This window comes from Paenibacillus durus ATCC 35681, from assembly GCF_000993825.1.
Classification (GTDB): domain Bacteria; phylum Bacillota; class Bacilli; order Paenibacillales; family Paenibacillaceae; genus Paenibacillus_AQ; species Paenibacillus_AQ durus_B.
Window position 1 is genome coordinate 5,414,054 of sequence record NZ_CP011114.1, and the last position, 57,671, is coordinate 5,471,724.

Annotated in this window: 41 protein-coding genes, 1 rRNA gene, 1 pseudogene and 3 riboswitches (1 of these 46 cut by a window edge); of the genes and pseudogenes, 34 read left to right on the top strand and 9 right to left on the bottom strand. The window is 53.8% G+C overall.

From position 1 onward, the window contains the following. A protein-coding gene (locus tag VK70_RS25330; protein ID WP_025695197.1) for an alpha/beta hydrolase crosses the window boundary here: on the bottom strand, positions 1 to 46 show its 5' end (the start). The gene continues 986 nt to the left of window position 1, outside the view; 46 of the gene's 1,032 nt are visible here — the first part of the coding sequence; the start codon lies at positions 44 to 46; its stop codon lies off the left edge, out of view. Positions 47 to 361: 315 nt separating this feature from the next. On the opposite strand from VK70_RS25330, the gene VK70_RS25335 reads away from it, so the two are divergent. Beyond that, positions 362 to 1,108 carry an IclR family transcriptional regulator gene (locus VK70_RS25335; RefSeq protein ID WP_025695198.1) on the top strand — a complete coding sequence of 249 codons (747 nt, stop codon included), beginning with the start codon at positions 362 to 364 and terminating at the stop codon, positions 1,106 to 1,108. Between the two features lie 86 nt (positions 1,109 to 1,194). Here the strand turns inward: VK70_RS25335 and VK70_RS28125 are convergent. After that, positions 1,195 to 2,335, bottom strand: a protein-coding gene (locus tag VK70_RS28125; RefSeq protein WP_144415158.1) for an IS630 family transposase whose coding sequence is annotated in 2 segments (ribosomal slippage) — positions 1,195 to 1,897 and positions 1,896 to 2,335 — 1,143 coding nt in all. Because the reading frame shifts where the segments join, the coding sequence is not laid out codon by codon here. A 212-nt stretch (positions 2,336 to 2,547) separates the two neighbouring features. Between VK70_RS28125 and VK70_RS25350 the strand changes: the two genes are divergently transcribed. From VK70_RS25350 to VK70_RS25390, 9 genes are all read left to right on the top strand, one after another. Continuing rightward, positions 2,548 to 3,372, top strand: a complete 825-nt coding sequence (locus VK70_RS25350; RefSeq protein WP_025694480.1) for a MerR family transcriptional regulator — start codon at positions 2,548 to 2,550, stop codon at positions 3,370 to 3,372. Beyond that, positions 3,369 to 4,517 carry an MFS transporter gene (locus VK70_RS25355; RefSeq protein WP_201778739.1) on the top strand — a complete coding sequence of 383 codons (1,149 nt, stop codon included), beginning with the start codon at positions 3,369 to 3,371 and terminating at the stop codon, positions 4,515 to 4,517. The genes VK70_RS25350 and VK70_RS25355 overlap by 4 nt, the downstream gene beginning before the upstream one ends. Positions 4,518 to 4,554: 37 nt before the next feature. After that, a complete protein-coding gene (locus VK70_RS25360) occupies positions 4,555 to 6,324 on the top strand; it encodes a CocE/NonD family hydrolase (protein ID WP_051504990.1) in 1,770 nt (589 codons plus the stop codon). A gap of 299 nt (positions 6,325 to 6,623) precedes the next feature. Continuing rightward, the gene (locus VK70_RS25365) at positions 6,624 to 7,553 is read left to right on the top strand and encodes a PLP-dependent cysteine synthase family protein (protein WP_036638916.1); all 930 of its coding nucleotides are present in this window, start codon (positions 6,624 to 6,626) and stop codon (positions 7,551 to 7,553) included. Beyond that, positions 7,550 to 7,978, top strand: a complete 429-nt coding sequence (locus VK70_RS25370; RefSeq protein WP_025694483.1) for a M67 family metallopeptidase — start codon at positions 7,550 to 7,552, stop codon at positions 7,976 to 7,978. The genes VK70_RS25365 and VK70_RS25370 overlap by 4 nt, the downstream gene beginning before the upstream one ends. 4 nt (positions 7,979 to 7,982) lie before the next feature. Further along, complete coding sequence (moeB, locus tag VK70_RS25375) at positions 7,983 to 9,443, top strand: molybdopterin-synthase adenylyltransferase MoeB (protein WP_025694484.1); 1,461 nt, start codon at positions 7,983 to 7,985, stop codon at positions 9,441 to 9,443. A 200-nt stretch (positions 9,444 to 9,643) separates the two neighbouring features. Next, positions 9,644 to 10,597: a family 2A encapsulin nanocompartment shell protein gene (locus VK70_RS25380; RefSeq protein WP_025694485.1), complete on the top strand. Its 954-nt coding sequence runs from the start codon at positions 9,644 to 9,646 to the stop codon at positions 10,595 to 10,597. Further along, positions 10,584 to 12,170, top strand: coding sequence for a family 2A encapsulin nanocompartment cargo protein cysteine desulfurase (locus VK70_RS25385; protein ID WP_025694486.1), 1,587 nt, complete (start codon positions 10,584 to 10,586; stop codon positions 12,168 to 12,170). Before VK70_RS25380 ends, VK70_RS25385 begins: the two co-directional genes overlap by 14 nt. Before the next feature lie 94 nt (positions 12,171 to 12,264). Next, on the top strand, positions 12,265 to 13,209 hold the full coding sequence (locus tag VK70_RS25390; RefSeq protein WP_025694487.1) for a serine O-acetyltransferase: 945 nt from the start codon (positions 12,265 to 12,267) through the stop codon (positions 13,207 to 13,209). Between the two features lie 96 nt (positions 13,210 to 13,305). Here the strand turns inward: VK70_RS25390 and acnA are convergent, their stop codons facing one another. Next, a complete protein-coding gene (gene acnA / locus VK70_RS25395) occupies positions 13,306 to 16,044 on the bottom strand; it encodes an aconitate hydratase AcnA (RefSeq protein ID WP_025694488.1) in 2,739 nt (912 codons plus the stop codon). A 459-nt stretch (positions 16,045 to 16,503) separates the two neighbouring features. On the opposite strand from acnA, the gene VK70_RS25400 reads away from it, so the two are divergent. The 9 genes and pseudogenes from VK70_RS25400 to def all read left to right on the top strand — a co-directional run bounded on the left by VK70_RS25400 (position 16,504) and on the right by def (position 24,017). Further along, positions 16,504 to 17,514: an amidase domain-containing protein gene (locus tag VK70_RS25400; protein WP_025694489.1), complete on the top strand. Its 1,011-nt coding sequence runs from the start codon at positions 16,504 to 16,506 to the stop codon at positions 17,512 to 17,514. A 19-nt stretch (positions 17,515 to 17,533) separates the two neighbouring features. Beyond that, positions 17,534 to 18,625 (top strand): D-alanine--D-alanine ligase, encoded by a 1,092-nt coding sequence (locus VK70_RS25405; RefSeq protein WP_025694490.1) that lies wholly within the window; start codon positions 17,534 to 17,536, stop codon positions 18,623 to 18,625. Positions 18,626 to 18,667: 42 nt separating this feature from the next. Then, positions 18,668 to 18,985, top strand: a complete 318-nt coding sequence (locus VK70_RS25410; RefSeq protein ID WP_025688501.1) for a hypothetical protein — start codon at positions 18,668 to 18,670, stop codon at positions 18,983 to 18,985. Continuing rightward, a pseudogene (uvsE, locus tag VK70_RS25415) lies at positions 18,982 to 19,513 on the top strand (UV DNA damage repair endonuclease UvsE); the annotation flags it as partial. The gene VK70_RS25410 and the pseudogene uvsE, both read left to right, overlap by 4 nt. 218 nt (positions 19,514 to 19,731) lie before the next feature. Continuing rightward, positions 19,732 to 20,502: an enoyl-ACP reductase FabI gene (fabI, locus tag VK70_RS25420; protein WP_025694492.1), complete on the top strand. Its 771-nt coding sequence runs from the start codon at positions 19,732 to 19,734 to the stop codon at positions 20,500 to 20,502. An 83-nt stretch (positions 20,503 to 20,585) separates the two neighbouring features. Further along, positions 20,586 to 21,464 carry an inositol monophosphatase family protein gene (locus VK70_RS25425; protein ID WP_025694493.1) on the top strand — a complete coding sequence of 293 codons (879 nt, stop codon included), beginning with the start codon at positions 20,586 to 20,588 and terminating at the stop codon, positions 21,462 to 21,464. 27 nt (positions 21,465 to 21,491) lie between these two features. Beyond that, positions 21,492 to 21,809, top strand: a complete 318-nt coding sequence (locus VK70_RS25430; RefSeq protein WP_025694494.1) for a hypothetical protein — start codon at positions 21,492 to 21,494, stop codon at positions 21,807 to 21,809. A gap of 256 nt (positions 21,810 to 22,065) precedes the next feature. Next, positions 22,066 to 23,346: an SGNH/GDSL hydrolase family protein gene (locus VK70_RS25435; protein WP_025694495.1), complete on the top strand. Its 1,281-nt coding sequence runs from the start codon at positions 22,066 to 22,068 to the stop codon at positions 23,344 to 23,346. Between the two features lie 104 nt (positions 23,347 to 23,450). After that, positions 23,451 to 24,017 carry a peptide deformylase gene (gene def, locus VK70_RS25440; protein WP_036638943.1) on the top strand — a complete coding sequence of 189 codons (567 nt, stop codon included), beginning with the start codon at positions 23,451 to 23,453 and terminating at the stop codon, positions 24,015 to 24,017. A gap of 338 nt (positions 24,018 to 24,355) precedes the next feature. On the opposite strand, the gene VK70_RS25445 is transcribed toward def, so the two are convergent. After that, complete coding sequence (locus VK70_RS25445; protein ID WP_046723962.1) at positions 24,356 to 25,672, bottom strand: glutamate-1-semialdehyde 2,1-aminomutase; 1,317 nt, start codon at positions 25,670 to 25,672, stop codon at positions 24,356 to 24,358. Between the two features lie 193 nt (positions 25,673 to 25,865). Next, a complete protein-coding gene (locus VK70_RS25450) occupies positions 25,866 to 26,912 on the bottom strand; it encodes an LCP family protein (RefSeq protein ID WP_046723964.1) in 1,047 nt (348 codons plus the stop codon). Between the two features lie 129 nt (positions 26,913 to 27,041). On the opposite strand from VK70_RS25450, the gene bcp reads away from it, so the two are divergent. Together bcp and VK70_RS25460 are read left to right on the top strand one after the other, a co-directional pair. Then, a complete protein-coding gene (bcp, locus tag VK70_RS25455) occupies positions 27,042 to 27,509 on the top strand; it encodes a thioredoxin-dependent thiol peroxidase (RefSeq protein ID WP_025695825.1) in 468 nt (155 codons plus the stop codon). Positions 27,510 to 27,639: 130 nt separating this feature from the next. Further along, a complete protein-coding gene (locus VK70_RS25460) occupies positions 27,640 to 31,917 on the top strand; it encodes a 2-hydroxyacyl-CoA dehydratase (RefSeq protein WP_046723966.1) in 4,278 nt (1,425 codons plus the stop codon). Between the two features lie 79 nt (positions 31,918 to 31,996). On the opposite strand, the gene VK70_RS25465 is transcribed toward VK70_RS25460, so the two are convergent. Then, positions 31,997 to 32,299, bottom strand: a complete 303-nt coding sequence (locus VK70_RS25465) for a zinc ribbon domain-containing protein (RefSeq protein ID WP_025698337.1) — start codon at positions 32,297 to 32,299, stop codon at positions 31,997 to 31,999. A gap of 25 nt (positions 32,300 to 32,324) precedes the next feature. Beyond that, positions 32,325 to 33,305, bottom strand: a complete 981-nt coding sequence (locus tag VK70_RS25470; protein ID WP_025698339.1) for a helix-turn-helix transcriptional regulator — start codon at positions 33,303 to 33,305, stop codon at positions 32,325 to 32,327. 174 nt (positions 33,306 to 33,479) lie between these two features. Between VK70_RS25470 and VK70_RS25475 the strand changes: the two genes are divergently transcribed. Next, positions 33,480 to 34,763, top strand: a complete 1,284-nt coding sequence (locus tag VK70_RS25475; protein WP_046723968.1) for an MFS transporter — start codon at positions 33,480 to 33,482, stop codon at positions 34,761 to 34,763. On the opposite strand, the gene VK70_RS25480 is transcribed toward VK70_RS25475, so the two are convergent. Next, the gene (locus VK70_RS25480; RefSeq protein ID WP_025695470.1) at positions 34,738 to 35,388 is read right to left on the bottom strand and encodes a DedA family protein; all 651 of its coding nucleotides are present in this window, start codon (positions 35,386 to 35,388) and stop codon (positions 34,738 to 34,740) included. The two genes, VK70_RS25475 and VK70_RS25480, sit on opposite strands and share 26 nt — an antisense overlap. A 166-nt stretch (positions 35,389 to 35,554) precedes the next feature. On the opposite strand from VK70_RS25480, the gene VK70_RS25485 reads away from it, so the two are divergent. The 4 genes from VK70_RS25485 (at position 35,555) to guaA (ending at position 43,585) form a co-directional block, all read left to right on the top strand. Beyond that, positions 35,555 to 36,985 (top strand): polysaccharide deacetylase family protein, encoded by a 1,431-nt coding sequence (locus VK70_RS25485; RefSeq protein ID WP_025695471.1) that lies wholly within the window; start codon positions 35,555 to 35,557, stop codon positions 36,983 to 36,985. Between the two features lie 97 nt (positions 36,986 to 37,082). Next, positions 37,083 to 38,492: a DUF58 domain-containing protein gene (locus VK70_RS25490; RefSeq protein ID WP_046723970.1), complete on the top strand. Its 1,410-nt coding sequence runs from the start codon at positions 37,083 to 37,085 to the stop codon at positions 38,490 to 38,492. Then, positions 38,461 to 41,328: a transglutaminase TgpA family protein gene (locus VK70_RS25495; protein WP_046723972.1), complete on the top strand. Its 2,868-nt coding sequence runs from the start codon at positions 38,461 to 38,463 to the stop codon at positions 41,326 to 41,328. Before VK70_RS25490 ends, VK70_RS25495 begins: the two co-directional genes overlap by 32 nt. Positions 41,329 to 42,046: 718 nt before the next feature. Further along, positions 42,047 to 43,585 (top strand): glutamine-hydrolyzing GMP synthase, encoded by a 1,539-nt coding sequence (guaA, locus tag VK70_RS25500; protein WP_025695052.1) that lies wholly within the window; start codon positions 42,047 to 42,049, stop codon positions 43,583 to 43,585. Positions 43,586 to 43,719: 134 nt separating this feature from the next. Here the strand turns inward: guaA and VK70_RS25505 are convergent, their stop codons facing one another. Next, a complete protein-coding gene (locus VK70_RS25505) occupies positions 43,720 to 44,541 on the bottom strand; it encodes an AraC family transcriptional regulator (RefSeq protein ID WP_025695053.1) in 822 nt (273 codons plus the stop codon). A 139-nt stretch (positions 44,542 to 44,680) separates the two neighbouring features. Between VK70_RS25505 and VK70_RS25510 the strand changes: the two genes are divergently transcribed. The 8 genes from VK70_RS25510 (at position 44,681) to VK70_RS27590 (ending at position 57,462) form a co-directional block, all read left to right on the top strand. Continuing rightward, positions 44,681 to 46,603: a sugar MFS transporter gene (locus tag VK70_RS25510; protein ID WP_025695054.1), complete on the top strand. Its 1,923-nt coding sequence runs from the start codon at positions 44,681 to 44,683 to the stop codon at positions 46,601 to 46,603. A gap of 106 nt (positions 46,604 to 46,709) precedes the next feature. Beyond that, positions 46,710 to 46,809, top strand: a riboswitch (purine riboswitch). 123 nt (positions 46,810 to 46,932) lie between these two features. Continuing rightward, positions 46,933 to 48,333, top strand: coding sequence for an NCS2 family permease (locus tag VK70_RS25515; protein ID WP_025695055.1), 1,401 nt, complete (start codon positions 46,933 to 46,935; stop codon positions 48,331 to 48,333). 197 nt (positions 48,334 to 48,530) lie between these two features. Next, the gene (locus VK70_RS25520; protein ID WP_052756044.1) at positions 48,531 to 52,352 is read left to right on the top strand and encodes a glycosyltransferase family 39 protein; all 3,822 of its coding nucleotides are present in this window, start codon (positions 48,531 to 48,533) and stop codon (positions 52,350 to 52,352) included. Positions 52,353 to 52,386: 34 nt separating this feature from the next. Then, the gene (locus VK70_RS25525; protein WP_025694840.1) at positions 52,387 to 53,391 is read left to right on the top strand and encodes a glycosyltransferase family 2 protein; all 1,005 of its coding nucleotides are present in this window, start codon (positions 52,387 to 52,389) and stop codon (positions 53,389 to 53,391) included. Next, entirely contained in the window at positions 53,384 to 53,854 is a 471-nt protein-coding gene (locus tag VK70_RS25530; protein WP_025694841.1) for a GtrA family protein, read from the top strand. The genes VK70_RS25525 and VK70_RS25530 overlap by 8 nt, the downstream gene beginning before the upstream one ends. Positions 53,855 to 53,856: 2 nt before the next feature. Continuing rightward, positions 53,857 to 54,525: a class D sortase gene (locus VK70_RS25535; protein WP_144415312.1), complete on the top strand. Its 669-nt coding sequence runs from the start codon at positions 53,857 to 53,859 to the stop codon at positions 54,523 to 54,525. Between the two features lie 103 nt (positions 54,526 to 54,628). Further along, positions 54,629 to 54,709: riboswitch (cyclic di-GMP riboswitch) on the top strand. A 74-nt stretch (positions 54,710 to 54,783) separates the two neighbouring features. Then, positions 54,784 to 54,864, top strand: a riboswitch (cyclic di-GMP riboswitch). Positions 54,865 to 54,877: 13 nt separating this feature from the next. Beyond that, positions 54,878 to 55,687 carry a transglutaminase-like domain-containing protein gene (locus VK70_RS25540; protein ID WP_046723975.1) on the top strand — a complete coding sequence of 270 codons (810 nt, stop codon included), beginning with the start codon at positions 54,878 to 54,880 and terminating at the stop codon, positions 55,685 to 55,687. Positions 55,688 to 56,045: 358 nt separating this feature from the next. Next, positions 56,046 to 57,462: ribosomal RNA gene (locus VK70_RS27590) — 16S ribosomal RNA — on the top strand. The last annotated feature ends 209 nt before the right edge of the window (positions 57,463 to 57,671 follow it).

Here is a 57,671-nt window from a genome sequence, read left to right on the forward strand (position 1 = left end):
GCCTTGGGGAGACCGTCGTACCGGTGCGCGGATGTGTAAGATCCATAAGGTCCCCTCCTCAAAGTTTTGCGAGTAATAGCAGCATTGATTATTCTTCGTGCAAAACTGGCATCGAAAGCATACGCTAAGTTTTGCGAGTATTTTTGGATAAGTGGATTCGTTTGCACTTGTAATCTATCGTATGGTCATGTTACTGCAAAGTCAACGAATCGGCTCCTTTTGTAATGTAACTGTAAAGTACCGCCCAGCTCTGCCTGATGGGGTGAATCTGCTGGACTTTTCACAGACTTTTGCTAAGATATAAATGACTGAAAATATTGTAACCGTGTTTCATTTGGTGAAACATGAAAGGAAGAGACCCGTGGATGACGACCGTAAACTGACGGTGCGCGCCGTGGAGCGTGCGCTCGATATTCTGTTGTGTTTTACAAGAGACAGCGATCTTAGCCTGACCGAGATTGCCGCTGGCATCGGCCTGCACAAGAGCACGGTGCATCGGCTGCTGACTACGCTTGAGGATAGAAGATTCATCACCCGCAACCCGGCTACGGAAAAATACAGGCTCGGCATCCGGATCTGGGAGCTGTCGACCCATCTGCCGGTCTCGGAGAACCCGGGTACGCTGCTGCTCCCGGCGATGGAGCGGCTGCGCGACCGACTCGGGGAGACGGTCAGCCTGTACCTCCGGGATGGACTGGAGCGGGTGCGCATCCAGGCGGTGCAGAGCAATCAGGCCATCCGGCGCGTGGCGCAGATCGGCGCCAGGCTGCCGCTGTCGGTCGGAGCTTCCAGCAAGGTGCTGGCGGCCTACGCCCCTCCAGAGGTCCAAAAGGAGCTGCTGGAAGGGGAGGACTGGCCGCAGGCGATTGACCGCCAAGGGTATGCGGATCAATTGCAAGCAGTGATAAGGTCGGGCTACGCGACCAGCTTTGAGGAACGCGAGCCGGGCGCAGCCGCTGTCGCCGTGCCCGTCATCGGGCGCAGCGGCGAGGTAGCCGCAGCCCTGTCGCTGTCCGGGCCGGTCAGCAGGCTGTCCCGTGAGACGCTCGTCGAATACGCGGATGTGCTGAAAGAAGCAGCAGAGGAAATGGGACTTATGGTGAATTGATTCATTTAACCTAAAAGCCGGCGGCAGTAATGGACGTGAACGCGGAGTCCTGAACTGCCGCCGGTTTTTTTTAATCTAGTACTTCATCAGTCTTTAAATTGTGGATATAAGCGTTTCAGTTTGATTCGGGCGTCTTCCGTGGTGAATTGCCAGTCTACTCCCTTTTGAGACGCATTGCGTCCCGCTTCCCATGCGGTAAGTTCATGGGCCAAATCTTCTAAAGAAGGAATCCGGCGTCCCAGACACTGGCGGGTCATGACACTGAGTTCGATTTCGGCCACATTAAGCCAACTACCGTGTTTTGGTGTGTAATGGATTTCCAGGCGTTTCGCCAGACGCAAAGCCACTTCCGGTTCGAATGCCTGGTACAGGGAGGCGATAGAATGCGTGTTCAGGTTATCCATCACGAGGCGCACTTTCGGAGCCTCCGGGTAATGAACATCCAACAGATCGCGGACTTGTTCCGCCCATTCCACCCGCGTGCGCTGTGGACGAACACTCACATGTCGCCAGCCCGCAAGTGGTTCCGTAAAAATGAAAATGCTGCACGTTCCATTGCGCACGTACTCCGCATCTTCTCGCAGCGGTTTAGCGGGTTTCATCGGAATGGGCACCCGGGTTTCATCCAGAAGCTGGTACGGTTTTTCGTCCATGCAGATGACGGGACAAGCCGGATCGTAAGGCAGTCGATACACTTCCAATACATCTTCCATGGTGGCAACGAACGCGGCATTTTGCTTTGGCGGAATGCACCAGCATTTACGAAGATGAGGCTTGAGCTCGTTTTTTTAAAATTTTATCTACCGTGTCATAGGAAAGACTTTCGATGTAGTTCAGTTCAACGGCTTTGTCGGCCAGCATCCGCAAGGACCAGCGGCTCTTTCCTTCGGGCGGTGGACTGCAACTGAGTGCAATGATTTGGGCTTCCAGTTCGCCTGTAACTTTGGGAGGATTCGGTGGGGTTAACCGCTTTTTTCGCTCAAGCGTGGCCTGAAGGCCTTGCTCGGCAAACCGTTTTCGAACGAGATGGACCGTGTTGGTATGCACGTTTGAGCGTTCGGCGATTTCCACATCCGAAAGTTTACCGCCTGGCCGATTTTCATCGGCCCACAGCAGAATTTGGGCTCGCCGCAACGCGCGCGCCGTCGACTTTCCTTGGCTACACATACGTTTCAGTTCCTCTTGTTGTTCAGCGTTTAGACTTACGATATAGTCTCGTTTTTTCATCGGCTCGACCTCTTTTACTTTGACTATATCATAGATTCCATGATTTAACTGCTTTTAGACTGATGAAGTACTAGTCATGCTCTCAGCAGTTATATTTTCAGGGTATTCGGATTTTGCAAACTGAGGTTAGATGTCGGTTTGCAGCATTTTTTTGCTTGACTTTCCACTTGTATGGAAGGTTTATAATTCGGGTACAGAAAGGAGTGAAGCCCATGTTTAAAATCAGCGAATTCTCAAAGTTAAGTCAAGTTCCCGCCAAAACATTACGGTTTTATGACCAACTTGAACTTCTCAAACCTTCCTACACGGATCAACAAAGCGGTTACCGTTACTACAAGAGCGAACAGTTGCTTGATCTGCATCGAATTCTGGCGTTTAAGGATCTTGGTTTTACACTAGAACAAATCAAACAGCTTCTGAATGATAACGTATCTACGGCGGAAATTCGCGGAATGCTTCGGCTTAAGCAGGCGGAGCTGCACTCGCTGATTCAGTCGGAAATGGAGCGTTTAAGGCGTATAGAGGTCAGACTGGAACAAATTGAACGGCAAAGTGACGGTCTTTCTCATTATGAGGTTGTGGTTAAGAAGGTCGAGCCCTTAATGGTAGCAACGCTTAAAGAGACCACAAGCAGAGCAAGTATTCCCGGGTTATTCGAAGAAATCGACGAATATTTAAAATGGAATGGTATACCGCTGCCTGTAACCCATATAGTGATGTGGCATGGTTGTCCGGAGTGTGAAAGCAGCATCGATCTGGAAATAGCTTGCCCAATCCCGCGCAAGCTTCAGGACACGGCTCGCTTTCAGACGATGGAGTTGCCGGAAATGACCGTTGCGGCGGTGACCCATATTAGCCGTCCAGATGTGGATACGCCAGTGAGCATTGATCTAGGGTCCTGGATTGAGGAGAACGGCTACCGGATCAGCCCGGAAATGCCGGGCAGGGAAGTTTATTTATCACCTCAAGAAAGTAACAAATTGCGGTATGTGACCGTGAGTCAGATGCCCATTTTGGGAGTAGGATCCATGCAATGAACCGTATGCCAATTGCGCTCTGGGCGTTAACTCTTGCCTCATTTGGAATCGGCACGACAGAATTAGTACCAATGGGGCTTTTGCCTACGATTGCCGAAGACTTGAAAGTATCACTTTTTGCAGCGGGTCTGTTAATCACAGGATATGCATTAGGTGTTGTCATAGGTGTTCCATTCGTATCGGTTATCTTCTCGAGAATCTCTCGAAAAAACTTGCTTTTATTGCTTGTTGGGGGATTTGCAATCGGAAATCTTCTTTGCGCATGGGCGCCGAATTATACCTTTTTGATGATCGCCAGGGTTATTTGTGCATTTATGCATGGAACTTTTTTTGGAGAAAGCTATGTCGTTGCAGCCAAACTAGCTCCTTCAGGTAAACAAACAAGTGCACTTGCTTTAGTGTCTTTGGGTTTGACTTTGTCTACAGTGTTGGGGGCGCCTTTAGGCACCTATCTCGGTCTTGCTTACAACTGGCGAATGCCATTTTACGTGATTGCAGGGATTGGGGTTATTGCTTTCATGGCGATCGCGTTACTGCTTCCCGGGGTGAAACAAGAACAAGTGGCATCTCTGCGGAAACAATTCGGTGTGCTGCGTCGCCCCCAAGTATTATTGGCGCTTATGATGACCGTTTTTGGTATTGGCGGGGTTTTTACTGTTCTAACTTATATTACTCCTATGCTGGAGCAAATCACGGGTGTCTCTTCACATGGTGTTTCTGCAATCTTGCTGATCTACGGGATCGGCACTTTAGTTGGTAACATTGTGGGAGCAAAGCTGGCTGATCGCTGGTTGTTGCCCACCTTACTCGGAGCCTTAATTGTACTGGCAGTGGTTTTGACCAGTTTAACCTTTACCATCCACAATCCGATAGCGGCAATCATCACAATCTTTATCTGGGGGGGTTCTGCGTTTGCTTCTATTCCTCCATTGCAAATGCACATTTTAGAAAAAGCTTCCGATGCGCCTCAATTTGCCTCTGGGTTGAATGTGGCTGCTTTTAACATGGGGAATGCGCTTGGGGCATTTTTAGGCGGGATCGTAATAGAGAACCCTTCACTCCATTTAAGTGCATTGCCTTGGGTAGCTGCCCTGGTAACTTTTGTAGGCGTATTTTTAACGTTAGTCAGTCTAAGAATCGATTAAAAAACTTTAACTATCGTAGAAAAAAGGAGCGTTTGATATGACAAATCCTTTGGAAAAGCAGATGATTGCAGAATTTAATGTTCCCGTTGAAATAAGAGATGGAATCGTGTTGCGTGCTAATATTTATCGGCCCAATCAGGAAGGAAAGTGGCCCGTACTACTCCATCGCCATCCATATAATAAAGATGTCCCCCCCATTTCCTTTGGATTATACGATATTTCTCGTGCAGTTCGGCAGGGATATGTGGTCATCGTTCAAGATACAAGGGGAAGATGGGCTTCTGAAGGAGAATGGGAGCTTATCTTGACCACTAAACAAGAAGCTTCTGATACCTTTGAGACCATCCACTGGGCAAGCACACTACCCTTTAGCAATGGTGAAGTCGGTATGTTTGGCGAGTCCTATTCCGCATTCGTGCAGTGGGCAGGCATGCTGCAGAATCCACGGGAACTCAAAGCAGCTACTCCTTCATTTTCTTGGAGTGATCCCTTCGATGGATTAATGTACCGGGGTGGAGCGCTTGAACTCGGTTTATTGTCCTATTGGCAATTAGGAATGCAACTGGACACGATCTCAAGACTTTATTCGAATGAGCAAGAACGAGCTATTGCCTCGAAGCAGTTAATTTCAGATATTGATCAACTAAAAACGGAGATTAAAGCACTGCCACTGAAAAATTTTGCGCCTTTTGCCCGAAATAAAGTGGCTCCCTCCACACTTGAACATTTTGAGCGCGGCATGGATCAAGATTATGTGGATGCGTTATCGTTAAAGGGGAAGTATAACAAGTTCACACTGCCTACACTTAACATTGCCGGGTGGTACGATATATTCTTGCAAGGAACCATTGAAAACTTTTTGCAAATGCGTAACAAAGGCGGTAGTTCGGAAGCTCGACAGAGCAAATTAGTCATCGGGCCTTGGCAGCATTTGGACCACAGTCATCAAGCTGGCGAAATAAATTTTGGCTTGGCTGCTCATTCCGCTGTTGTGGATTTGGTCGGACTTCAGTTGCGATGGTTTGATCATTTCTTAAAAGGAAACGACACCGGTATCTTCAGTGAAGCACCAATTAAGCTATTTGTGATGGGCGAGAATGTTTGGCGCGATGAATATGAATGGCCGCTTGCTCGGACGAATTTTACTCCGTACTACTTGCATGGCCAAGGACATGCGAATACGCTTCAAGGTGATGGAGTACTTAGCACAATCTCACCAGATCAAGAGGAACCCGATCATTATACATATGATCCCTTGAATCCGGTCATCACTAAAGGCGGAGCGATCATGATGCCATCCGATTTTAACAGTGGTGTATTCGATCAGAGAGAGATTGAGTCACGCGATGACGTATTAGTTTATACAACTCCTGTATTAGAAGAAGACGTAGAAGTGACAGGACCGGTTAAAGTGAAACTGTGGGCAAGTTCAAGTGCGTTAGATACGGACTTTGTCGCGCGATTGGTAGATGTTCATCCGGGTGGGTATGCACAAAATCTAACCGATGGAATTATACGTGCCCGTTATCGGAATGCTGCTGAAGGAGTGGCTCCGAGCTTAATCGAGCCTGGAATAGCTTATTTATATGAAATCGATTTATGGTCAACAAGCAATTTATTCAAAAAAGGGCATCGAATCCGCTTGGATATAACGAGCAGTAATTTCCCGCGTTGGGATCGAAATCCCAACACTGGCAGAAATTTCGGCGAGGATCAGGCTAAGGATGTTGTGATCGCTCGGCAAACCATTTTTCATGATGCAGAACATCCTTCTTCAATTATTCTGCCAATCATACCAAGAAGCTAAAGAAAGGCGTGGGTCCGAACATCGGAATCCTGCGCCTTTTTTGTATGCGACGTATTATCTTGGCCCTTGAAACCTGAGTAGCGGAGGATACCGGCCACGACAGTACGATTCAACAGGAGGGGCTTGCAGCTTGTCTATTCGAAGGGGAAAATGTCTTTTTTCAAAGAAGCGGCTAGACAGAAAAAAGTCGAACTGCTATAATGAAATCAACTTATTCCTACAATATTGCTCGGAATAGTTGGACATGGTGTAGTTGCGGAGAAACTGGCCAAATAGCCAGCAGGTTAGGGGACTTCACATTGGCAAATAACCAATATGGAATTATTGAATCTATCGGCAATACACCGCTTATACGTCTTGTGAATGTGACGAAGGATCTGGGGCGAACGGACGTAAGCGTGTATGTGAAGGCCGAGCAGCTTAATCCGAGCGGTTCGGTCAAGGACCGCGCCGCAAAGGCCATGATTTTGCAGGGAATCCAGTCGGGGCAATTGACCAAGGAGAAATCCATCATCGACGGGACGAGCGGCAATACCGGCATTGCCTACGCAATGATCGGCGCGGCTCTCGGGTACAAAGTGACCCTGTGCCTTCCGGGTAACGCGAATGTCGAACGCAAGCGGATTCTGCGGGCTTATCGCGCGGAAATTATCGAGACGGACCCGCTGCAAAGCTCGGATGGCGCGCAGCTTGAAGCCAAGCGGATAGCAGAGCTTGAGGCGGACCGGTATTTTTATCCCGATCAATACAATAATGATGCGAACTGGAAAGCGCACTACGAGACGACTGCGCCGGAAATCTGGGAACAGACGGATCATAAGGTTACTCATTTTATCGCCGGCATGGGCACGTCGGGAACTTTTATCGGAACCTCCAGAAGATTGAAGGAATTGAATCCCGTAATCCAAACCGTAGCGATGCAGCCGGATTCGCCTCTGCACGGACTAGAGGGAATGAAGCATCTGGCAACGACGCTTAAGCCGGGAATTTACGACCAGACGGTAGCCGACGGGCTGATTGAGGTTGAAACCGAGGAAGCGTACGCCATGACGCGCAGGCTGGCGCGGGAAGAAGGGCTGCTGGTCGGAATCAGCTCCGGGGCCAATGTGCATGCCGCGCTGAAGCTGGCTGCGACCGTTCCTCCCGGATCAGTTGTCGTTACCATTTTATGCGACAGCGGGCTTCGATATTTAAGCGACGAGCTGTGGACAAGGGGAGATGCCACATGATCCATCTGAAGCAGGAGCATATCGGCCAAATCAATAAACACGCCGAGGAGGATTACCCGCACGAGTGCTGCGGTATTGTGTTCGGGAGATTGGGCGAGGATCAGTCGAAGGTAGTAAGCGAACTGCTTCCGATTTCCAATTCGCGGGAAGAGCAGGCCAGGCATAACCGCTTCCTTATCACCTCGGAGGATATCATGAGAAGCGAGTTGTACGCCCGAAAGCATAAGCTGGACGTTCTCGGCTTCTATCACTCGCATCCTGATCATCCCGCTCGTCCCTCCGCGTTCGACTTGGAGCATGCCTGGCCGACCTACTCCTACCTGATTGTCGCGGTTGCGGGGGGGCGGGCGGGAGAATTGACTTCCTGGGAGCTGAACAGTGACCGTTCCGCGTTCCATTCTGAAACTATTAATAGGGAGGATTAGCCGTATGACAGTAAGTTTGCTTATTCCTACCGCCCTGCGCTCTTTTACGGACGGTTTGTCGGAAATTGGCGTGGAGGCGGCCACGGTTGAAGAGGCGCTGGCTGCTCTAACCGAACAATTTGTCGATCTTCGGCGGCATTTGTTTAATGATCAAGGCCAGCTTCGCAGCTATGTGAATATCTATGTGAATGAAGAGGATATCCGGCAAAAGAACGGTCTGCAGACAGCCTTGTCGGATGGAGACGACGTAATGCTTGTGCCTTCCATTGCCGGCGGCTCGCCGGCTGAAACGGAAGGAGCCCAGAGCCCGGACCTTGACGGGCTTCCCGAACTGACCAAAGACGAAATTACCCGGTACAGCCGGCATCTTATTTTGCCGGAGGTTGGCGTGGAAGGGCAGCGCATCCTCAAAAAGAGCCGGGTTCTGCTGATCGGCACCGGAGGGCTGGGCGCGCCGATCGCCATGTATTTGGCCGCCGCTGGCGTCGGCACGCTCGGCATTGTCGATTTCGACTTCGTGGATGAGACGAATTTGCAGCGGCAGATTATTCACGGCACGCGCGATATCGGCAGACCGAAGATCGCGTCCGCAAAGGACCGGATCAAGAGCATTAACCCGAAAGTAAACGTCATTGCCATCGAGCAGAGACTGTCCAGTCAGAACGCCCTCGACATTATCAAGGATTACGATGTGGTCGTGGATGGAACGGATAATTTCCCGACACGATATTTGGTCAATGACGCCTGCGTTTTATTGGGCAAGCCGAATGTGTACGGCTCCGTATTCCGGTTCGAAGGGCAGGTCAGCGTGTTCTATGCGCAGGAAGGAGCCTGTTACCGCTGTCTGTATCCGGAGCCGCCTCCAGCCGGACTTGTTCCCACTTGCTCGGAAGGCGGGATACTCGGCGTTCTTCCCGGTATCATCGGCTGCATCCAGGCGAATGAAACGATCAAGCTGCTCCTTGGCAAAGGTGAACCTCTAATCAATCGGCTGCTGCTGTTCGACGCGCTGAAGATGAAGTTTCGGGAGCTTAAGCTCAGCAAGGACACGAACTGCCCCATTTGCGGAACGCATCCTACCATTACATCCCCTATTGATTATGAAGAATTTTGCGGTTTGAAGAAGCCTGATGAAGAAGAGCCAATCGAGGAAATTACGGCTGCCGAGCTGAAAAGACGCTTTGATAACGGGGAAGGGGTGCAAATCCTGGACATCCGGGAGCCTCATGAGCTTGCGATTGGGAAGCTGCCAGGAACGAAAGCCATTCCTTTCGGCCAGATCGTTCGCCGGAAAGCGGAGCTTGATCCCGAGCGGGATACGATTGTCATATGTAAAATCGGCCAGCGCAGCGTGATGGCGATTCGTACTTTACGGGATTCCGGCTATACCGGCAAACTGCTGAATTTGAAAGACGGCATGAACGCATGGGCTCAGGAAATAGATCCCCGGATTGCGCAGTACTGATGAATATCTGACTTATAAAACTCATTATAGTAGGCCCATTGCCGAAACAATGCGCTTATGCACGCGAGCATGGAAGGTCGCCGGACCGGTTGGTTAGGCGCGGACTTTACCGTATCGCTCTTGAAAGTAAGTACATATCGTTCCGGCGATGGGCCTTATTATATATTTTTCATCATTATATGACTTAAGGGGGATTTACTATGGCCGAACAAGACAATGGCAATCTGGCCGTACCGGCGCTCGGTTCGTCGGCAGCTTATCAACTGGCAAATGTTACTAAATCTGCACCGCAATTCGATGCCCTTACACCGCGCTGGATCACAAGGCTGTTCGAATGGAAGGGACTTGAAACCGGGATTTACCGGCTTAACAAAGTGCAGGAAGGCGATACGCCGCTTGATATTTTGTGCAGCACCGGCGATACGTCGAATATTACCGAAGGCTTTGTCGATTATAGTACAAGCCCGCGCGAATACGTGCTGAATTCCATTTCGACGATTATAAACGTCAATACCCGCGTATCGGACATATACAGCAGCCCCTTCAACCAGATTCAGGAACAATTACGACTTGCCATTGAGAGCATCAAGGAAAGGCAGGAAAGCCAGCTCATCAACAGCGATGATTACGGTCTTTTGAAAAATGCGGCGCCTTCCCAGCGCATCCAGACACGCAACGGTGCGCCGACGCCGGATGATCTGGACGAATTGATCTCCAAGGTATGGAAAGAGCCTTCCTATTTCCTGGCTCACCCTCGGGCTATCGCGGCCATCGGCCGGGAATGCACAAGACGCGGCGTTCCGCCGCAAACGGTGCAGATCTTTGGTTCGCATTTTTTAACCTGGAGAGGCATCCCTATTATTCCTACGGACAAGCTGTTCGTCGACGGTCATAAGAACCCGAAAGGCCAGGCGGGCAAAACGAATATTCTGCTGGTTCGCACCGGAGAAAATAAGCAGGGCGTTCTCGGCTTATACCAAACCGGTCTTCCGGGCGAGCAGTCACGCGGGCTTTCGGTCCGGTTTACGGGCATCGACAAGCAGGGCATCGGCTCGTATCTCCTCTCCTTGTACTGCTCCGTTGCGATTCTTGCGGATGACGCGGTAGGGGTACTGGAAGATGTGGATGTAGGTAACTACTATGACTACGAATAGCAACCATCCATCCCTTCCGGACCCATCCGTCCTGGCGGCGCTGGCGAGTGCATACTTTCCGGAATTTTCATCCGGGGAAGCGGCTGAAGCCGCTTCCGCCGCTCCGGAATTTGCACCGTCTGTCCAGAATACGGTTCCTTCGTCTCCAGCCTTTGCTCCGTCCGTACAGGAGATTTCTCCTGCGGCGCAATCGTACAATGGATTATGGACCGAAGCGGACTTTCTGCGGGCGATTCCCGGTGCGTTTGAGTCGGACAGTGAAAGGACAAGCTCTTTGCCGGGCAGCTATGCTCCGTCGGTTGAGTTCTTGCCCAGCAGCCATGCTCCGTCCGCCGTTTCAGCTCCTTCGCTATCCTTCGGGTCGTTTGATGTAAACGCGGTTAGGAATGATTTTCCGATTCTGGCGGAGAAGGTGAATGGCAAAAATCTGGTGTGGCTGGACAATGCCGCGACGACCCACAAGCCCCGGCAGGTTATCGAGCGGATCAAGTACTATTATGAGCATGAAAATTCCAATATTCACCGGGCCGCTCACGAGTTGGCGGCGCGCTCTACGGACGCTTACGAGGCCGCCCGCGAGAAGGCGGCCCGGTTTCTGAACGCTCCTTCGGCGCAGGAAATCGTGTTCGTCCGGGGAGCGACGGAGGGAATCAATCTGGTCGCAAGCAGCTACGTCAGACATCATTTGCAGAAAGACGATGAGATTCTCATTACGTGGCTTGAGCATCACGCCAACATCGTACCCTGGCAATTGGTCTGCGAGGAGACCGGGGCGAAGCTCCGTGTCGCTCCTGTCGATGAGAGCGGACAAATTCTGCTGGACGAATATGCAAAGCTGCTGAGTTCCCGGACGAAGTTCGTCTCTCTGACCCATGTATCCAACGCGCTTGGTACGGTTACTCCGGTAGCGGAGATGGTCAGTCTGGCCCACCGCTATGGCGCCAAAGTGCTGGTTGACGGTGCGCAAGCCGTCTCCCACTTGAAAGTGGACGTTCAGGCGCTCGATGCCGATTTTTACGTGTTCTCGGGTCATAAAGTATTTGGTCCCACGGGAATCGGCGTACTTTACGGCAAACCCGAAGCGCTCGAAGCCATGCGTCCCTACCAGGGCGGAGGCAATATGATCGTGGATGTAACGTTCGAGAAGACTATTGTTCACCCGGCCCCGGCCCGTTTTGAAGCGGGAACCGGAAATATTGCGGATGCGGTCGGGCTTGGCGCGGCGCTGGATTACGTCTCCTCGATCGGTCTGGATGTTATTAACCGCTATGAGCATTTCCTGCTGGAGTACGGCATAGAATCGCTTTCCCGCGTCCCTGGGCTTCGGCTCATCGGCACGGCAAAGGAAAAAGCGGGCGTCCTGTCCTTCGTTCTCTCAGGGTTTACGACAGAAGAGGTCGGCAAGGCCCTTAGCAATGAAGGGATCGCCGTTCGTTCGGGTCATCACTGCGCCCAGCCGATTCTCCGCAGATTCGGGCTTGAGAGCGCGGTAAGACCATCGCTGGCACTCTATAACACCTGCGGGGAAATTGATGCCTTGACTTCTGTGCTGTTGAAGTTGAAGCATAGCTGAAGTGTACCGGGAACGGCGGACAGGCCGCAGTCCATTCCTTATCATTTCCGGCGCCGGACGATGTCGTTGAAGCAGGGGTAAAGGAGGGTGAGTCTTGAGCAGTATTAATGACAACCGAATGAACCGTCTCGTTGCGGAGATTGCGGCCAGCTACCGGGAACAGCCGATTAATCCTTTGCTGGATTATTCGCTTCTTCCAAGCCGCAAGCTGGTTATTGAGAGCATACATTTGGTTTGGGAATTGCTGTTCCCCGGTTATTTCGGCAAGCAGGACTTGAATGACGAGACATTGGAGTATCATATTGGCTCTGTTCTCATACAGATTCAGGAGAAGCTGACAGACCAGATTGGACGCTCTCTGCTGTACCGCAGGGGCCAGGATTCCCATTCCTCCCAAGAGGTAAGACCGGAGGCGGAGGAAATCATTCATCAATTTTTGGCGGAAATTCCCCGGATACGAAGTGTGCTCGCCACCGATGCCCAGATCGCTTTCGACGGAGATCCGGCGGCCAATGATTTGAGCGAGATCATTTTCTCCTATCCCGGCTTATTCGCGGTAGGGATCTACCGTATGGCCCATGAACTGGAAGTGCTGTCTGTCCCGCTTATTCCGCGAATTATGACCGAATATGCGCACAGCGTCACAGGTATTGATATCCATCCGGGGGCGAAGATCGGCAGTTCCTTCTTTATCGACCATGGTACCGGGGTGGTAATCGGGGAAACGACGGTGATCGGTAATCGGGTGAAGATTTACCACGGGGTGACGCTGGGAGCCTTATCGCTCCGGGAGGGTCATTCGATGTATGGGAAAAAGCGCCATCCGACGCTTGAGGATGATGTGACGGTATATTCCGGCGCATCCATTCTGGGCGGGGATACCGTCATCGGCAAAGGAGTCGTGATCGGCAGCAATGTTTCCATCTTCAAGTCCGTGCCCGCCGGGGCGAAAGTGACCGTAAAGAACCCGGAACTGATTATCAAAGGCCAGGCGCCGCAAGAGTTCCCGCAGGAATTCATCTGGGATTGGGTAATTTGAAGCCCTGCATTAAAAAACGAACCCAACGCCACTAATACAGTGGGGTATGGGTTCGTTTATATTTCTCACGGGATATACCCCGCGCCGTTCCTTACATTATTCCGCTGCCGATGCAGTAGGAGACGCGTCCGCCAGCATTTGGCGCAGCACCGTTTGCAGGATGCCGCCGTTGCGGTAGTAATCGACGTCGACCATACTGTCCAGCCGTGCGGTAACCGGGATTTCGAACTGGGTGCCATCCTCACGGGTGGTGGTAACCGTCAGCTCTTGTCCAGGCTGCACGTCATTGCTGAGGCCGGTGATGTCGAAGATTTCGCGGCCTGTCAGTCCCAGGCTGCTCCAGCTCTGGCCTTCCTGGAACTGAAGCGGCAGCACGCCCATGCCGACAAGGTTGCTGCGGTGAATCCGCTCGAAGCTCTCGGCGATGACGGCTTTGACGCCCAGCAGGAACGTGCCCTTGGCCGCCCAGTCGCGCGAGCTGCCCGTGCCGTATTCCTTGCCTGCAATGACGACCAGATTCTGCTTCGCCGCCTGATAGCGCATGGAAGCGTCATAGATCGGCATCACTTCGTTGCTCGGCAGGTAGGTGGTGACGCCGCCTTCCGTTCCCGGAGCGACCGCGTTGCGGATTCGGATATTGGCGAACGTTCCGCGCATCATGACTTCATGGTTGCCGCGGCGGGAACCGTAGGAATTGAAGTCCTTGCGCTCCACGCCGTGCTCGCTCAGGTACTTGCCGGCGGGGCCGGAAGTCGTAATATTGCCCGCAGGCGAGATATGGTCGGTGGTTACGGAATCGCCGAGCAAGGCGAGTACGCGCGCGCCGTCGATATTCTCGATGTCGCCTAGACCGTCAGCCAGATGCTCGAAGAACGGCGGGTTCTGGATATACGTCGACTTTTCGTCCCATTCGTACAGCTCGCCTTCCGGAACGGGAATCGCGTTCCAGCGCTCGTTGGCCGTAAAGACATGCTCGTATTTGCGGCGGAACATTTCCGGGCTGACGGACAATTTAATCGCTTCGCTGATCTCGGCGCTGGTCGGCCAGATGTCTTTCAGGTATACAGGCTCTCCCTGCGGATCGTAACCGAGCGGATCATTTTGCAGGTCGATATTGACCGTCCCGGCGATCGCATAGGCTACAACCAGCGGCGGGGATGCGAGATAGTTCGCCTTGACCTGGGCGTGTACGCGCCCTTCAAAGTTCCGGTTGCCGGAAATGACGGATGCTACGGTCATATCGTTTACAGCAACAGCCTGGGCAACCTCATCCGGCAGCGGGCCGGAGTTGCCGATACAGGTGGCGCAGCCGTAGCCGGCCACGTAGAAGCCGAGCGCTTCCAGCGGCTTCAGCAGGTCCGCCTTCTCCAGATATTCCGTCACGACCAGCGAACCCGGCGTCAGGCTGCTCTTGACATAGCCCGGCTTGGTCAGGCCGCGTTCCACAGCCTTCTTGGCAAGCAGGCCCGCGCCAAGCATAACGCTCGGATTGGAGGTGTTCGTACAGCTAGTGATCGCCGCGATAACGACGGCGCCGGTGCTCAGCTCGCTTTTGCTGCCGTCTTTGTGCAGAAGCTCGACCTTTTGCGCGATTTTCTCGTCGCTGAGGCCGTAACCGCCTTTATCGACAGGCGTGCGGATAATGCCTTCGAAGTTCTCTTTCATATGCGTAAGCTCGATCCGGTCCTGTGGACGCTTCGGTCCGGCTAAGCTCGGCACAACCGAGGCAAGATCCAGCTCGATCGTATCGCTGAATACCGGGTCCGGCGTGCCCGCCGTACGGAACATGCCTTGGGCTTTGTAATACGTCTCCACCAGATCCACCAGCTCATCGGGACGTCCCGTGCTGCGCAGATAGGAGAGCGTTTCGTCGTCCACCGGGAAGAAGCCGATCGTTGCGCCGTATTCAGGCGCCATATTAGCGACCGTCGCCCGGTCGGCCAGACTGATATTCGCAAGGCCGGGTCCGTAGAATTCGACGAATTTGCCGACCACGCCTTTTTTACGCAGCAATTGAGTAACAGTCAGCGCCAGATCGGTTGCCGTAGCGCCTTCCACCAGACTGCCCGTCAGCTTGAAGCCGATAACGTCAGGGGTTACAAAATAGAGCGGCTGCCCCAGCATGCCCGCTTCCGCTTCGATACCGCCAACGCCCCAGCCTACAACGCCAAGACCGTTGATCATCGTCGTATGGGAGTCCGTGCCTACCAGCGAATCCGGGTACACGGTCGTCTCTCCGTCAACCGTCTTTGCAGCTGCCACCGAAGCAAGATACTCCAGGTTGACCTGATGCACGATGCCGGTTGCCGGAGGAACGGCGCGGAAATTGTTGAATGCCGTCTGCGCCCAGCGCAGGAAGCGGTAGCGTTCCTCATTGCGTTCGAATTCAACGTTCATATTGTATTCCAGCGCATCCTTGGTGCCGAAGGCGTCAACCATAACCGAATGGTCGATAACGAGGTCGACCGGCACGAGCGGGTTAATCTGCTTCGGATCGCCGCCGGCTTTTTTCACAGTATCCCGCATGGCCGCAAGGTCTACAACCACCGGTACGCCGGTGAAATCCTGCAGCACGATCCGCGCCGGAATGAAAGGGATTTCCTTGCCTCGGTCGATGTCGCCGGCCCATCCGGCCAGCTGCTTGACATGCTCTTCCGTAATGGCTCTTCCGTCGAACTGGCGGACGGCGGCCTCAAGCAGCACTTTAATGGAAAACGGAAGGGAAGAGATGCTGCCGAGTCCTTGCTGTTCAAGGGCTTGAAGATCGTAATAACGGTACGTTTGGCCGCCCGATGTGAACGAGCGAACGAGATTGAAATTATCCTTGCTTGGCATGAATGTGCCTCCTTGTTTCATCTGTTGAAACTCCATTTCATATTCGACTCTGTCTATTAAGTATAACGGTTACAGGGGGGCGAGTAAAGATTTTTCCCTCATTTTATTCGAAAAATCCGCTCCTTTTCCGGCGCTGCTTCCCCGTAAAATACATGAGTTAAGTTTCATGGCCATCACAGCACTTTACGGGGTTATTGTCCGTATAGCCGCCCGCCCTGCCTCATATATATAGTACAGCAGCATATTGTCCTGGCGAAGCGCAGCCTTTTGCCCGGGAATTTGCTTTAGGCGATTTTCTTGAAATAAGACTTTATAAGCTTCACGCCTATCGTTTGGTCTTCTATTTTTACGAGAAACGTACCCGCGTCTTGAAAAGACGCCGTCAGGTGTTTCTTCTTATGGGTAACTCGTAAGTTCGGCAGACTCATGTATCTGTGCGGGAAGGGGCGAAAATGGGCAATGGATCAGAAATGGAAGCAAAGCCTGTATGTATATGTCGATCAATGCAACAAAAGCCGGGTGGTTCCCGAAGAGGAAGTCTTCACCGGCGCTTTAAGCGAACCGGGTATCCGGCTCGGGCAGCAGCAGCGGGGCCGGAGGATTGCGAAATGGTACAGCGATAGAGCGATCACGCCCCGGCGCTGCGAGACGGGGGTCAAGGTGCTGCGGACGGCGCAGCGGGATTCGGGGGACGTTATAGCGGAAGTTGCCCTGCACAGCGCATTTTATTATGAAAAAGGCGGTATCACGCACCGCGAAGACAAAGTGGAGCGGGAACGCCTGACCTTTGCGAATGCCAATGGAAGTACCGGGTGGACTATCGCCGGTGTGGAGCGGGATATTCCGGAGAAGGTTCCACGGAAAGGCGCTATAGCGTCTCCGGCGGAGCTCTCCGGCCTTGAAGCGCCGACTTTTCCCGGGCCGCTGCTAAGCCGCAGGGTGCTGGGCCCTTCCGTCCGCGATGTCCGGTACCGCCGGGAAGACGCAGCGGCGTATGCGGACCGGTGGTGGAACGAGAACAATCCGGAATTTGAAACATTCGCCGTGGATTGTACGAATTATGTCTCCCAATGTCTCTTTGCAGGGGGGGCACCGATCAACTATACTGGTAAAAGAGAAACGGGCTGGTGGTATAAAGGCTATGTCGGCAATCAGGAAGGGTGGAGCTTCAGTTGGGCTGTCTCTGACAGTCTGCGCCGCTATTTGGACGGGGAACGCCGCAATGGCCTTCGCGCGGAAACCGTAGAGCGGCCCGAACAGCTGATGCTTGGAGACGTCATCCAGTACGACTGGGACGGAGACGGACGCTTTCAGCACAGCACGATCGTTACGGCCTTTGACGCGGGCGGCATGCCGCTCGTCAATGCGCATACGGTGCCGAGCCGCCATCGCTTCTGGGACTATCGCGATTCCTATGCCTGGACCGAGAGAACGGCGTACCGTTTTTTTCACATTAACGATTATCTATAATCCGGAAAGAGGTTAAGGAATGGACAATGCAAAACTGACAGTGGGTCTGGTGTACGGCGGCAAATCGGGAGAACATGAAATATCGCTGCAGACCGCTTTTGCCGTGATGAACGCTTTCGACTACGTTAAATATGATATTCTCCCTTTTTATATTACGAAGCAGGGGTTGTGGAAGTTCGGTGAGAAGCTTGCAGCTCCGTTCAGCCATCTGGAGCAGCTTAAGCTGGAAGGAGTGCCCGGAGACACGGGCGCGGCGCTGAACGCCGTATTCAGCGGACTCGGCGGTGAAAGTGTGGTCGACGTGATGTTCCCGCTGCTTCACGGCACAAATGGAGAAGACGGAACGATTCAAGGCTTGTTCGAGATGGCTAATATTCCTTATATCGGCGCGGGAGTGCTGGCCTCGGCGGCGGGCATGGACAAAGTCGTCATGAAGAAGCTGTTCGCGGAAGCGAGGCTTGAGCAGTGCCGGTACGGTTATTTTAATGCCGCCATCTGGAAGAGCAAGAGCCACGATCTGATCGTCGGAATCGAGGATAAACTCGGCTATCCGATATTTGTGAAGCCGGCCAACCTGGGCTCCAGCGTCGGCATCTCCAAAGCCGTAGATAAGGAGAGCCTGATCAAAGCGGTTGAGACCGCCTTCCGTTACGATACCAAGGTTCTTGTCGAGGAATTCATTGAAGGGAGCGAACTGGAGGTCGGCGTGCTGGGCAATGACGAGCCCGAGGCGTCTGTTCCCGGGGAAATCGTGTCCTCCGGCGAATATTACGATTACGCGGCGAAATACATTGACGGCAAATCGCAAATACTGATTCCGGCCTCCGTCGATCCCGAAATCGCCGAACGTCTGCGGGAGATGGCGCTGGTTGCTTTCCGGGCCATTCAGGTCAGCGGCATTGCGCGGGTCGATTTCTTCCTTCGCAAATCCGACGGCAGAATTTTGATTAACGAGATCAACACGATGCCCGGCTTCACGCCGTTCAGCATGTATCCGCTCTTGTGGCGCGAGACGGGCCTATCCTACCAGGCGCTGCTGGACCGCATGATCGCGCTCGCGTTCGAGCGGTATCAGCTTAAGCAGGGCTTGAAATATGATAACGAGCAATAATAAACAATAGGCGGATCATCCGGCCGGAAAGGAGAAGGGATTATGGGATTTCAAACGGAGTTTAATTCGGTATGCAAATTCAAGAATGAGCAGGAGCTGTACGAACTGCTGGAATACGGACGCTGTAAAATGCTGAAGCAGGGGTTCCGCATCTTTCCGACCGGACAGAAGGTTATTGCCTATACGCCGGACAACATTGCCGTGGCTATCGTTAAAATCTCCGCGTCTATCGCGGAAATCAACTTCCAGGGCCATGAAGTCACTGCGGTCGAGATGGAGCTTGTCCGCAAGTTGAACGACGAAGAATCGAGAGTACAGACGGCGCTGGCCGATGAGATGTTCTTCGGGGAGCGGGAATGATCGTCCGCTTCGGCTATGTCGCGATGTCCACCGTCATTAAAGATTGTTCACCATCCAAGACGATGACGCTGGCTTCATTCAGCAAGCTGCGAGACCGCGAGGCGGCGATTCGCCGCCTGGAGTCGATTGCCAGAGGCAATTTGCATAATACGCTCAGACTGCTGAGGCATAACCGGGCGCCCGGACATAAAGGTATACCGGATGACCTCGAAGCTGGTTCCGCTGGCTACCCACCCGGAGCTGCGGGATTGGAATCCGTTTGCCGCGCTGGCCGATGATTTTGCCGAAGTTGGCCGTTATATCAAGAAGAACGGGATAAGGGCGTCTTTCCATCCCGATCATTTTACTGTCCTGAGTACTCCCCGTCCCGAGGTGCTGGCCAGTTCCATACGCGATCTCCGGCATCATACGGACATGCTGCTGGCCATGGATCTTCCGGCAACGGCCAAGAACAACATTCATATCGGCGGAGCCTACGGGGATAAGTCTTCGGCGGCGGAGCGGTTCGTTCAGCACTTCCGGGGGCTCTCGAAGCCAAGGCGAAGGATGGGGCGCTGTTTGGGCTAATGAAGACGCTTAAAGGACTGGAAGGTATAGAAAGCGGAATCACCGTCCTTGACGGAGCAAGCATCATTATCGAGGCATAGATTTATGTCTTGTCTGACTTGATAAGTGGCCGCAAATGAGGTACTTTGAAGGAAACTTTGATTTATCCGCAAAATTTAACAATTAAAGGAGCAGATAAAATGGGAGAACTGCTGACCGGAAAAAATATTGTTGTGATGGGCGTGGCGAACGATCGCAGCATCGCCTGGGCGATTGCCAAAAGCCTGTCGGAACAAGGAGCGCGCCTTGCCTTTACATATGAAAGCGAACGTGTGGAAGGACGGGTGCGCAAGCTGGCCGAGACTATTCCCGGTTCAGTGATTCTGCCGTGCAACGTTACGGTTGATGAGGAGATCGACAAGCTGGCGGAGGATCTGAAAGAGAGCTTTGGCGTGCTGCACGGCATTGTGCACAGCATCGCCTTCGCCAAAGGAGAGGACCTCGAAGGCCGCTTTGCCGACACTTCGCGCTCGGGCTTTGCGCTGGCGCATGATATCAGCGCCTACTCGCTGGTTGCGGTCGCCCAGCGGCTGCATCCTCTCATGACCGAGGGCGGCTCCATTATCACCATGACGTATATGGGCGCGGAGCGCGTCATGCGCAATTATAACGTAATGGGTGTGGCGAAAGCGGCGCTTGAGGCTTCGGTGCGCTATCTGGCGAGCGACCTCGGTCCGGACAACATCCGGGTGAACGCCGTATCGGCCGGACCGATCCGCACCTTGGCTGCCAAAGGCATCAGCGATTTCAACTCGATTCTGCGTATCGTGGAGGAGAAGGCGCCGCTTCGGCGCACTACGGATACCGCTGAGGTCGGCGATACGGCGATGTTCCTGATGAGCCATCTGTCACGCGGGATTACCGGAGAAGTAATTTATGTAGACGGTGGATATCACATCATCGGAGGTTAGCAAGCGGGCCGGACGGCAGGTCCCCGCGAGCTGCGAAGGATCGCTGGACCCGGCTATCAAGTTGAAGAAAGCGGAGTGAAGAGATGAGTTCTTTAAATCCTAATAGCAGTAACGAGCGGGAACCGTATGTCGTATCCAGCAAAGGTTATACGGCGGTAGCCATCAATGCGGCGGCCAAAGCCGGAGAATATATCAAGAGCAGACAAGGAACAGTAAAGGAACTGGGAACGAAGTCATCGGCGCGTGATCTGGTGACGGAAGTGGATAAAGGCGCAGAGCAGATGATCCGCAGACTTGTGATGACGCACTATCCCGATCATGCTTTTCTGGGTGAGGAAGGAGTCGAGCCGGGAGCCAATGCCGTAACCGCCGCGCTGGAGGAGCTTAAAGACAACGAGTACCTCTGGATCGTCGACCCGGTGGACGGAACAACTAACTTCGTGCACGGTTTTCCCTTCTACGCGGTATCCATCGCGCTTGCCGTACGCGGCGAATTGACGGTTGGCGTCATTTATGATCCGGTGCGCGATGAAATGTTTGTGGCTGAAAAAGGAAAAGGCGCTTACGTGCATGGCGTCAAGACTGCCGTCTCTTCGGAAGCCACGCTTGACGACAGTCTAATTGCCATTGGCTTTCCGCCGGACCGGCAGTTTGCCCAGCCGACCAATCTGGCCGCCTTCCAGAACATCCTGCCAAAAGTCCGCGGCGTCCGCGCCGGGGGGTCCGCAGCTCTACATCTGGCTTATGTGGCCGCAGGAAGGGTCAGCGCTTACTATGAAGCGGGTCTAAGTCCTTGGGACTGCGCCGCCGGTGTGCTGCTGGTCAAAGAATCGGGCGGAGTGGTTACTGATATGCGGGGTGAGCCGTACCATATCGGCACACGCCACATCGTGGCTTCCAACGGGCATATTCACGAAGACGTTCTAGCTTCCCTGAAAGAAGCGGGAGCGACCGGATTCTAGCATATACAGAAGGAGGCATGGCTTAGGGTGAACGGGAAGGAAGATCTGGAACGTCGCTTGAGCGAGATGCTGACCGAAGGCGAACTTGCGCAAAGCAGCCGCGAAGCGGGACAGCGCCATTCCATATCGCCGAAATACGAAATACGCATTCAGACCGCGCTTGATCCGATTGTGGAAGAGATTTACCGGTATCGGGAAATGGCGCAGGAGCTGGACGACAGATATGACAAATATCTGGAACGGACGCAGACAAAAGAACGGAAAGATGCCTCATCAGATCCGATTTCCAGCACGGCTTCCGATACGCCTGCGGACGGGAAGGAGCTTTCCAAAGGCGGCGAATAGAATAACCGGAGCCACGGCTGTGAACGGGTATGCGGGACCTTAGCCGGTGCATTTATAACATAACAGAGTCCAGGGACGTGTCGCAGCGGAACTGGGCTCTTTTTATCATACTAAAGCTCCAAGAGAAGCGTCCTGTGATGCCGCAGCCCGCCTGCGGCATATTTGGAGTGGCGGCGCCAAGTCTACCTTTATAGGAATCCGACCGAATGATAGAATGAAATAAATGGAAGTGCCAGTACAGACTTGGAGGGATATAATGATCGATTTGCGGAACAAATGGACAGCCGCCGCAATCTGCTTGCTGCTCGTAACCATGCTGCTGGGCCCGGGAGTCCAGGGCGCTTCGGCAGCCGCTGCGGAAGCGGCGCAGCCTGATGTTGTCAGTATCGTGACGCTGGGGGACTCCATTACAGCCGGCTATGAACCGGGCATGAATCTAAGCTCCCAGCCTTACGGTTACGCGGAACGCCTGCTTGAGCAGGCATGGTTTGACGGGAAGCGCGCGACGCTGGGCAACTATGGGATTCTGGGACTGACAACGGCCGGGTTTCGAAACTATACAGCGGCGATTAAGGATAGTACGGCCATTACCGCTGATAGCATCCAGCCCGGTATTGCCGATCCGCGTCTGGACTCGTTTGCGGCGAAGGCTGCGCAGACCAAAGCCGATATTGCGGGGGCAAAGCTGATTACAATCACGATCGGCGGCAATGATGTGAGAAGTCTGCTGCAGCAAGCCAAGGATATGTCAGATGCCGATCTAAAGGCTCGTGTGCAAGAGCTGCTGACCGCTTACAAGACCAACGTCACCGCCGCGCTGGAGAACTTGAGAGCGGTCAACCCGAATGCGACGATCATCATTGCGGACCAGTACCAGCCCGTTCCGCAGCTGTATGCCGGTCAGAGCTACGCGAAGTTGATGGGCGCTGCTGAAAGTTTTACGCAAGCGGCCGATAGTCTGACGGCAGGCCTGACCCGAAGCGACGCACCGGTGCTTGTCGCTCATGTTGCATCCCGTTTTGCAGGCCAGGAGGGATCGCTGTCGCATATTATCGCGGACTCCGATTTTCATCCGACCCAGCTTGGTTATGAGACCATCGCCAAGGTGTTCGCCGAATTGATATGGGGTTACTACCGTGTACCTACCAATTCTCTGACTCCCTCCGCTTCGCAGCGGCCGATGACGATTGTCGTTAACAGGGCCGAGCTGATGAATACGCCCAACAAGCCGATTGTTCGGGGCGGACAGAATTTCCTGGCGCTGGCGGATGTGCTGAAGGCGATGGGAGCAAGCGGAAAATGGGACAACAAGACCGCAAGCGCGACGATAACGTATGGAGGCCGGACGGTGGTCATTACGATCGGCTCCAAGACGATACAGGTTAACGGACAAAAGATCGCGATAGACAGCCCGGCCTTTTTACAAAAGACTGGAAAGGAAGTCAAAACGTACTTGCCTCTGGCCGCTCTGGCCACGGGTCTGGGCTTCGATGTGGAGTACAGCGCGCAGCTGCGTACCGCTTTTATCAATCCTTAAATATATTAATGATTAAGCAAGCGCGCATTAAAAGTTCATCAAGTGAAGCAAAGGTGGAGAGAACGGTGTCTGAAGCAAAGTTTACTCAGGATTATGTGATTACGATGGATGATATTGTAAGAGAGGGGCATCCGGCGCTTCGGACCGTTACGGAGCCGGTTAAGCTGCCTTTGACAGAGGAAGACCGCGAAACGCTGCTGTGCATGCTGCAGTTTCTGAAGAACAGCCAGGATGAGGAGGTGGCGGCCAAGTATAAGCTGCGCTCCGGAGTAGGGCTCTCGGCCAATCAGATTGGGCTGAATAAGCGGATGTTCGTCATGTTTACCCAGGATGAGTACGGCACAGTGATCGAGCACGCCCTGGTCAATCCCAAAATCGTCAGCCATTCTTTAGCGATGGTCTATTTGCCGGATTGCGAAGGCTGCCTGTCGGTCGACCGTCCGGTTCAGGGCTTTGTTCCGAGATATGAATCGGTCAAGGTAAAAGCCTATGATTTTGCGGCGGGCAAAGAGGTCCAGCTTCGGTTCAAGGGCTATACGGCGATTGTCATTCAGCATGAGATGGACCATCTTGACGGGATCATGTTCTACGACCGGATCGAGAAAGAGAATCCGTTCAAGCTGCCGCAGGGCGTTTCAATTCGCAGTCTGTATGACCGGAACGGAGAATAACACTGAAATAAATGATCTAGAAATGAATGATTTTCTGTAAAAAAGTGCACATTATGAGTCAAGGCGGCTGAAGCTTGCGTAACCGAAAGCGGCGGCCGCTTTTCTTATGCGTTCATTCGGTGGGAAAAAAGGGCTGCGGCAAGGTATAAGTATCGCAAGCGGAAGTGAATCCAACCGCTCTGGCGGACTGTTCCCGGCCTTGTGAGCCGTTAGCGGCGCCGCTGGCTTGGGACTGCCCACTGCCCCGCCGCACATCAAAAAGCCGTTCAAAGACAACAGTATCTGTCTTTGAACGGCGTATATCTTGAAATAGAAAACTGTATAAGCTTCGCGTTAGCTTATCTTTCTTCCTTCATCGCGCGGAAGGAGGCTTCCGCCGCTTCCAGGGTGGCATCGATGTCTTCGTCGGTGTGGGCCGTGGTCAGGAACCACGCTTCGAACTTCGAAGGCGCCAGATTGATGCCGCGGTTCAGCATATGGCGGAAGAAGCTGCCGAATGCTTCGCCGTCGGTATCCTGAGCCTCGTCGTAATCGGTGACAGGATGGTCGCAGAAATGGGTGGAGAAGGCGCCGCGGATGCGGTTGATCGTCAGCGGAATGCCGTGACGGTCCGCCGATTCTTTCAGTCCGTCCGTCAAGCGGATAGCCAACCGCTCCATTTCCTCGTATATGCCTGCACCCTGGAGCACTTCCAGGCAGGCGATGCCCGCCGAGATGGATGCGGGATTTCCCGCCATCGTGCCGGCCTGATAAGCCGGTCCGAGCGGCGCGACCTGATCCATTATCTCCTTGCGGCCGCCATAGGCTCCTATTGGCAGGCCGCCGCCGAAGATTTTGCCCATCGCCGTCAGATCGGGGATGATCTGATCATGGTTGTCCAGTCCGGCGTAGGTCTGGGCGCCGCCGTAGTGGAAACGGAAATTGGTAATCACCTCGTCGTAGATGACGAGCGAGCCATTGTCATGTGCCAGTTTGCACATGCCTTCAAGAAACCCGGGCTTCGGCATAACCATGCCGAAGTTGCCGACGATCGGCTCGACCATGACGGCGGCGACATCGTCGCCCCATTTGTTCAGCGCTTCGCGCAGCCCGTCCAGATTGTTGAACGGCACGGTAATGACTTCGTGCGCGATGCTTACCGGAATGCCGGCGCTATCGGGAATGCCCAGCGTGGACGGGCCGGAGCCCGCAGCGACCAGCACCAGATCGGAGTGGCCGTGGTAGCAGCCGGCGAACTTGATGATCTTGGTCCGGCCGGTGAACGCCCGGGCGACCCGGATCGTCGACATGACGGCTTCGGTACCGGAATTGACGAACCGGACTTTGTCGAGTGAAGGTATGGCTTCCTTGATCATTTTGGCGAGGGTAATCTCGAGCGCCGTCGGGGTTCCGTACAGCACACCGTTCTCCGCCGCCTTTGTAATGGCAGCGGTAATATGCGGATGGGCGAACCCGGTAATAACGGGACCGAAGGCCGCGAGATAATCGATGTAGCGATTGCCGTCCTCGTCCCAGAAATGGGCGCCGGAGGCGCGCTTCATGAAGACGGGCGCTCCGCCGCCAACCGCCTTGAAGGATCTGGAGGGGCTGTTTACGCCTCCGACGATGTGCTGGAGCGCTTCCTGGTACAGCTGTTCTGAATTGGAACGATTCATTAATGGGTCATCCTTTCGGCTTAGTGTTCTTGCTGAGCTCATATTTGGGTGAAAGCGCGTCAACGGGCGGAAGGCGCGATCCGCCGTCCGCCCGTGAGGGGCAATGCCTATTATGCTGTCTGCCGTATGACGGCTTATATCGTCCTTTCCGAAGCTGAGCCGCCATAGGGAGGCGCACAGCTCCGAAAGAAATTTACTGTCCGGCTGCGGCAGCGGCAGCGGACGATGCGGATGGAGAAGCCGCCGGCACTGGCTCGGTTTTGTTAAGCGTCTCCTGCACAAACTCTTTCAGTCTGTCCGGGTCGCGGATGTCGAGCACGGAGCCGAGCTTGCCCGCATTTCTTTCTTCCAGCAGATTGGACGGCGGGATCTGTTCACTTCCAGCTACGCTGCTGTCATACCCTACGCTCGCCAGCTTCCACATATCGTTCACCGACAGGTTCGTGTCGATATAGGGGCTGACCTGTGACAGAATACCTGGAAGCTTAACAAGCGAAGTGGTGCTCTTGAGCTTGTCCGCTACGGCGCTAAGGAAAGCGCGCTGACGCTGCGTACGCGTATAATCCGAGGTGGCGTCATGGCGGAAACGGACATACTGGAGCGCCTTGTTGCCGTCAAGGTGCTGATAGCCTTTTTTCAGATCGATATCGTACACTGGGCCATCAGCTATGGTCTTCCAGACCATGTCCTTTTCGACCGTGTAGTCGATGCCGCCGACCGCATCAATAAGCTTGATAAAGCCCTGAAAGTCGGTGTAGACGTAATATTGAATCGGAATCCCGAGCAGATCGCCGACGGTCTGCATCGCCGTATTGGGACCGTAGATAATGGCGGTATTCACACGATTTTTGTCATGACCTTCGATCGATACGTAAGTATCCCGAAGGATGGAGAAGACGTGAGCCTTCTTCTTTACCGGATCGAGAGAGACCACCAGCATCGTGTCCGAGCGGGGGATTTCACCCTTTTTTACGCCGCGCGCATCGACACCCATCAGCAGGATATTAACGGGTTCCGTTCCCTCCCATTTCGGAGGATCGGGCGTATCAGCGTCTACCGTTTCCACATTTGCGAATGGAGAATCATTGCCCTGCTTCTGCATGCTGTTAAGACCTTGGTAGATGGATGTGAAAAAATATACGGCTCCTCCGGCCAGAAGCAGAAGGAGGATCATCAGGATCCGAACCAGAGTTTTCTTCGATTTTCCCTTCTTGGCGTGTCTTTTCGACCTTGGCGGCATTCTCGCTCTTCCTTTCACATTTGCATTCCCTACATTATAATTTCTTTTATGGATACAATCAATTGTACACCCCGTGGGCCATATAACGCCCAGAACAGCCATAAACCTAATTAGAGGAGTGCATGAATTATGGAAGAGCTGTCTATTGGACAAGAGGCGCCGAACTTTACGCTGCCCGCCTCGGACGGAAGCGAAATCACCCTAAGCCAGTATAGAGGACGGAAGGTGCTGCTGTATTTTTATCCGAAAAATATGACGCCGGGCTGCACCCAGGAAGCCTGTGAATTTCGAGACGTCAATGACCGGATCACGGCCAAAGGAGCCGTTATTCTGGGCGTCAGCCCCGATAGTCTCCAGTCGCACGCCAAGTTTATCGCGAAGAATGAATTGCCCTTTCTGCTGCTCTCCGACGAGGACCACAAGGTAAGCGAGCAGTACGGCGTATGGCAGCTCAAGAAACTGTACGGCAAGGAATTTATGGGCATCGTGCGTTCCACCTTCCTGATCGATGAACAGGGCATCGTGTCCGATATCTGGAAAAAAGTGCGGGTAAAGGGCCATGCGGAGGCGGTCGCGGCGGCCCTAGACGGGGAATAGAGCGGGTATTTTCAAGCTCCAGGCGTTCCGTTAAATTTTTTACTGTTACATTTTTAACAGCTTTTAGCAGTCTGTTTATGTGATATTTTTCCTATAGTTAAAATTTTCAATAAGGCGTGGTGATAGCAGGATGCAGCTGAAGATCGGACTGGATGTGGGATCGACTACGGCTAAATTGGTTGTCATGGAGCGGAATCTGGTCGTTCATGAGGATTATGTAAGACACTATAGCGATATAAAAAAAGCGGTTCTCTCTTTGCTTGATCAAGTGATATCCCTGTTTCCGGATAGGGAGGCGGCGCTTGCGGTAAGCGGTTCTTCCGGCTTGTCTCTGTCCAAGCTAGGGAATGTGCCCTTTGTTCAGGAGGTTATCGCTTGTACAAAAGCGATCAGCGAACTGCTTCCCTCCTGCGATACCGCAATTGAGCTTGGGGGAGAGGACGCCAAAATCATTTACCTCACCGGCGGCATTGAGCAGCGGATGAACAACGCCTGCGCAGGCGGGACAGGCGCTTTCATCGACCAGATGGCGGCGCTGCTCCAGACCGATCCCACCGGACTTGACAGACTCGCGGCGGACCATCAGCGGATTTATCCAATCGCCTCCCGCTGCGGCGTATTCGCCAAGAGCGACATTCAGCCGCTGCTTAATGAAGGGGCGCGCCGGGAGGATGTTGCGGCCTCGATCTTCCAAAGCATCGTGAATCAGACGATCGCGGGTCTCGCCTGCGGGCGTAAGATTCGCGGACGGGTGGCTTTTTTGGGCGGCCCACTGACTTATTTATCCCAGCTTCGGGCCCGGTTCGCAGAAACGCTGGAGCTTGCGGAGGAAGACATTCTGTTTCCGGAGAGATCGCAGTATTTCGTGGCGATCGGCTCGGCGTTATCCGATGGCGGCAGTTCCGCCGCGCCGCTTGCCGAATGGCGGGACCGGATCGCCGCCATCGATTTCGCGTCCGAGCGTTCCGAGGACGGCGAGCTGCCGCCGCTCTTTGAGTCGGAGGCCGACCTTGTGGAATTTAGACGGCGCCATTCGGAAGCGGCGGCGGTTCGGGCCGATCTGTCCTCGTACCGCGGCCCTTGCTACCTGGGCATTGATGCGGGATCAACGACAACGAAGCTTGTGCTGACCGGCGCAAGCGACGAAATTCTGTATACATATTACGGAAGCAACAAAGGGAATCCGCTGCAATCAGTAAGCGACGCGTTGAAGGAAATATACCGGCTGCTGCCGGAGGGCTGCTATATCGCCGGCTCCTACGCGACCGGCTACGGCGAGGGGCTGATCAAGGCGGCGCTGAAGACCGACGGCGGCGAAGTGGAGACGGTCGCTCATTACAGGGCCGCCGCCAAATTTATGCCGAATGTCGACTTCATCCTCGATATCGGCGGCCAGGATATGAAATGCATCAAAATCCGGGGCGGCGTCATCGACAGCCTTATGCTGAACGAAGCCTGCTCGGCGGGCTGCGGTTCTTTTCTGGAGAGCTTCGCCTCGGCGCTCGGCCTGGGCGTCGCCGAGTTCGCCGAGGCCGCGCTGCAGGCGCAGGACCCGGTCAATCTCGGCTCGCGTTGCACCGTATTCATGAACTCCAAGGTTAAGCAGGCGCAGAAGGAAGGGGCGTCCCTGTCCGGCCTTTCCGCCGGTTTAGCCTACTCCGTCATCAAGAACGCCTTGCAGAAGGTAATCAAAATCCGCAGGTTTGATGAACTGGGCGAGCATATCATTGTGCAGGGAGGCACGTTCTACAATGAAGCGGTGCTGCGCGCATTTGAGCAGCTGACGGGAAGAACAGTCATCCGCCCGGATATCGCCGGTGTAATGGGAGCCTACGGCTGCGCTCTGCTCGCCAGGGAGAACGCGGCGGAGAGCGGCGTCAGCACGCTGCTTGGCCCGCAGGAGCTGGAGAACTTTACTTACGAGGTGACCCAGGGCCGGTGCGGACGGTGCGGCAATAATTGCCCGCTGACCATCAGCCGGTTCCCGGACCGCAGCTTCCATGTGACCGGCAACCGCTGCGAGCGCGGCGCCGGAGGGAAGAAGGAAAAGAACACGCTGCCGAACCTGATGCAGTACAAATATGACCGGTTCTTCGATTACGAGCCTTTGCCCGATGCGGAGGCGGCACGGGGCGTAGTCGGGCTGCCGCGCGCCATGAACTTGTTTGAGAACTACCCGTTCTGGCACGCGTTCTTTACCGCGCTTCGCTACAAGGTGGTGCTGTCCCCGAAATCGGACAAAAAGCTGTACGAAAGCGGAATGGACACCATTCCGTCCGAAGCGGTCTGCTATCCGGCCAAGATGGCCCACGGCCATGTGCAGAGCCTGCTTGGCCAGGGTGTCGATTTTATCTTCTACCCTGCCATCGTGTACGAGAAGAAAGAGGATAAGAGCGCCGACAACCATTTTAACTGTCCGGTCGTCGCCTCTTATCCGGAGGTCATCCGCAACAATATGGACGGCCTTAAGGAGAAGGGAATCCCGCTCGTCAGCCCGTTCCTGACCTTTGACGACACTCAAGCGCTGGTCAAAGGGCTGGCGCGGACCTTCCCGGACATTCCGAAGGATGAAATCTCTGCCGCTGTACAGGCCGGTCAGTTGGAAGCCGAACGGGCCAAGAGCGATTTGCGGCGAAAAGGCGAGGAGACGCTGGCGTTCCTTGAGGAAACCGGGACCAAAGGCATCCTGCTCTGCGGGCATCCTTACCATGCCGACCCGGAAATCAACCACGGAATCGCGGAGCTCATCACGGGCATGGGGCTTGCGGTTCTTACCGAGGATGCGATCTTCCACCTGGGGAGCGAAGAGAGCGATATCAGCATTGTCAACCAATGGACCTATCACGCTCGCATATACAGAGCGGCGCGGCTCGCGGCGGCCCGCAGCGATCTTGAACTGGTGCAGCTCACCTCGTTCGGCTGCGGCATCGACGCCATCACCTGCGACGCCGTGCAGGAGATTATGGAGCGGAAGGGCAAGGTGTACACGCTGATCAAGATCGACGAGATCAGCAATCTGGGCGCGGCCCGCATCCGGCTGCGCTCGCTGCTCGCGGCGATGCGCGAGCGCGAGCAGGGAGAAGCCGCGCCTCGCACGGCCCGGGAAGACGAGCAGAGAGTGACTTTTACGAAGGACATGAAGTCAGCGTATACGATTCTGGCGCCGCAAATGTCGCCGATTCACTTCGAGCTGATCGAGCGGGTGTTCCAGGATTTCGGCTACCGGCTCAAGGTGCTTGAGAAGTCCGGTCCCGAGGAGACGGAGGAAGGACTGAAGTATGTCAACAACGATGCCTGCTACCCGGCGATTGTGACGATCGGCCAGATTCTGTCGGCGCTGCAGAGCGGCGATTACGATCCCGACCGGACCGCAGTCATCATGTCGCAGACAGGGGGAGGCTGCCGGGCAACGAATTATATTTCCCTGCTGCGCAAGGCGCTGAAGGATGCTGGGCTCGGAAAGATTCCGGTTCTGTCGATGAACGCCTCGGGTCTTGAGAGCCAGCCCGGCTTCCGGATCGGCTTCAAGATGATCAACCGGATGTTCGCGGCCGCCTGCTACGGCGATCTGCTCATGCGGCTGCTATACCGCTTCAGACCTTACGAGAAGGTTCCGGGAAGCGCTGAAGCCCTGTTCCGTGAGGGGATGGAGCGCTGCAAGGACAGCCTGTCCTCCTTCTCGTTCCGTGAATATAAGCGGCTGTCCCGCGAGATTGCGTCAGGCTTCAGCCGTCTGCCGGTGACGGAGGAGGTTAAGCCGCGGGTAGGCGTGGTCGGCGAGATTTTGATCAAGTTCCATCCCGACGCTAACAACCGGCTTGTCGATCTGATCGAGGCCGAGGGCGGGGAAGTTGTAATGCCCGATTTTCTCGATTTCTTCTTCTACTGTGTGTACAATCCGATTTACGGGGCGGAGCAGTTCGGGAAGAGCAAGACGCTCGGGCTGATTAACCCGCTGCTCATTACGTATATACAGATGTACCGCAAGCCAATCACGGCGGCGCTTGAAGGTCTGGGACTCGCCCATAAAGACAAGAATATCTACCGTCTCGCCGAAAAAGCCGAAAGACTTGTGTCGATAGGCAACCAGATGGGCGAGGGCTGGTTCCTGACCGCCGAGATGATGGACCTGCTTGATCATGGAGTGAACAATATCGTCTGCATCCAGCCGTTCGCCTGCCTTCCGAACCACATTACCGGACGCGGGACGATGAAAGGGCTGAAAGAGCTGTATCCAAGCGCTAATATTGCCGCCATCGACTATGATGCGGGCGTCAGTGTGGTGAACCAGACGAACCGGATCAAGCTGATGATGTCGATCGCAAAGGAACTGGAAAGCGGCGGAGCGCTCTTCCAGGAGTCTGCCGGGTCCACGGCGGGGACAAAGCTGGAGGCGGCTCAGGCGTAAACGAATGGCAGCATAGCCGATATGAAAAAAAGGGACACATTCCAAGGTTGGTTTCAACCGGGTTGTGTCCCTTTGGCTTCTATGAGGAGACGCCCTCTTGTTTCCAGCGCTTAAGCAGTGGCAGCGACTGGGTGAGCATTCCCTTGGCGCCCATCTCATCCATTCCCTGCTCCACAAGATAACCGGTACAGAGGTCAATCATTCCCTGAAGGGTAATGTCCGGCTGCTTAAACTCGCCGTCTTCATAACAGTACTTGCAGTATTCCTCTGTCTGAACGCCTTCCCGTTCCGTCCCCAGCAAATCTTTCTCCGGCATCGGCATTCCGCAGCTTTGGCAGAACCGTCCGCTGTGTTCCACAGTGAGTTCCATGGTGTGTTCCATTTTCAACCACTCTCCCGCTAATATTTTATACAGTTACAGTATAAACCGGGGAACTGGACAGCTTACTGTCAGGTTGCCGGGCTGTATTTGCAGCAATGTCCACCGCGAGCTCGCCAAGCCGCTGTCTGACATGCTGCGGCTCCAGCACCTCGGCCGCAGACCCGAAGCTGAGCAGAAAGCCGTACAGCCATTCGTCGACGGGATAGCGCAGGGAGACGGTATAGCCGCCGCTGCCGTCCGCCTGAAGCTCGGAGCATTCGAAACGCTCCTCCGCGATACGCTTGTTTTTGGCTGAGAAATGAAGGATGACTTCGGTCAGGGCTTCACGCTCTCCAGGATAGTCATTCCATGGCAAATCCCTGAATGAAAGCTCGAGCCTGGTGAAGACCGCAGTTCCCTTAACCAGATCCTTCATTCTGTGCACCTTGAACAGCCGGAAATCCTCCCGCAGTTTGCAGTAGCCGTACAAGTACCAGGATTGGCCCTTCATGACAAGAGTATATGGCTCCACACACCGGACCGTTGCCGTTCCTTCGGCGCTGACATAGGCAAAAGAGACCGTTATGCTCTCCTCCAGCGCCTCCTTGAGCAGAGCAAGCTTCTGTTCGGATGCACCCGGAAGCCCCCACGGGGTGAGGTCGATAACTTGCCGCGCCGCTATGCTGCGGAACTGCTGCGAACGCGAAGGAGGTACGATGCTGCTGATCTTCTCCATCAATCGCCCGTGATCGCCCGTATAGGGGGAGAGGCTTCGCAGAGCGGAAAAGATTTGCGCCAGCTCATGGTCGGTAAGCACATTCCGGTCGAGCCGGTAGCCTTCGATTAACCCGATGCCTCCGCCTCCGCCCTGATAGGTAACCACCGGAATTCCGGCCAGGCTTAGCGTTTCGATATCGCGGTAAATGGTTCGCACCGACACCCCGAACATGTCGGCAAGCTCCTTCGCCTGAACGAGCCGGCGGCCCAGAAGCACGATGACGATGGACAGCAGACGATCTATTTTCATCGGTACGGATCTCCTTTTGGCGTGTCTGAAACATGAATTTTCGTGAAAAGCCAGTTAGTCATATCTTATTCCTTTTTCCGAATCCCGGAAAGGATGGGGATTGCCATCCACTATATATTCGATTAATATCTAATTAGATATTTATTTAATTTTGTGATAGTGAGGATGAAAGTTATGACACACCAAAGCACCGCCAATAGCGGCATAAGCGCCGGTTATTACCGATTGTTTGCCGCCGGCATCATCAACGGGATCGGTGATCGTTTCAGCCAGGTTGCGATGCTGTCGCTGATTCTCCAGCTTACCGGATCGGGCATGGCCGTCGGCCTGTCGCTCGGGGTCAAGCTCATTCCTTATTTGGCGCTCGCGCCGCTGGGCGGCTATCTAGGCGGGAAGCTGCCGCGCAAGACGATTATGATGGCGACCGATATTGCCCGGATTCCGTTCGCCTTGTCCTTTTTGTGGGTTACGGGGGAGGACCGGCTGTGGCTGCTGTACATCGGCAGCTTTATGCTGGCGGCGGGAGAGGCAATTTACGCCCCAGTGCGGAAATCGTCCATACCGCTGCTTGCGCGGCGAGACGCTCTGCTGAGGACTAACGCCATGGAGCAGATGCTGACCGGCTGCGTGCTCATTCTGGGCGCTTTGACGGGCGGCTTCGTCTCCCACTGGTTCGGTCCGCAGACGGCGTTCGTGCTGAATGCCGTCTCCTTCCTGGGCGCGGCGCTCATCATCTCGGGGATTTCATTCCCCCGTACTCTACCGGAAGAGCAGGAAGATGAAAGCAAAGAGGGGCACGGGACGGACACGTTGGCGGAAGATGGGGCGGACGGGCGCCAATCACGCTTCAAGAGCCTGCCAGCTGTGATTGCCGGAAGCGTATGCTTGCAAATTGTGCTTGGCTATGAGCTGCTCGTCTCTATTGTGAGTGGCCTCGACAATGTGCTGATCAGTGTGTATGCCATCCGCGTATTTCACGCGGGAGATATTGGTGTGGGGGCTTTTTACGCATCGCTCGGCGTCGGGCTTACACTGAGCTTTTGGGCCGGGCAACTGGTTAAGCGGAACCTGCTGGCGGCGGCGCTCGGAGGGCTGCTGCTGGAAGGGCTGCTGCACATCGGCATCAGCGTGACCGGAAGCTTTGCGGCAGTCTGCGGATTGTATGTTCTGACATCTCTTGTGTCGGGAATCGGGTATGCCTCGCTCGATACGCTGCTGATGCCGGAGACGCCCGCTAGGCGGCAGCCGCTTCTGTTCGGGCTGATGACGGCGGCGGGCAATACGCTGCTCGGCTTGTCCATGCTGCTGGCCGGTTATCTGCTAACCAGAGTGGAGCCCCGTTTGATGGGGCTTGCGGGAGGCGTCTGTTTTGCCGCAATTGCCGTTGTGCTGGGGGTGTACGCATGGATAAAAGGCAGAAAGGGCAGGAAGGTCAGCGTTCTTCCGAGGACTCCTTAACCGTGCCCACTATGCTGAGCGTTTTAACTCTGCGGCTGAAACGGAAGCGGTAGACGAGAATCATCGCGGCCAGCAGGACGGCGGCCAGCACGATCCATGGGGCGTAAGCCTCAAACAGATGGAATACAGCCGTCCATTGGGGTCCGAACAGCCGGCCGATCCCCAGAAACAGAATGACCCAGAACAAGGCGCCGCCATAGGCGTACAGGGCGAACTTGCGGAAAGGAAGAGCGATAATGCCGGAGAAATAACCGGTAAAATGGCGCACACCGGGGATGAAATAACCGATCGTAATCAGCCCGCTGCCGTACCGCTCGAACCAGCGCTGCGTTTTTTCAAGCTTGGCGGGAGAGAACAAAAACCACCGGCCGTACCGCTGAATAAACGGCATTCCGGCTTTGAGGCCGATGAAATACGTGATGGTCATTCCGATTGTCGTTCCGAAGAACGCGACGATAATCAATATCATAAAGTCGAGCCGCCCCGTATAGGACAGGTATCCGGCGAAAGCCATCGTCGTCTCTCCGGGAAAGGGCAACGCGATAAATTCCAGCAGCAGCCCGAAGAACAGCACGTTATATCCATACTTCCCGAATAATTCCTGTATCCAATTCAGCATTTCCATAGTTGATGTCACTCTCCAAAAAGATGGGCATTCGCCGCTTTAAGTTTTTTTCATACTTCCGGCACCGGCTGTTTCATTAGCAGGAAGGCATGTCTAATTTGTGGCTTGTCCTCATATAATCCAACAGAAGGCTGTAGCAGCCAATAGAATGCTGGAGGTTGAGAATATGGTTCGGAAAAAGCGCGGAATCAGCCGCCGTACGGCTGTCCGGCTTGTGCTTGCCGCTGTGATCCTCGCAGCTGCTCTGATTTACCGTGAAGCAGGAAATTCCCCTTTCGGGAAATCATCCGGTACGCTTCATGCCGCGGACAGCGGCGGAGCCGCCAAAGGAAGGGACGGCGCATCGTCCGATTCGGTAATCTCCGCGACTCTGAACGGACAAGCAAACCCTGGCTTGTCAGTGCGCGGCAGCCAACCGATGCCGTTCGTCGGCCTGCCGCCTGCTTTTCCAGAAAGCCGGACGCCGGTATCCCGCATCTCTAGGGCCCCCGTAAGCAAGGCTAAAGCTATGCCGGCGGCCGCCCAGAAAAGTGTCGAGCCAAAGACGGTCTACCTCACTTTCGACGACGGGCCCAGCACCGTTACCCCCAAAGTGCTTGAGATTCTGCGGCGGGAGCGGGTAAAGGCGACGTTTTTTGTGCTCGGAGACCAGGCCGAAACCCGCCCTGAGCTGATTAACGCGATCTGGGAACAGGGGAATGCCATCGGCAATCATACCTATAATCATAGTTATAAAGATTTATACAGCGGCTTTACACATTTCTGGAGCCAAATCAAAAAAACAGAGGAAATCATCCGCCAGATTACCGGCGTGCGGCCGCAGCTTGTCCGCGCCCCCGGCGGAACATACGGACATTTTGATGATACCTACTTCCATCTGATGAAGCAAGCGGGCTACCTGGCGACGGACTGGACGGTGGACAGCGGCGATTCGGCACGGAGGGGAGTCCCGGCTGCTGAAATACTGAAGAACTCGGTTCAGGGTACCCAGTCTTCCAGAGTTGTTCTGCTGCTTCATGATGGAGCAGGACATCAGGCAAGCGCCAAGGCGCTGCCGGAAATCATTAAGAAGTATAAAGCGGCGGGTTATGTGTTCAAGACGCTGGACGCCGGCAGCGAACCTATTCAGTTCAAGACTCATCCGGGCAAGGGGGCCGCGAAACGAACAAAGCCTGACGAAGCATGGATCGCCGCCAATATAACCCCGAATGCCGCCTTGTTTGCGCCAGGAAAACCGTTGGCGGTGGCAGCGGGAATGCTGCAAGCCTCGCTGCAGCCGGGGGAATACCGGATTGAGAACGGCCAATATATCGTCCCGCTGCGGGCCGTAGTCGAGCGGCTTGGCGGACAGGTGAGCTGGGATACCAGAACTCACAGCGGCCTGGCGGTGCTGAATGGGCGGACAATAACAGCGGATACGGATGGCGGCGGACTCGCCTTTACCGCTGGGGCCGGGGACCGGGGAGCAATCGCCTCGGAAGTTACTCTTCAAGGCGGCGCCATCTGGCTGCCGCTGAGGGATTTGCTGGAGTCCGCTGGACATCGCCTGCTCGGAGCGACATCGGTTCCGGAAGAACGGAGGGTAAAAGCGTCCTAAAGCCGCACACACGAACACCGGGAATAATGCGAGGTCTGTCTTTTCCTTTTCATGGGAATAATAATGACAAATCCCCAAGGAAAAGGAAGGATGTCCATTGACGAAACCAATCCGCAGGCCCGATAGCCCTGCCGTTTCTCCGAATCCGAATCTGCCCGGTCAATGGGCGCGGGCGCTGGCCGCAATGGGCATCATCGCAGGGCTGTACGGCTGGCTTGGCGGCTCTGCCCTGCTGTTTATCCTAATATTTATCGGGCTGGTGATGCTTGGCGGACTCTTGCTGCAGGTGCTGGGCCCTAGTAAATTTGAGCTGGCCCGGACGCTCTCTCCGGTTCAGCCGACGGCGGGGAATAACGTGATGGTAACGGTTGATCTCCGTTTTCGCTGCCGGCTGCCGGTTCCCTGGATGATGATTGAAGAGCATTGGAGCTGCGGAGATCATCGTCTGCTGCTGTTCCCCGGATTCCGGCGTACATTTCAATACACCTACAATCTGGAACGGCTGCCGAGGGGCCGCCAGCAGCTCCGTTCCTGCCGCGTTACCTGGGGGGATTTGCCGGGTTGGTTCACCGGCACAAACGCTCTCAAGGGGGAGCGGGAGTTTAAAGTATTGCCGGCTCCGCTGTATTACGGAGAGGTCTGCGCTGACTCCGGCGCCGGACCAGGGGGAGTCTCAGCCATGAGCCGGAGATGGAAGGGAGCGGAGGAAGAGTCGGATATTCGAAATTATCAGCCGGGAGATCCGATGAACCGGGTGCACTGGAAAAATACGGCGCGGCGCGGCTTTCTGCAAAGCCGCGTTCCCGAGAGGGAGAAAGGGCGCATGTTCTGCGTCGTGCTGGACAACTGCCCGGCTTCCTATGAAACGCCGTGGGAAGCGCTCCCTCCCCGGGGAAGTGGTTTGCCGGGAACTCCGGCCTTCGAGCTGGCCGTCTCAGCCGCCTTGGGTCTGCTGCTTACTGCGGAACGCGCAGGCTCCTACGCTCAATTGTTCACCGGCGGCTGGCCGGAAGGAATGGCGAGATACGAGGGAATGGGCATCATCCCGGCCAGAGTGCTGGATACGCTTGCCGATGTGGCGCCGGATGGAACGCGTACGCTGGCAAGGCTGCTGGAGGATGCCTCCCGGCAGTGCATTCCGGGCATGAGTATTGCGGCGATCACCGGCCGCCCGGACCGGGAAGCCGCGTTGACAATCTCCCGGCTGCTCGCTCAGGGGATCAAGGTGGATCTCTATTATGTATGGGACAGGGCGGCATCCGTTCAAAGCGCTAAGCAAGCCGCTTTGTACGAAGAGGCGGGCGGCCGATTCTCCGCTGTCCCTGAACGCATGCGGCAATGGAATGGGCAGCATACGGCTGTCTCTGCACGTTCCGCGCCCGCCGCGACCATCTGCGGCAGTCTGGGCAGACTGGGTGCGGGACTGTACTGCCTGGAGCATGCACTGCCTTACGGAGGCGGGGAGGGGACAGCGGATGAATTATCCCGCAAGCCGTCGGCGCGTTAAGCCTGTTGCTTCCTCCTCCGCAGCCTCATCTGGGATGATGTCCGGAACGGATGAAGCAGGGCAGAATAACCCGGATAGGCAGGACAGAACCGACAAGCGGGAGAGATTGGACAAGCGGAATCTACCGGACGGCGGACGAGAGAATGGTGGTGGGGGGCCGCGCAGCAGCCACGGCTCTGCGTCCATGTCCCGGTTTTGGAAGCGGCGGTCCGATGGCAGTGAGGGACCGCGCAGCGGCCGCGGCTCTGCGTCCATATCCCGGTTTTGGAAGTGGCGGTCCGATGGCAGTGAGGGACCGCGCAGCGGACGCGGCTCTGCGTCCATATCCCGGTTTTGGAAGCGGCGGTCCGGCAAATCGGGAACTATGCATCAAGGGTCTGCATTGCCGCATATTGCCGGGTCCGGGCGTATAAACGGGACGGCTCGGATGGGTCGGAACGCTACACTAACGGACCACGGAGACGGAGCTGCTCCCGAACCGTTGTCTTTAAGCTACCGGGCTCTGTTCTCCCTGTCCCTGTTCGGACTGTTCGCGGACTGGCTGCGTCCGCTGTACCGGATGGATTTGGGGGCGGAGACGGAGAGGCTGCTGGGAGTTCTGGCGTTAATGGCCGCAGCGCTGCTTATCACCGGGTTGTTCCGGGCATCTCCTTGGCATACGCTTCCGGTCCAAGCGGCCATTTTTGCGCTGTCGTGGTTCTATTTATGCTCGTCGTCTGCGGGAGCGGCTTGGCCTGACGGTCTTCTCCAGGCTATGGGGCATGACGGCCTCCTTCTCCTTTCCGGCAAAATCACTGAGATGACCGCCGCAAGCCGCCTTCTTATGCTGCTGGGAGGCTGGAGCCTGCTCGTCTTATCGGTGCAGCATCTTGCGCTGTTCAGGGGAAGCACATTGCTGTTCACATCCGTGACGCTGATTTATCTGCTGATTCTGGATAAGGGTCTCGGAAGCGATACAGCCCCCGACATCATACTGGCCGGAGCGCTCATTGCGTGGATGCAAGGAATGAGCGGCCTGCCGCGCCTGCTGGAAAGTGCCCGGGCCGCGGCCCGAGTCCCGTTCCTCCGCTGGACCGGCGCCGCTTGCCTGCTGGCGGGGAGCCTGACGGCGGCGGCCTGGACCGGAGCAGAGCTGCCCGGCGGACAGCCGGACCGGGTTCAGCCGCTGAAGTCGGCTGCCCAGCAGCTGCGGGACTGGGCATTCGATGGACTGCGCAGCCGCGCAGCCGAGATTGCGGGGACTACAGGGACCACGGGATACAGCTCGGGTGGCGAACTGGGAGGGCCGCTCACGCGAAGCGGCGACCCAGTCTTCACGGTGGAAAGCCCACGTTCCACCTACTTGCGCGGAGAAAGCATGGACCGGTATGACGGACGCCGCTGGACGAAGGCGGCTGCTCCAGCCTCGCCGCTAAGTTTGACAGCCCTTTCTTCCGGGGATGCCAAGGCTGCGGGCGGGCGTATTCTTCGCCAGCGGTTCCGTTTCGCGTCTCCATCCGCAGGCGGTATTCCTGTATTTAGCGCGGGCAAGGTGTTATCTATCTCGGATGTCAGACAACTGGACGGGAGCCGGCTCGGTTACATTCTGGCAGGCGGAGAGAAGGGAAGCTTCGCTCTGCCCGACCTGACAGGCTCCTCCAAAGTGACCGAATATACAGTGGATTCGCTGCTGGCCGAGAGCGATCCCGCCGTACTGCGGAAGCTGGCGGGCAGCGACCCTCCTGAAATTGCCGCAGCCGGCCTAGAGCTTCCGTCCTCCCTGCCGCAGCGGGTCCGGAAGCTGGCCGCCCGCCTTACGGACTCCGCAGGCAGCCGGTACGACGCGGCCTTGGCCGTCCGCGATTATTTGCAAGTAACGTACCCTTATACGCTGGATACGCGGGTGCCGCCGGAAGGGGCCGACTTTGTCGACGATTTTCTGTTCACGGAGAAGAAAGGGTACTGCGTCCATTTTGCCTCCGCGATGACCGTCCTGCTGCGCAGCTCCGGCATTCCGGCCCGGTATGTCCAGGGCTATGCCCCGGGCCGGAAGGCAGCGGGCCCCGGGCCGCAGCGGTATATGGTGACCCAGGGCGACGCCCATGCCTGGGTCGAGGTGTATTTTCCCGGCGCGGGCTGGGTCCCCTTCGACCCGACGCCGGCCTCGGCAGCGGGCCCCGCGCTGCCGGACCGCCCCTCGGCGGCTGCGCCCGCGCCGCCGGGAGGCCCCGCGCCCGCCACAGCCGGCGCGGGAATGCCGTCCGCCCCGGTTCCCGGGGGCGGACCGGGGCTGGCGCCGCCCGCAGCTGCGGCGGCGCTGCTTGCCGCCGCCGCGTGGCGCTGGCGGCGGAGCCTGGCGCTGCTGCGCCTCGGGCGCAGCGCCCTGCGCAGGGAGCGGCTGCTGCTGGCCGCGTCCCTGGTCTGGCGGGTGCTGGCCGCGCGCTACGGCCCGCCCCCGCCGGGGATGACGGGCAGGGAGTATGCCGCGTCCCTGCCCATTAACGATGCCGGACTGCGCGCAGCCGTCCGGCGGTTCGTCCGCCGCTGGGAGGCGCTGGCGTACGGCGGTGCGGGCGGCCCTGATCTGCGCCGGGCCGGTCCCGGTCCGCTTGGGCGGCATCTGCCCGGCGTTCCCGGGCAGGACTCCGCTCCGGCTGGCGACCGCTTGCCGGACTCCGGCCCTGCGCACAGCCTTCCGCAGCGCATACGCCGCTTAGCCAGCGGCTCTGCCATTCCGGCGGTATTCCCGGAACCCGCCCCGCCTTCAGAGGCTTGCGGATTCCCGGAGACGCCGGCTCTCTGGAGCGCAAGAGCATTTCTGCGCGATTGCCTGCGGATCGCTTTCTATTTGAGCTAAAGAGGCAGCCGTTCGCACGGCCGCCTCTCGCTTTTTGCAGATAACCTGCGATTGTACATCTTTTGCCGTCTTGAAGCCGCCACTGCACAATATGCCTGGTAATATGCAGTTTTTTACCCGTTCAACCTCATATGCAGCCGGTACAGCCTCAAAATTCCTGCACAATCGTAGGAATTTCCCTGCTGACATACGCATTCGCTGGAAAAACCTGCACTTTAGTAGTTTTTTTGAGACTTCCACCCCTAAAGGGGCAAGCTGACACCTTCGGCATCAGTGGGATTCTTGGGTGGTAGTCGGATGTACATTTCTGCTACCCGTAGTTCCCCCAAGTTCAGGGCGATCTCATTCGCCTATCCTAAAAAATCACAATCAACTTTACTTTGATCCCCTTGGTGTTACCGGCGCTACGGAGGCTACGGCCTACGCCTGCAATAATAAAGTTCAACGTTAGCTGTCCCAAACGGCGATTTCGAGTCCATCTCGAATTCATATGCCCCGAGGGGTAGTGCTCGCAAAATAATTGGCTTCAATTATTTATTAACTTCCTTATACGGGTCAGCCGAAGCTGTATTTTTCGGATGCGAAAGCACACTATGCATCTGTGAAAACTTTCCGCTAAAAGAATCCGTAAGCGATTACTTCGCAGCCTGTCCGCCTTTCCTTGACGGTGCGAATTACGTTCTCGTATAATGAATCCAACAATCAAGGGAGGCAAGCAATGAACAAGCCAAATGAAATTATCGTTGTTCTCGATTTCGGTGGACAATATAACCAATTAATCGCGCGCAGAATTCGGGATTTAGGAGTATACAGCGAGCTTCTGCCGTACAATACGCCGATCGAACGGATCAAGGAACTTTCGCCTAAAGGTATCGTATTCTCCGGCGGCCCGATGAGCGTTTACGCCGAGGATGCTCCGCATGTTGATCCGGCGATTTATGATCTTGGACTGCCGATTTTCGGCATTTGCTACGGCATGCAGCTGATGGCCCATCAGCTCAGCGGCAAGGTCGAACGCGCCTCCAAGCGGGAATACGGCAAGGCGGATCTGAATTTTGAACCCGGCGCCATCCTAGTTAAAGGGCTGGAAGGCAGCCAGACCGTATGGATGAGCCACGGCGACCATGTATCTCTGCTTCCGGAAGGCTTCAAGCTTGATGCCGGTACCGAAAGCGCGCCGATTGCGGCGATGAGCCATGAAGGACGGAAGCTGTACGCGGTGCAGTTCCATCCCGAAGTGCGTCATTCCGTACATGGCAACGAGATGATCAAGAATTTCCTGTATGAAGTTTGCGGCTGTGAGGGCAACTGGACGATGGAATCCTTTATCGAGGATGCCATTCAGGATATCCGCGCCAAAGTCGGCGGCAAGAAGGTGCTGTGCGCCCTGAGCGGCGGCGTCGATTCTTCCGTTGTCGCCATGCTGATTCACCGCGCCATCGGCGACCAGTTGACCTGTATGTTCATCGACCACGGTCTGCTGCGCAAAGGCGAAGCTGAGAGCGTTATGGAGACGTTCGTCGGCAAATTCGATATTCACGTCGTCAAAATCGACGCCCGCGAGCGTTTCCTCGGCAAACTGGCCGGCGTAGACGATCCCGAGCAGAAGCGCAAGATTATCGGCAACGAGTTTATCTACTGCTTCGATGAGGAATCTGCTAAGCTCGGCGATTTTGGTTTCCTTGCGCAGGGAACGCTGTATACGGATATCGTGGAGAGCGGAACCGCCACGGCGCAGACGATCAAATCGCATCATAACGTCGGCGGGCTGCCGGAGGACATGAAGTTCAGCCTGATCGAGCCGCTGAATACGCTGTTTAAGGATGAGGTGCGCAAGGTAGGCGAGGAGCTCGGCCTGCCGCATGCCATTGTATGGCGCCAGCCGTTCCCGGGTCCGGGTCTTGCCATCCGCGTGCTGGGCGAAGTTACGGAGGACAAGCTGACGATTGTCCGGGATTCGGATTACATTTTGCGCGAGGAAATCGCCAAGGCTGGGCTGGAGAGCGAAATCTGGCAGTATTTCACCGCGCTGCCTAACATGAAGAGCGTGGGTGTCATGGGCGATGCCCGGACATACTCCTACACGGTAGGCATTCGCGCCGTAACGTCCATCGACGGCATGACCGCAGACTGGGCACGTATCCCTTGGGATGTGCTGGAGAAAATTTCCGTCCGTATCGTTAACGAAGTCGAGAACGTCAACCGCGTCGTTTACGACATCACCTCCAAGCCGCCAGCAACCATCGAGTGGGAATAACCTAGTAAAAAATGAAGTGGTCCCCCACCAAAATCCCCACCAAGAAATTTTTCTTGATGGGGATTTTCTTTTTTAGAAATCTTAAGATGAAAACGAGAGAGTATTTAGTAAAAAATCAAATTCTGTTTGTTTTTCTAAAAGTTTGTCGGTGAAACGCCAAACTTATTTTTAAATGCTCTCGAAAAGGAGTCCACATTTGCATATCCTACTTCCTCAGCAACTTCATAAACGGTTTTTTCACTGGTTTTCAGTAAAATTCTTGCTTGTTGCAGGCGATGAGCTTTTAAATATTGAACAGGAGGAACACCTATTTCTTTTTTAATAACCTGACTGAGATAAGCTGGAGTAAGGTTTATTGACTCAGCAATTTTCTGAATCGAAAGATCGAGGCGCGAATAATTATTGTGAACATAAAGTAAAAATAATTCACAATACTTTTTCTGCTTTATATTCATTGGATTGAGCAGATAATAGTTCTTTTCGATTTTGAAATGAGCAAAAATCGTATAAAACAATGCCTGTACACTCATTTTTTCCTTCATATCAAATAAATCCATTTTCATCATTCTTTCGAATAGTTTCGGCAACTCATTGTCGGGTGAAACCGTTCCAACTGAATCATGGCCATTGATGCCATTGCATAACAACAATTCCGCTACTTGACTTCCGTTAAACCCAAGCCAGTAATATTCCCATGGATTTGTTTCATCTGCTTGATAGAAATGCACCTCGTTGGGACGAATAACAAAAAAATCCCCTTTTTTTAAATATTTCTTTCCTCCATTTCCTTCAAAGATTCCCCCTCCCGATACTATGTAATGCACAACGTAATTTTCTCTCATGCCCGGACCATAGCTATGCAGTGGCGCACAAATTTCATGACCTACATTAAAAAAATAGAAATCAGCAAAATAATCTTCCTTAATAAATACATTCCAATATTTCCGTTTGTTCATCGTTAAGCCTCCTTTACTCAAATCGGAATCATCTAAAAAAATGTAGGATTTAACAAAATTCATTCCATTCTAAATTGAAAGCGTTACCTTTACTATTTAAGTGTAAAGAAATCGGATAAATGCAAAGGAGATTACTGGGATGGAAAATTCTAAAGGAAACATCGTTTCACGGTTGTCTTACAGCTTTGGTGCTTTTGGGAATGACTTGCTGTTTGGATTACTCAGTACATATTTCATTATGTTTGTGACAACTCACTTGTTTAACAGTGGAAATAAGGCGCAGGATGCGAAAATGATTGGATTTATTACACTTATTATTTTCTTCTTACGGTTTGTAGAATTAGCCATTGACCCATTTATTGGGAATGCCATTGATAACACCCATACGCGTTGGGGGAAGTTCAAGCCTTGGGTTGTAGTGGGTGGTGTCTTAGGACCAGCGGCTTTAGTCATATTATTCACAGATTTTGGCGGACTGACGAAAAGCAATCCAATGCTCTATCTTATCTTGTTTGCCATTCTATATATTATGATGGATATTCTATACAGTTTCAAAGATATTGCATTTTGGTCTATGATTCCTGCATTGTCATTTGATTCACGTGAACGTGAAAAAACAGCCACATTTGCTCGAATCGGGTCAAATATTGGTGGAGGAACAATTGGTATTGTGGTCATGCCTTTAGTGCTATTGTTCTCACTCAATGCCAATCAAGGAACAGGTGATTCTCGTGGATGGTTCTGGTTTGCGCTGATTATTGGTTGTGCAGCAGCTCTATCAGCAGTCGTAGTTGGATTAGGGACAAAAGAAGTAGATTCTGATTTGCGGAAGAACAAGAAACCAACAACTTTTAAAGGAGTCTTTCACGTTCTTATGCACAACGATCAGCTTATGTGGCTATCGTTAGCGTATGGTCTTTATGCCATTGGCATGTCATTAACAAACTCATTTGAACTCTACTACTTCACATTTATTTTAGGAGATGCATCGAAATTTTCAATTTTGGCACTAATAAACACAATCGTTGGCTTAGCTGCCATTTCGATTTTTCCTGCATTGGCGAAAAAATGGAATCGCCGAAATGTATTTCTAGTAGCCATTGCCTTAATGTTAATAGGCTTAGCGGTATTCAGTCTTGCGAACAGCTCTCTTATTCTAGTGCTTGTCGCAGCGGAGTTATTTTTCATTCCACAACCACTAATCTTTTTAGTGGCTTTGATGACTATTACTGACTCAGTAGAATATGGTCAATTAAAATTAGGACATCGCGATGAATCGCTGACTTTATCTGTTCGCCCATTGTTGGATAAGCTAGCAGGAGCGATTTCAAACTTAGTTGTTGGTATCACGGCTGTAGCAGCCAGTATGACAGCAGGAGCCACAGCTGCAACTATGACGAACCACGACCGCTTTATCTTTAAATTCGCTATGCTTGGTGTCCCGGCAGTATTCATTTTAGTTGGTGCATTTGTCTTTTTCAAAAAAGTGAAACTCGATGAAAAAATGCATGCTTCAATCGTTGACGAGCTTGAGAGAACATGGGCAAAGGACTTTGATAGTGATGATGAAAGTGAGTCAACTGGAAGTCGACCAAATTCCAAAACTGAACTATCTTATTATGCCCCTGTCGCTGGTGAAGTGATTCCCCTTGAACAAGTTTCAGATACAGTATTTTCGACTGGATCAATGGGGAGAGGGTTCGCAATTAAACCAAGTGATGGGAGAGTTTACGCGCCATTTGATGGCATAATTGAGGCAACATTCTCAACGCGTCATACTGTTGGTCTTGTCTCCGAAAATAAAATTGCAACATTGATTCATATTGGGATTGGAACAGTTAAGATGAAGGGAACTGGTTTTATCACTTATTTCGAACCAGGGCAACGTGTTTCACAAGGGGAGCTTCTAATTGATTTCTGGTCTCCAGCCATTAAGAAAGCCGGATTAGATGATACTGTTATTGCGGTAATCACGAATTCTGATAATTTATCTGAATTTGAAATCGAAAATAAGGGTGAAGTTACAAAAAACGATATTGTTTTGACTTTAGAAAAAAAATAAGAGGGATATGATTTCACTGCCGAAGCAGGCTGCAATGACAAAAACATAACAAAGTTTGTTCGTTTTCGTTATTGACAACCCATGTCATGTCCACCTAAAATGAGAAGGCATTAGCAGCATGAATATTCGTATAATCCCGGGAATTGGCCCGGGAGTTTCTACGAGGTCACCGTAATGACCTGGCTACGATCCAAGAAAGCTGTCCTGATTAGAAGCTACGGCCGACGTGCCGAAATTTCTTCGGGAGAGCTCTTTTTCAGGCCGGGGTCCGCCAAGATTCCGGCCTTTTGTTGCTGCCTCACTACAAATCATCTTAGGGGGAGAACATTTTGGAACGATTTTTCAAGTTGAAAGAGAACGGCACTACAGTACGCACCGAAATTATGGCCGGTCTGACGACCTTTATGGCAATGGCGTATATTCTGTCGGTGAATCCAGGTACGTTAACTGCCTTCGGCCGTATCGATATGGGCTGGTATTCGGTATTTTTGGCGACCGCGCTGGCGGCGGGTATTTTCACTATTGCGATGGGGCTATTCATTAATTTCCCGGTCGCCCTTGCGCCTGGTATGGGGCTTAACGCTTATTTCGCATCGGTTATCCTGTCGTCGGCCACGACGGATCATCCGTTTACTTGGCAGATGGGGCTGACAGCGGTATTCATCTCCGGTCTGATCTTTATTCTGCTGACCATCACCAGGATTCGCCAAATTTTACTAACTGCGATTCCGGACAGTCTGAAGCATGCGATTACGGTCGGCATTGGACTCTTCATCGCCATTATCGGCCTGAAGAACAGCGGCCTGATGACGATCGGTGTGGAGGCGGGCAATGCGATTCCGGCCAATACCTTCACCGACGTGCTGTATTTTGAAACGGTCTTCCATCTCGGAAGCCTGGAGAACACGAATGTTCAGCTTGCTATCATCGGCCTGCTGCTGATCGGCATTCTGATGGTGCTGCGGGTCAAAGGCGCGATTCTGTTCGGCATCCTTGGTACCACGGTCATCGGCATGCTGATGGGCGCGGTCGATTTCTCCACACTGTCGAATCCAACCACGCCATGGGTCCCGGATTTCACGCAGCTGAACTTCCTGGAGTTTGACTGGAACGGCATTTTGCATACCGGTATTATTTCCGCGGTCGCGACATTCACCTTCGTCGAGCTGTTCGACACCTTCGGAACTCTGGTCGGAACGGCGGAGCGCGCGGGAATTATGGACAATCCCGAGGAAGGCAAAAGACGCGTCGGCAAAGCCATGCTCGTTGACGCGGTTGCAGTTGCAGGCGGCGCAATGCTGGGCACTTCCACCACAACGGCTTATGTGGAAAGCGCGGCGGGCGTGGCTGAAGGCGGACGTACGGGACTTACCGCCGTTACGACGGGTGTGTGCTTCCTGCTTGCCCTGTTCCTGGCGCCGGTTGCCGCTCTGATTCCCGGCTCCGCCACAGCGGCGGCCCTAATCATTGTCGGCGTGCTGATGGCACAGTCCGTCCGGCAGATTGATTTTAACGATATGGTTATCGCCATCCCGTCATTCCTGACCCTCGTGATCATGCCTTTCACCTACAATATCGCGAACGGTATTTCTTTCGGCATCGTCACCTACGTTATTTTGGCCTTTGTGGCCAACCTTGCGGGCAAAAAGAAATACGACATCCACTGGATGATGTGGCTTTTGGCCGTTCTGGTGGTGCTTCGTTACCTGCTGATCGGCAGCCAGGGCTAAGCCTTGGCCGCTCTTTTACGGCTCCTTCTCAATCGGAAGGGGTCTTTTTTTTTCTAGCGAATAAGAAACTCTGCGGTGTTACCGGAAAAGAGCGCCGGACTTTTCTTCACCCGGCAATTCGATTATATTGAAATGAGGGAAAAAATGAAGCGAACTTCATATACATAGATTCGGACGATAAGACGAAGGTGGTAACGATGATGAAGAAGTGGCGTATTGCTGCGAAACTGATGTTTATGCTGCTGCTGTGCATGCTAGTTATCCCTCCGGGAACCATGTTTGCGGAAGGAAATCTTTTGCAAAATCCGGGGTTTGAGGAAACGGCATCGGGCGCTCCCGCCTCCTGGGTGAGAGATGTATGGGTGCAGGGCGATCAGGCAAGCCTGCTGTCTGTGGAATCGGCGGATGTCCATTCCGGAATTGCTGCGGCCGCGATTGAAAATATGCAGCAGAATCATGCCAAATGGATTCAGACCATCGCCGTAAAGCCTGATACCCATTACCGGATTTCCGGCTGGGTTAAAGTGGTGAACGCGGGCGCGGAAGGCATCGGGGCAAATATCTTCGTTGTCGGCGTTGGCGGGGGGTATCCGAGCACGAAAGACACTGGTGGTGGCTGGCAGCAGCTTCAGTTCATAGGCAAGACGGGCTCCGGGCAAAAGGAAATAGGCATCGGCGCCGCTCTTGGCGGCTATGGGAATCTGTCTGCGGGCAAGGCGTATTTTGACGATTTATCCGTGGAAGAGCTTAATTCCGCCCCTGCAGGCGTTCCGGTAATCTCGCTTGATCCGGGGGGCGCCCAGACTGGAGAGGCAGGGAAGCCAGTTAAAATATCATCCAAAAACATTTTGTTCTTTTCCGCATTGTTCGCCTGCCTCTTTGCCTGGGTTTACCGGACGGCACTGCGCAGCAAGCGTCAGCTAAGGCGGGAGAGCTATGATTACGGCATGTGGCTGTGGATTGTCCTTTCCGCGGCTTTTCTGCTGCGTCTGTGGCTTGGCTGGACCTCGCAGGGTTATATGAACGACATGAAGACTTTTATGTACTGGGGCCAGCGGCTGGCGGAGGTCGGTCCGGGACGCTTTTATCAGGAAGGCATTTTTGCGGATTACCCTCCAGGGTATATTTATATATTGTATCTTCTTCATCTCATCCAGCAGGGCCTCGGTTTAAGTCCGGACTCTCCTGGGGAGATGCTGCTGTTCAAGCTGCCGGCGATCCTGTCGGATATCGTTCTCGGTTGGCTGATTTACCGGATCGGGAGCAAAAAGCTGGGCGGCGGCATTGCGCTCGGCCTTGTTATTCTATATTCGTTCAATCCGGCCGTACTGACGGACTCGGCGGTGTGGGGGCAGGCGGACGCCTTTTTTGTGGTGTTCCTGTTGCTTAGTATTTTGGCCGTCTCGGATAGAAGGCTGGCCGTTTCCGCGCTCTGGTTCGCGGTGGCCACGGCGGTGAAGCCGCAGGCGCTGATTTTTACGCCGGCACTGTTGTTCGCCTTCATCCATTACAGAGCGTGGAAAGAGCTGCTGAAAGGAGCGGTGTACGGGCTTATCGCTTTTACCCTGATTACACTGCCGTTCTTTTGGGGCAACGGAGGGCTTGGCGGTCTGATCGATCTGTACAAAAGCACGCTGTCTTCCTATCCTTATTCCACCGTCAACGCTTTTAACCTCTACACGCTCATCGCTCCGTCCTGGTCGCCGATTGATCAATTGTGGCTCGGTATTCCTTACCGCGCTTGGGGCAATATTTTTATTATAGTAGCAGTAGCTTTGGCCGCGTTGTTCTCGTTCCGGAAGGACCGAAAAGACCTGTCCAAATCCTTCTTTATCGGTCTCGTTTTAATTGTGGTCATGTTTGTGGTTGGAACCAAAATGCATGAACGGTACATGTTCCCGGCGCTTGTCTTGAGCTTGTTCGCCTTTATGGAGATTAAGGACCGGAGGCTGCTGACGCTGTTCTTCGGCCTGAGCCTGACCCAATTTGCCAACGTGGAGTACGTGCTGCTGTATCTGAATGCGGGGCAGAATCCCGGCTCGGACGGCATCGTCCTTGTTACCTCAATCGCCAACGTCGGACTGCTGCTGTACATGCTGTATATCGGCTGGGATATATTTTTCAGGAGAAGGGTGCTGACGCTGGCTCCTGCGTATACCGATAAGCAAAAACGGGAAACCGATCTAGCGCTCGTCTGTGAACTCCGTCCGGATCATTCACCGCAGGGAAGTGCTGTTCCCCGGATGATGCGAAGAGACTGGTTGTGGATGGCGGCTATTACAGTCCTTTATGGAGCGCTAGCCATGGTCAATCTCGGTTCGGCCCGTTCGCCGGAAACGGTATGGGCGCCTTCAGCTGCGGGCGAAAGCTTCTATGTTGATCTGGGCACCGCGAAGCAGCTGGACAAAGTGAGAATATTCGGCGGCGTGGGCACCGGTGAATTTACGCTGGATTTTGGCGATTCGCCGCAAAGCTGGTCCGGACCGGTCAAGATTAAGGAGGATGTCGGCAACGTCTTTATCTGGAAAAGCCAGCAGCTTAACGCCACGGCGCGGTATGTCCGAGTTTTTGTAAATAACCTGGGCTTTTATCTGCATGAGATTGCCTTTTATGAAAAAGGAAACGCGTCGCCGCTGCCCGTTGCCGAAGTGTCGTCCGATATAGGGGGAACTCCCAAGCAAGGCGCACCGGCGAACCTGTTCGACGAACAGCAGCTTATTCCAGCCAATTCGGGCTATATGAACAGCACCTATTTTGATGAGATTTATCATGCACGCACCGCATATGAATACGCCCATGGCATCGTTCCGTATGAGAATACGCATCCGCCGCTGGGCAAGCTGCTGATTTCCGTCGGAATGGCGCTGTTCGGCGTTAATCCTTTCGGCTGGCGGATCGTCGGCACGGTATTTGGCATCGCCATGCTGCCTGTTATGTATGTAATGGCGCTGCGGCTGTTTGGGCGGACTCGCTATGCTGCGCTTGCGGCGGGGCTGTTCGCCCTGGACTTCATGCATTTTACGCAGACCCGGATTTCTACCATTGATGTGTACGGCGTCTTCTTCATCATGCTGATGTTCTACTTCATGCAGCGTTACGCGGCAATGAATTTCTACCGCCTTCCGCTGCGCAAGACGCTGTGGCCGCTGTTTTGGTCGGGCCTGTTCTTCGGCATCGGAGTTGCCTCCAAATGGATTGTGCTGTATGGAGGGGCGGGGCTCGCTGTTATGCTAGGGATTTCGCTCTTTGACCGGTACCGGCAGCACAGGGCGGCCCGGCGGGTGCTTGCAGAAGGCAAGCGGGCGGACCCCGAACTGTCAGCAGCTTGCCAAGAGGCCGCAGGGACATTCTGGAGCAGAACCGTAATCACTCTGGCTTCTTGCATTATCTTCTTTATTGTTATTCCGGCAGCGATTTACAGCTTATCGTTTATTCCCGTACTGTCCGTTACACCGGAAGGCTATACGATTAAAGGATTGCTCGAAGCACAGAAGAATATGTACGACTACCACAGCCAGCTTGTGGCTACCCATCCGTTCTCATCCCAGTGGTGGCAGTGGCCCTTTATGAAGCGTCCGGTATGGTTCTTCAGCGGCGGAGAGGGATTGCCGGCAGGCCAGACCAGCAGCATTGTAACGATGGGTAATCCGCTGATCTGGTGGACAGGGGTTTTTGCTATCCTTGCTGTCCTGTGGCTGACGCTGAGACGCCGGGAAAAGCCGCAATACGTCATTTGGATCGGCTATTTTTCCCAATATATTCCTTGGATGCTCGTTCCGCGCGAGACGTTCCTTTACCATTATTTTGCCATGGTCCCGTTCATGATTCTGGCGCTGGTCTATCTGCTGAAGCTATCGGACAGCGTGTTGCCGGAATCCCGGTCGAGAGTTATCCGTTATGTGTATGTCGCTACTGCGGCGCTGCTCTTTATCATGTTCTATCCCGTCTTATCGGGCATGCAGGTTAGCGGGGATTACGTCACAGGCTTCCTGCGCTGGTTCCCGACTTGGGTCTTTTAGGGATACGGCCGTCTACAATTTAGGAGGAAAAGAAATGAAAGCCAGATACAGCGTGATCGTCCCGATGTATAATGAGGAAGAAGTGATTTCCCATACTTACGAGCGTTTGAAAGAAGTCATGGACCGCTGCGGAGACGCGTACGAGCTGATATTCGTGAACGATGGAAGCCGGGACCGCTCAGCCGATATCATCCGGGAGATTGCCGATCGGGACGTTCATGTGAAACTGATTGACTTCTCGCGGAATTTCGGCCACCAAATCGCGATTACCGCAGGCATGGACTATGCCCGGGGGGAAGCGGTCGTCGTTATCGACGCCGATCTTCAGGACCCGCCCGAGGTCATACTTGAGCTGATTGCCAAGTGGAAACAGGGATATGAGGTGGTGTATGCCAAACGGCTGAAGCGCCACGGCGAAACATTGTTCAAAAAAATCACCGCCAAGCTGTTTTACCGCCTGCTGAGCAGGTTGACCAGCGTGGATATTCCGACCGATACGGGCGACTTCCGTCTGATTGACCGCAAGGTATGCGACGTTTTACGCGAACTGAAGGAGAAGAACCGCTATGTCAGAGGACTGGTCAGTTGGGTCGGCTTCCGCCAGACGATGGTAGAGTATGTCCGCGAGGAGCGCTTCGCCGGGGAGACCAAATATCCGCTCAAAAAAATGATCCGGTTTGCGCTCGACGGCATCACGTCTTTTTCGCATAAACCGCTTAAAATTGCGTCCTACCTTGGGTTTTTGCTTTCGTTTTCGAGCTTTGTCTTCTTGTTCTTCGTCCTGATGCAGAAGTGGTTTACTTCCCGGACGGTACCCGGCTGGGCCTCCATTGTCGGCGTGAACCTGCTGTTTAACGGAATTGTGCTTATGATCCTCGGGGTAATCGGGGAATATATCGGCCGGATATACGATGAATCGAAGGACCGGCCGCTGTACATTGTCCGCGAGGCGGTAGGCTACAGAAACCTGAAGGAAGAGGAAGCCGAGCTCTTTCAGGAGGAAGCCGGACAATCACGGAGAGGTGTACCCCATGAATAACAAAAATGTACGCGGCGATATCCTCCAGTTCGTTAAATTTAATATCGTCGGCCTGCTGAATACGCTGGTAGATATGGCCGTGTTCGCACTGCTGCATTCGCTTGGACTGTTCTATGTCATAGCCCAAATCATCTCTTATGGCGCGGGAACGGCCAACAGCTTTATTTTGAACAGTAAAATTACGTTCAAGGACCGGCAGCGGAGCAAGGAAGAAGGCTTTGATCATAGGCAGCTTCTGAGGTTTATAGCTTTGAATCTGTTCGTGCTGTGCATATCCCTGCTGCTCATGAGCTTTCTAATCACTCGTCTTGGACTGCAGGAATTTTTGTCGAAGGTATTGGTTACGTTTGTTACGGTTATCATCAATTTTTTTGGCAGCAGAAAATGGGTGTTCGTGAAGCCAAAGCAGTCTCTGCCTGTCTCCGGTGAGGTGATCTCTGGAACAGATGCGGAGCGACGATAGAGGTGAAAATATTGCGCAAGCTTTCTTATATCATAATTATCGCCGGCGTTCTGCTGATCCTTTACCCGAAGGCCAGCGAATGGTTTGAAGATTGGCAGCAGCAGAAGCTGCTGAAGGAAGCGGAGCAGAGTTTTGAACAGAGCGCGGAGACGGCTCAGAATTCGGCCGATCCCGATCTGCGGCTCAAATACGCCAAGGTGGCACAACTACTTGCCGAAGAATCGGCATTGGACGAGCAGTCGCAGCTCGCAGCGGATAAAGGCGGATCAGACGTAAACGAGAAAGCTATTGCGCTAATTGAGATCGATAAAATCGATGTTAAGCTGCCCGTGCTTGAAGGAGCCACCAAAGCGAATATGCGGCATGCGGCCGTGCATTTGACTGAGACCGCTCCGCTTGGAGAAATCGGAAATGCGGCTATCGCCGCTCACCGCGCCCATACCAAGGGGAGGCTGTTCAACCGTCTGAACGAGGTGAAGATTGGCGATACGGTTTCCGTTAAGACCAAAGGGCAGATCTATAACTATACGGTCTACGATATCTCGATTGTTGAGCCTACTGACGTATCCGTGCTGGAAGGCAACAACAAAGACCGCATCCTTACGCTCATCACATGCGATCCGCTGATTAATCCGACGCATCGGTTAATTGTGCACGCAAAGCTTCCGTGACTGTGGCGGAAATGTGGAAAAATAGGTAATTGACCAGGTATATTTTCCTAGTTTCCTATTGATAATTCATATAAATATGGTAATCTGATATTAGAAAAGCTAACCACGTTAACGGCAAACCTATCGAAAGATAGGGACGCAAAGCTAGAGGGCCTTCCCGCAAGGATGGCAGCCAGCTACCGAATGCAGAAGCTTTTTTATTTGCTCATCAGTATAAATAATGGTACTTATACCAAATATTTTTAAGAGATGGAACTTGTACGACAATGGCAAACCTATCGAAAGGTAGGGACGCAAAGCTAAAGGGCCTTCCCGCGAGGATGGCAGCCAGCTACCGAAAGGAGTTTTATCTATGAAGAAGTTTTATTTCATACTTCTCATATTACTTACATTAGCCACTTCCGTTCCGGTTACCCCGGCAGCCGCCGCGAGCGGCAGTTCCGAATGGCTCGACATTTCGAATTTAAGCCAAGGCATTGTTGGCATTCAATATAACGCTCCTCAGGGCAAGCGCACGAAACTGATGATCACCAAGAACGGCAGCAGTTATACTTACAACCTCTTCGCATCAGAGCCCAACGAGTCCTTCCCGCTGCAGCTAGGCACCGGCTCCTATAAAGTTTCCATCCTTGAGAATACCAGCGGCAACAAGTATAAAATCATATATTCCGATTCTATCGACCTTTCGGTAAGCGATCCTAACGCCGTATATCTGAGCTCTGTGCAGAATGTTAAATGGAGTCCGTCCGACAAAGCGATCCAAAAAGCGAAACAACTCACCCAGAATGCCAACACCGACAAAGAAAAAGTAACCGCCATCTATAACTATATCGTCTCCAACGTGAAATACGACTACGCATTGGCAGCCAACGTATCCACCGACTACGTGCCGGACATCGACAGAACGCTTGTCAGCAAAAAAGGAATCTGCTACGACTATGCTTCCCTCTTTGCGGCTATGCTTCGCAGCGTGGATGTTCCCGCTAAGCTTGTGATGGGTGAAAGCAGCTATGTATCTGAATATCATGCATGGAATGAAGTCCTCATTGATGGGCAGTGGGTGACTATTGATACGACGGTAGACGCCGGCTTGGGTAAGAGTAATAAAGCGGTCTCCCTGATTAAAAACGCCAGCAAATACAGCGGTGCGAAGTATTATTAAGTAGTTGAAAGCTTCATGAAATAAAACGAACAATCCGCTTAAATAATAAGTGGATTGTTTTTTTGTATTTAGGGGTTGCCATATTCCCAAAGAAGAGGTATTATAGATAAGTCGTCCTCGTGGGACACAAGCTTTTACCGAAAAGAGAAAATATTTTTTTGAAAAAAAGCTTGCGTTTCTGTAGAGTGTATGATATATTATAAGAGTTGCTGCTGAGGCAAAGTTGAGCGGCGGCAAAGAAGTTTGATCTTTGAAAACTGAACAGCGAGTGAGTGGGAATTCGCTTAGCGAGTTCCAAAATGAAGAGAAGAAATTCTCGTCAGATGTTTCAAAATGAGCGAATCGCTCTTTCAATACTTTATTGGAGAGTTTGATCCTGGCTCAGGACGAACGCTGGCGGCGTGCCTAATACATGCAAGTCGAGCGGAGTTGTGATGGAGCTTGCTCCTAATCAACTTAGCGGCGGACGGGTGAGTAACACGTAGGCAACCTGCCCCTTGGACTGGGATAACTACCGGAAACGGTAGCTAATACCGGATAATTCCTCTTAGCTCCTGCTAGGAGGCTGAAAGGCGGAGCAATCTGTCACCAAGGGATGGGCCTGCGGCGCATTAGCTAGTTGGTGGGGTAACGGCTCACCAAGGCGACGATGCGTAGCCGACCTGAGAGGGTGAACGGCCACACTGGGACTGAGACACGGCCCAGACTCCTACGGGAGGCAGCAGTAGGGAATCTTCCGCAATGGGCGAAAGCCTGACGGAGCAACGCCGCGTGAGTGATGAAGGTTTTCGGATCGTAAAGCTCTGTTGCCAGGGAAGAACGTCCTTAAGAGTAACTGCTTAAGGAGTGACGGTACCTGAGAAGAAAGCCCCGGCTAACTACGTGCCAGCAGCCGCGGTAATACGTAGGGGGCAAGCGTTGTCCGGAATTATTGGGCGTAAAGCGCGCGCAGGCGGCTGTTTAAGTCTGGTGTTTAAACCATGGGCTCAACCTGTGGTCGCACTGGAAACTGGACAGCTTGAGTGCAGAAGAGGAAAGTGGAATTCCACGTGTAGCGGTGAAATGCGTAGAGATGTGGAGGAACACCAGTGGCGAAGGCGACTTTCTGGGCTGTAACTGACGCTGAGGCGCGAAAGCGTGGGGAGCAAACAGGATTAGATACCCTGGTAGTCCACGCCGTAAACGATGAGTGCTAGGTGTTAGGGGTTTCGATACCCTTGGTGCCGAAGTTAACACAGTAAGCACTCCGCCTGGGGAGTACGGTCGCAAGACTGAAACTCAAAGGAATTGACGGGGACCCGCACAAGCAGTGGAGTATGTGGTTTAATTCGAAGCAACGCGAAGAACCTTACCAGGTCTTGACATCCCTCTGAATACGTTAGAGATAGCGTAGGCCTTCGGGACAGAGGAGACAGGTGGTGCATGGTTGTCGTCAGCTCGTGTCGTGAGATGTTGGGTTAAGTCCCGCAACGAGCGCAACCCTTGACTTTAGTTGCCAGCAGGTGGTGCTGGGCACTCTAGAGTGACTGCCGGTGACAAACCGGAGGAAGGTGGGGATGACGTCAAATCATCATGCCCCTTATGACCTGGGCTACACACGTACTACAATGGCCGGTACAACGGGAAGCGAAGCCGCGAGGCGGAGCCAATCTTATAAAGCCGGTCTCAGTTCCAGAAAGGGAAGATAGTAGTTTTTTTGCAGCTGGAGTTCCGGGTTGATCAGGGCCGCCGGTTTAAATCGGCACTCTGGAACATACACCTTCATCAGCTTCATCAGCCGGTCGGAAAGCAGCGGAAACGGGCTTTCCATAAAATCGACAAACTGGCTCTCCTTGCCCGCCTTGACATGGAACACAAGCACCCGCGGCAGCTCTTCAGGCGGCAGCTTATTCACTTTCCACAGGTCGATGCGTCCCATCCCTTTCTGCAGCACCGGTACATCGGTATACCGCTGATCCTGCTTTAAGTAGAAATAATCCATCGC

Excerpts from the sequence above, each read along its gene's own strand:
- VK70_RS25350 (WP_025694480.1), top strand. The coding sequence starts at position 2,548 with ATGTTTAAAATCAGCGAATTCTCAAAGTTAAGTCAAGTTCCCGCCAAA.
- VK70_RS25355 (WP_201778739.1), top strand. The coding sequence starts at position 3,369 with ATGAACCGTATGCCAATTGCGCTCTGGGCGTTAACTCTTGCCTCATTT.
- VK70_RS25360 (WP_051504990.1), top strand. The coding sequence starts at position 4,555 with ATGACAAATCCTTTGGAAAAGCAGATGATTGCAGAATTTAATGTTCCC.
- VK70_RS25370 (WP_025694483.1), top strand. The coding sequence starts at position 7,550 with ATGATCCATCTGAAGCAGGAGCATATCGGCCAAATCAATAAACACGCC.
- moeB (WP_025694484.1), top strand. The coding sequence starts at position 7,983 with ATGACAGTAAGTTTGCTTATTCCTACCGCCCTGCGCTCTTTTACGGAC.
- VK70_RS25380 (WP_025694485.1), top strand. The coding sequence starts at position 9,644 with ATGGCCGAACAAGACAATGGCAATCTGGCCGTACCGGCGCTCGGTTCG.
- VK70_RS25385 (WP_025694486.1), top strand. The coding sequence starts at position 10,584 with ATGACTACGAATAGCAACCATCCATCCCTTCCGGACCCATCCGTCCTG.
- acnA (WP_025694488.1), bottom strand. The coding sequence starts at position 16,044 with ATGCCAAGCAAGGATAATTTCAATCTCGTTCGCTCGTTCACATCGGGC.
- VK70_RS25400 (WP_025694489.1), top strand. The coding sequence starts at position 16,504 with ATGGATCAGAAATGGAAGCAAAGCCTGTATGTATATGTCGATCAATGC.
- VK70_RS25405 (WP_025694490.1), top strand. The coding sequence starts at position 17,534 with ATGGACAATGCAAAACTGACAGTGGGTCTGGTGTACGGCGGCAAATCG.
- VK70_RS25410 (WP_025688501.1), top strand. The coding sequence starts at position 18,668 with ATGGGATTTCAAACGGAGTTTAATTCGGTATGCAAATTCAAGAATGAG.
- fabI (WP_025694492.1), top strand. The coding sequence starts at position 19,732 with ATGGGAGAACTGCTGACCGGAAAAAATATTGTTGTGATGGGCGTGGCG.
- VK70_RS25425 (WP_025694493.1), top strand. The coding sequence starts at position 20,586 with ATGAGTTCTTTAAATCCTAATAGCAGTAACGAGCGGGAACCGTATGTC.
- VK70_RS25435 (WP_025694495.1), top strand. The coding sequence starts at position 22,066 with ATGATCGATTTGCGGAACAAATGGACAGCCGCCGCAATCTGCTTGCTG.
- def (WP_036638943.1), top strand. The coding sequence starts at position 23,451 with ATGGATGATATTGTAAGAGAGGGGCATCCGGCGCTTCGGACCGTTACG.
- VK70_RS25445 (WP_046723962.1), bottom strand. The coding sequence starts at position 25,672 with ATGAATCGTTCCAATTCAGAACAGCTGTACCAGGAAGCGCTCCAGCAC.
- VK70_RS25450 (WP_046723964.1), bottom strand. The coding sequence starts at position 26,912 with ATGCCGCCAAGGTCGAAAAGACACGCCAAGAAGGGAAAATCGAAGAAA.
- bcp (WP_025695825.1), top strand. The coding sequence starts at position 27,042 with ATGGAAGAGCTGTCTATTGGACAAGAGGCGCCGAACTTTACGCTGCCC.
- VK70_RS25460 (WP_046723966.1), top strand. The coding sequence starts at position 27,640 with ATGCAGCTGAAGATCGGACTGGATGTGGGATCGACTACGGCTAAATTG.
- VK70_RS25465 (WP_025698337.1), bottom strand. The coding sequence starts at position 32,299 with ATGGAACACACCATGGAACTCACTGTGGAACACAGCGGACGGTTCTGC.
- VK70_RS25470 (WP_025698339.1), bottom strand. The coding sequence starts at position 33,305 with ATGAAAATAGATCGTCTGCTGTCCATCGTCATCGTGCTTCTGGGCCGC.
- VK70_RS25475 (WP_046723968.1), top strand. The coding sequence starts at position 33,480 with ATGACACACCAAAGCACCGCCAATAGCGGCATAAGCGCCGGTTATTAC.
- VK70_RS25480 (WP_025695470.1), bottom strand. The coding sequence starts at position 35,388 with ATGGAAATGCTGAATTGGATACAGGAATTATTCGGGAAGTATGGATAT.
- VK70_RS25485 (WP_025695471.1), top strand. The coding sequence starts at position 35,555 with ATGGTTCGGAAAAAGCGCGGAATCAGCCGCCGTACGGCTGTCCGGCTT.
- VK70_RS25495 (WP_046723972.1), top strand. The coding sequence starts at position 38,461 with ATGAATTATCCCGCAAGCCGTCGGCGCGTTAAGCCTGTTGCTTCCTCC.
- guaA (WP_025695052.1), top strand. The coding sequence starts at position 42,047 with ATGAACAAGCCAAATGAAATTATCGTTGTTCTCGATTTCGGTGGACAA.
- VK70_RS25505 (WP_025695053.1), bottom strand. The coding sequence starts at position 44,541 with ATGAACAAACGGAAATATTGGAATGTATTTATTAAGGAAGATTATTTT.
- VK70_RS25510 (WP_025695054.1), top strand. The coding sequence starts at position 44,681 with ATGGAAAATTCTAAAGGAAACATCGTTTCACGGTTGTCTTACAGCTTT.
- VK70_RS25520 (WP_052756044.1), top strand. The coding sequence starts at position 48,531 with ATGATGAAGAAGTGGCGTATTGCTGCGAAACTGATGTTTATGCTGCTG.
- VK70_RS25525 (WP_025694840.1), top strand. The coding sequence starts at position 52,387 with ATGAAAGCCAGATACAGCGTGATCGTCCCGATGTATAATGAGGAAGAA.
- VK70_RS25530 (WP_025694841.1), top strand. The coding sequence starts at position 53,384 with ATGAATAACAAAAATGTACGCGGCGATATCCTCCAGTTCGTTAAATTT.
- VK70_RS25540 (WP_046723975.1), top strand. The coding sequence starts at position 54,878 with ATGAAGAAGTTTTATTTCATACTTCTCATATTACTTACATTAGCCACT.